The sequence below is a fragment of the Hydrogenophaga sp. PBL-H3 genome (assembly GCF_010104355.1).
Classification (GTDB): Bacteria; Pseudomonadota; Gammaproteobacteria; order Burkholderiales; family Burkholderiaceae_C; genus Hydrogenophaga.
This window is the reverse complement of sequence record NZ_CP044972.1, coordinates 1-56,586: the sequence shown is the minus strand read 5'-3', so window position 1 is coordinate 56,586 and position 56,586 is coordinate 1. Positions and strand designations below refer to the sequence as shown.

Annotated in this window: 53 protein-coding genes and 1 pseudogene (1 of these 54 only partly in view); 22 read left to right on the top strand and 32 right to left on the bottom strand. The window is 60.2% G+C overall.

Features of this window, described 5'->3' with window-relative positions; translation table 11 throughout:
- Positions 1-812, bottom strand: partial view of an SLC26A/SulP transporter family protein gene (locus F9Z44_RS00270; RefSeq protein WP_159602473.1) — the 5' end (the start) only. Its footprint begins 1,525 nt before the window's first position; 812 of the gene's 2,337 nt are visible here — the first part of the coding sequence; its start codon is at positions 810-812; its stop codon lies beyond the left edge, outside the window.
- Between the two features lie 356 nt (positions 813-1,168).
- Between F9Z44_RS00270 and F9Z44_RS00265 the strand changes: the two genes are divergently transcribed.
- The 3 genes from F9Z44_RS00265 (at position 1,169) to F9Z44_RS00255 (ending at position 4,366) form a co-directional block, all read left to right on the top strand.
- Positions 1,169-1,444, top strand: coding sequence for a DUF4242 domain-containing protein (locus tag F9Z44_RS00265; protein ID WP_159602470.1), 276 nt, complete (start codon positions 1,169-1,171; stop codon positions 1,442-1,444).
- Between the two features lie 39 nt (positions 1,445-1,483).
- The gene (locus F9Z44_RS00260) at positions 1,484-3,283 is read left to right on the top strand and encodes a BTAD domain-containing putative transcriptional regulator (RefSeq protein WP_159602467.1); all 1,800 of its coding nucleotides are present in this window, start codon (positions 1,484-1,486) and stop codon (positions 3,281-3,283) included.
- A gap of 447 nt (positions 3,284-3,730) precedes the next feature.
- On the top strand, positions 3,731-4,366 hold the full coding sequence (locus F9Z44_RS00255; protein WP_159602464.1) for a Crp/Fnr family transcriptional regulator: 636 nt from the start codon (positions 3,731-3,733) through the stop codon (positions 4,364-4,366).
- A 1,087-nt stretch (positions 4,367-5,453) separates the two neighbouring features.
- Here the strand turns inward: F9Z44_RS00255 and F9Z44_RS00250 are convergent.
- Both F9Z44_RS00250 and F9Z44_RS00245 read right to left on the bottom strand, forming a co-directional pair.
- The gene (locus F9Z44_RS00250) at positions 5,454-6,788 is read right to left on the bottom strand and encodes a hypothetical protein (protein ID WP_159602461.1); all 1,335 of its coding nucleotides are present in this window, start codon (positions 6,786-6,788) and stop codon (positions 5,454-5,456) included.
- 194 nt (positions 6,789-6,982) lie between these two features.
- Positions 6,983-7,180: pseudogene (locus F9Z44_RS00245) on the bottom strand (IS5/IS1182 family transposase); the annotation flags it as partial.
- Between the two features lie 268 nt (positions 7,181-7,448).
- Here F9Z44_RS00245 and F9Z44_RS00240 point away from each other — a divergent pair.
- Together F9Z44_RS00240 and F9Z44_RS00235 are read left to right on the top strand one after the other, a co-directional pair.
- On the top strand, positions 7,449-8,654 hold the full coding sequence (locus tag F9Z44_RS00240; RefSeq protein WP_159602458.1) for an ABC transporter substrate-binding protein: 1,206 nt from the start codon (positions 7,449-7,451) through the stop codon (positions 8,652-8,654).
- A gap of 23 nt (positions 8,655-8,677) precedes the next feature.
- Positions 8,678-12,004: a hybrid sensor histidine kinase/response regulator gene (locus tag F9Z44_RS00235; RefSeq protein WP_159602455.1), complete on the top strand. Its 3,327-nt coding sequence runs from the start codon at positions 8,678-8,680 to the stop codon at positions 12,002-12,004.
- Between the two features lie 242 nt (positions 12,005-12,246).
- On the opposite strand, the gene F9Z44_RS00230 is transcribed toward F9Z44_RS00235, so the two are convergent.
- The 9 genes from F9Z44_RS00230 to F9Z44_RS00190 all read right to left on the bottom strand — a co-directional run bounded on the left by F9Z44_RS00230 (position 12,247) and on the right by F9Z44_RS00190 (position 17,678).
- The gene (locus tag F9Z44_RS00230; protein ID WP_236574213.1) at positions 12,247-12,909 is read right to left on the bottom strand and encodes a hypothetical protein; all 663 of its coding nucleotides are present in this window, start codon (positions 12,907-12,909) and stop codon (positions 12,247-12,249) included.
- A gap of 702 nt (positions 12,910-13,611) precedes the next feature.
- Complete coding sequence (locus tag F9Z44_RS00225; protein ID WP_159602452.1) at positions 13,612-13,935, bottom strand: YnfA family protein; 324 nt, start codon at positions 13,933-13,935, stop codon at positions 13,612-13,614.
- Between the two features lie 15 nt (positions 13,936-13,950).
- Positions 13,951-14,583 (bottom strand): SCO family protein, encoded by a 633-nt coding sequence (locus F9Z44_RS00220; protein ID WP_159602447.1) that lies wholly within the window; start codon positions 14,581-14,583, stop codon positions 13,951-13,953.
- Positions 14,580-15,236: a DsbA family protein gene (locus F9Z44_RS00215; protein ID WP_159602444.1), complete on the bottom strand. Its 657-nt coding sequence runs from the start codon at positions 15,234-15,236 to the stop codon at positions 14,580-14,582. Before F9Z44_RS00215 ends, F9Z44_RS00220 begins: the two co-directional genes overlap by 4 nt.
- A complete protein-coding gene (locus F9Z44_RS00210) occupies positions 15,233-15,649 on the bottom strand; it encodes a disulfide bond formation protein B (RefSeq protein ID WP_159602441.1) in 417 nt (138 codons plus the stop codon). The genes F9Z44_RS00215 and F9Z44_RS00210 overlap by 4 nt, the downstream gene beginning before the upstream one ends.
- Positions 15,646-16,170 carry a signal peptidase II gene (gene lspA / locus F9Z44_RS00205; RefSeq protein ID WP_159602437.1) on the bottom strand — a complete coding sequence of 175 codons (525 nt, stop codon included), beginning with the start codon at positions 16,168-16,170 and terminating at the stop codon, positions 15,646-15,648. Before lspA ends, F9Z44_RS00210 begins: the two co-directional genes overlap by 4 nt.
- A 95-nt stretch (positions 16,171-16,265) precedes the next feature.
- The gene (locus F9Z44_RS00200; RefSeq protein WP_159602434.1) at positions 16,266-16,640 is read right to left on the bottom strand and encodes a hypothetical protein; all 375 of its coding nucleotides are present in this window, start codon (positions 16,638-16,640) and stop codon (positions 16,266-16,268) included.
- Between the two features lie 26 nt (positions 16,641-16,666).
- On the bottom strand, positions 16,667-17,038 hold the full coding sequence (locus F9Z44_RS00195) for a DUF3703 domain-containing protein (RefSeq protein WP_159602431.1): 372 nt from the start codon (positions 17,036-17,038) through the stop codon (positions 16,667-16,669).
- On the bottom strand, positions 17,022-17,678 hold the full coding sequence (locus F9Z44_RS00190) for a cation transporter (protein WP_159602427.1): 657 nt from the start codon (positions 17,676-17,678) through the stop codon (positions 17,022-17,024). Before F9Z44_RS00190 ends, F9Z44_RS00195 begins: the two co-directional genes overlap by 17 nt.
- A gap of 80 nt (positions 17,679-17,758) precedes the next feature.
- Here F9Z44_RS00190 and F9Z44_RS00185 point away from each other — a divergent pair, with 80 nt between their 5' ends.
- On the top strand, positions 17,759-18,181 hold the full coding sequence (locus tag F9Z44_RS00185) for a Cd(II)/Pb(II)-responsive transcriptional regulator (RefSeq protein WP_159602424.1): 423 nt from the start codon (positions 17,759-17,761) through the stop codon (positions 18,179-18,181).
- A 567-nt stretch (positions 18,182-18,748) separates the two neighbouring features.
- Here F9Z44_RS00185 and sorU read toward each other — a convergent pair.
- The 11 genes from sorU to F9Z44_RS00130 all read right to left on the bottom strand — a co-directional run bounded on the left by sorU (position 18,749) and on the right by F9Z44_RS00130 (position 27,132).
- Positions 18,749-19,096 (bottom strand): SorU family sulfite dehydrogenase c-type cytochrome subunit, encoded by a 348-nt coding sequence (sorU, locus tag F9Z44_RS00180; RefSeq protein ID WP_008904214.1) that lies wholly within the window; start codon positions 19,094-19,096, stop codon positions 18,749-18,751.
- Positions 19,093-20,325, bottom strand: a complete 1,233-nt coding sequence (sorT, locus tag F9Z44_RS00175) for a SorT family sulfite dehydrogenase catalytic subunit (protein WP_062405656.1) — start codon at positions 20,323-20,325, stop codon at positions 19,093-19,095. The genes sorU and sorT overlap by 4 nt, the downstream gene beginning before the upstream one ends.
- Before the next feature lie 85 nt (positions 20,326-20,410).
- Positions 20,411-21,013, bottom strand: a complete 603-nt coding sequence (locus F9Z44_RS00170) for a hypothetical protein (RefSeq protein WP_008904212.1) — start codon at positions 21,011-21,013, stop codon at positions 20,411-20,413.
- Positions 21,010-21,543: an RNA polymerase sigma factor gene (locus F9Z44_RS00165; RefSeq protein ID WP_050813810.1), complete on the bottom strand. Its 534-nt coding sequence runs from the start codon at positions 21,541-21,543 to the stop codon at positions 21,010-21,012. Before F9Z44_RS00165 ends, F9Z44_RS00170 begins: the two co-directional genes overlap by 4 nt.
- Before the next feature lie 70 nt (positions 21,544-21,613).
- A complete protein-coding gene (locus tag F9Z44_RS00160; protein ID WP_008904210.1) occupies positions 21,614-21,973 on the bottom strand; it encodes a DUF305 domain-containing protein in 360 nt (119 codons plus the stop codon).
- Positions 21,970-23,364 carry a YncE family protein gene (locus F9Z44_RS00155; protein WP_008904209.1) on the bottom strand — a complete coding sequence of 465 codons (1,395 nt, stop codon included), beginning with the start codon at positions 23,362-23,364 and terminating at the stop codon, positions 21,970-21,972. Before F9Z44_RS00155 ends, F9Z44_RS00160 begins: the two co-directional genes overlap by 4 nt.
- Positions 23,365-23,525: 161 nt before the next feature.
- A complete protein-coding gene (locus F9Z44_RS00150; RefSeq protein ID WP_015012966.1) occupies positions 23,526-24,425 on the bottom strand; it encodes an anti-sigma factor family protein in 900 nt (299 codons plus the stop codon).
- A 19-nt stretch (positions 24,426-24,444) separates the two neighbouring features.
- A complete protein-coding gene (locus tag F9Z44_RS00145; RefSeq protein WP_159602421.1) occupies positions 24,445-24,948 on the bottom strand; it encodes an RNA polymerase sigma factor in 504 nt (167 codons plus the stop codon).
- A 46-nt stretch (positions 24,949-24,994) separates the two neighbouring features.
- Entirely contained in the window at positions 24,995-25,312 is a 318-nt protein-coding gene (locus tag F9Z44_RS00140; RefSeq protein WP_231624607.1) for a COG4315 family predicted lipoprotein, read from the bottom strand.
- Between the two features lie 120 nt (positions 25,313-25,432).
- Entirely contained in the window at positions 25,433-25,864 is a 432-nt protein-coding gene (locus F9Z44_RS00135) for a nuclear transport factor 2 family protein (RefSeq protein ID WP_008904227.1), read from the bottom strand.
- A gap of 161 nt (positions 25,865-26,025) precedes the next feature.
- A complete protein-coding gene (locus F9Z44_RS00130) occupies positions 26,026-27,132 on the bottom strand; it encodes a YeiH family protein (RefSeq protein WP_159602418.1) in 1,107 nt (368 codons plus the stop codon).
- A gap of 117 nt (positions 27,133-27,249) precedes the next feature.
- Between F9Z44_RS00130 and F9Z44_RS00125 the strand changes: the two genes are divergently transcribed.
- From F9Z44_RS00125 to F9Z44_RS00105, 5 genes are all read left to right on the top strand, one after another.
- A complete protein-coding gene (locus F9Z44_RS00125) occupies positions 27,250-28,179 on the top strand; it encodes a LysR family transcriptional regulator (RefSeq protein WP_008904225.1) in 930 nt (309 codons plus the stop codon).
- Positions 28,176-28,463, top strand: coding sequence for a hypothetical protein (locus tag F9Z44_RS00120; RefSeq protein WP_133156668.1), 288 nt, complete (start codon positions 28,176-28,178; stop codon positions 28,461-28,463). Before F9Z44_RS00125 ends, F9Z44_RS00120 begins: the two co-directional genes overlap by 4 nt.
- A gap of 710 nt (positions 28,464-29,173) precedes the next feature.
- A complete protein-coding gene (locus F9Z44_RS00115) occupies positions 29,174-29,470 on the top strand; it encodes a type II toxin-antitoxin system RelE/ParE family toxin (protein ID WP_159602415.1) in 297 nt (98 codons plus the stop codon).
- 16 nt (positions 29,471-29,486) lie between these two features.
- The gene (locus F9Z44_RS00110) at positions 29,487-30,605 is read left to right on the top strand and encodes a HigA family addiction module antitoxin (RefSeq protein ID WP_159602412.1); all 1,119 of its coding nucleotides are present in this window, start codon (positions 29,487-29,489) and stop codon (positions 30,603-30,605) included.
- 20 nt (positions 30,606-30,625) lie between these two features.
- Positions 30,626-31,111: a hypothetical protein gene (locus F9Z44_RS00105; RefSeq protein WP_159602409.1), complete on the top strand. Its 486-nt coding sequence runs from the start codon at positions 30,626-30,628 to the stop codon at positions 31,109-31,111.
- On the opposite strand, the gene F9Z44_RS00100 is transcribed toward F9Z44_RS00105, so the two are convergent.
- The 6 genes from F9Z44_RS00100 to F9Z44_RS00075 form a co-directional block, all read right to left on the bottom strand.
- Positions 31,078-32,361, bottom strand: a complete 1,284-nt coding sequence (locus F9Z44_RS00100; RefSeq protein ID WP_159602406.1) for a hypothetical protein — start codon at positions 32,359-32,361, stop codon at positions 31,078-31,080. The genes F9Z44_RS00105 and F9Z44_RS00100 overlap by 34 nt on opposite strands.
- Positions 32,362-32,900: 539 nt before the next feature.
- Positions 32,901-33,362: a hypothetical protein gene (locus F9Z44_RS00095; protein ID WP_159602403.1), complete on the bottom strand. Its 462-nt coding sequence runs from the start codon at positions 33,360-33,362 to the stop codon at positions 32,901-32,903.
- A gap of 569 nt (positions 33,363-33,931) precedes the next feature.
- A complete protein-coding gene (locus F9Z44_RS00090) occupies positions 33,932-34,930 on the bottom strand; it encodes a TniB family NTP-binding protein (RefSeq protein ID WP_159602400.1) in 999 nt (332 codons plus the stop codon).
- 70 nt (positions 34,931-35,000) lie between these two features.
- On the bottom strand, positions 35,001-36,974 hold the full coding sequence (locus F9Z44_RS00085) for a DDE-type integrase/transposase/recombinase (RefSeq protein ID WP_159602397.1): 1,974 nt from the start codon (positions 36,972-36,974) through the stop codon (positions 35,001-35,003).
- Complete coding sequence (locus tag F9Z44_RS00080; protein WP_159602394.1) at positions 36,955-37,647, bottom strand: TnsA endonuclease N-terminal domain-containing protein; 693 nt, start codon at positions 37,645-37,647, stop codon at positions 36,955-36,957. Before F9Z44_RS00080 ends, F9Z44_RS00085 begins: the two co-directional genes overlap by 20 nt.
- A gap of 454 nt (positions 37,648-38,101) precedes the next feature.
- Positions 38,102-38,374 (bottom strand): DNA-binding protein, encoded by a 273-nt coding sequence (locus tag F9Z44_RS00075; RefSeq protein WP_159602391.1) that lies wholly within the window; start codon positions 38,372-38,374, stop codon positions 38,102-38,104.
- A 236-nt stretch (positions 38,375-38,610) separates the two neighbouring features.
- Between F9Z44_RS00075 and F9Z44_RS00070 the strand changes: the two genes are divergently transcribed.
- The 11 genes from F9Z44_RS00070 to F9Z44_RS00020 all read left to right on the top strand — a co-directional run bounded on the left by F9Z44_RS00070 (position 38,611) and on the right by F9Z44_RS00020 (position 51,065).
- Positions 38,611-38,901 (top strand): hypothetical protein, encoded by a 291-nt coding sequence (locus F9Z44_RS00070; protein WP_159602388.1) that lies wholly within the window; start codon positions 38,611-38,613, stop codon positions 38,899-38,901.
- A 97-nt stretch (positions 38,902-38,998) separates the two neighbouring features.
- Positions 38,999-39,694 carry a hypothetical protein gene (locus F9Z44_RS00065; protein WP_159602385.1) on the top strand — a complete coding sequence of 232 codons (696 nt, stop codon included), beginning with the start codon at positions 38,999-39,001 and terminating at the stop codon, positions 39,692-39,694.
- 211 nt (positions 39,695-39,905) lie between these two features.
- A complete protein-coding gene (locus tag F9Z44_RS00060; protein ID WP_159602382.1) occupies positions 39,906-40,337 on the top strand; it encodes a hypothetical protein in 432 nt (143 codons plus the stop codon).
- A gap of 72 nt (positions 40,338-40,409) precedes the next feature.
- Entirely contained in the window at positions 40,410-40,754 is a 345-nt protein-coding gene (locus tag F9Z44_RS00055; RefSeq protein ID WP_159602379.1) for a peptidyl-tRNA hydrolase, read from the top strand.
- 263 nt (positions 40,755-41,017) lie between these two features.
- Complete coding sequence (locus F9Z44_RS00050; protein WP_159602376.1) at positions 41,018-42,514, top strand: type I restriction-modification system subunit M; 1,497 nt, start codon at positions 41,018-41,020, stop codon at positions 42,512-42,514.
- Positions 42,515-42,516: 2 nt separating this feature from the next.
- Positions 42,517-42,999, top strand: a complete 483-nt coding sequence (locus F9Z44_RS00045) for a hypothetical protein (RefSeq protein WP_159602373.1) — start codon at positions 42,517-42,519, stop codon at positions 42,997-42,999.
- Positions 43,000-44,514, top strand: coding sequence for a type I restriction-modification system subunit M (locus F9Z44_RS00040; RefSeq protein ID WP_159602370.1), 1,515 nt, complete (start codon positions 43,000-43,002; stop codon positions 44,512-44,514). It abuts the gene before it with no gap.
- Complete coding sequence (locus F9Z44_RS00035; protein WP_159602367.1) at positions 44,507-45,670, top strand: restriction endonuclease subunit S; 1,164 nt, start codon at positions 44,507-44,509, stop codon at positions 45,668-45,670. Before F9Z44_RS00040 ends, F9Z44_RS00035 begins: the two co-directional genes overlap by 8 nt.
- Positions 45,667-48,660 carry a type I restriction endonuclease subunit R gene (locus F9Z44_RS00030; RefSeq protein WP_159602364.1) on the top strand — a complete coding sequence of 998 codons (2,994 nt, stop codon included), beginning with the start codon at positions 45,667-45,669 and terminating at the stop codon, positions 48,658-48,660. The genes F9Z44_RS00035 and F9Z44_RS00030 overlap by 4 nt, the downstream gene beginning before the upstream one ends.
- A gap of 33 nt (positions 48,661-48,693) precedes the next feature.
- Entirely contained in the window at positions 48,694-49,755 is a 1,062-nt protein-coding gene (locus F9Z44_RS00025; protein WP_159602361.1) for a hypothetical protein, read from the top strand.
- Positions 49,752-51,065 carry a hypothetical protein gene (locus F9Z44_RS00020; RefSeq protein WP_159602358.1) on the top strand — a complete coding sequence of 438 codons (1,314 nt, stop codon included), beginning with the start codon at positions 49,752-49,754 and terminating at the stop codon, positions 51,063-51,065. Before F9Z44_RS00025 ends, F9Z44_RS00020 begins: the two co-directional genes overlap by 4 nt.
- A gap of 191 nt (positions 51,066-51,256) precedes the next feature.
- On the opposite strand, the gene gyrB is transcribed toward F9Z44_RS00020, so the two are convergent.
- The 3 genes from gyrB to dnaA all read right to left on the bottom strand — a co-directional run bounded on the left by gyrB (position 51,257) and on the right by dnaA (position 56,511).
- Entirely contained in the window at positions 51,257-53,875 is a 2,619-nt protein-coding gene (gene gyrB, locus F9Z44_RS00015; RefSeq protein WP_201449991.1) for a DNA topoisomerase (ATP-hydrolyzing) subunit B, read from the bottom strand.
- Between the two features lie 80 nt (positions 53,876-53,955).
- On the bottom strand, positions 53,956-55,062 hold the full coding sequence (dnaN, locus tag F9Z44_RS00010; protein ID WP_159602355.1) for a DNA polymerase III subunit beta: 1,107 nt from the start codon (positions 55,060-55,062) through the stop codon (positions 53,956-53,958).
- A 105-nt stretch (positions 55,063-55,167) separates the two neighbouring features.
- Positions 55,168-56,511: a chromosomal replication initiator protein DnaA gene (gene dnaA, locus F9Z44_RS00005; RefSeq protein ID WP_442907230.1), complete on the bottom strand. Its 1,344-nt coding sequence runs from the start codon at positions 56,509-56,511 to the stop codon at positions 55,168-55,170.
- Positions 56,512-56,586: the final 75 nt, after the last annotated feature.

Below are 56,586 nucleotides of genomic sequence, written 5' to 3'. Positions count from 1 at the left end.
ATCGCGGGCAGGAGTGGGCGCAAGAGTTGAAAGTCGAATCCAGTGGCAGCGAGGCCCAGGTGTTCCAACGCTCCCGACGGCAGAACGGGCGCACCGAGTGTGGGGCTGAGTGATGCGCCGCTGCCGCTGGTCTGCAGAACCGCGTGCAACGCGGCGCCGGCAATCAACCCGAGCAGCGCGCCGGGGAACCGCGGCAAACAGCGTCCGACCAACCAGGCGACAAGCAGGGCCGTGATGGCCACGGCAACTGCGCCGGGCGCCAGAGGCAAGAACACCGACTCCCAGCCTGAGCCAATACCGTGACCCAGTGCGACCGGCAGCGCCGTGATCAGCAGGAGCAGACCGATGCCGGTGGTCAGCCCCACACGGACGGGATAGGGCGTGAACTTCACGATGCCGCCGAAGCGCAACAGGCCGAAAGCTGTTTGAAGCACGCCAGCGCCGACAAGTGACAACACCAGCACCAACGCCACGGTCCAGGGGTCTGCAAGCGGGCCCAGCCGCCTCACCAGCTCGGCAACGAAGCTGGCTGTCAAAAGGGCAAGCGAGGCACGCGCACCACTGACAAGGCGGCCGCCGCCCACCAGCGATGCGATTGCGTTGGCCAAGACAACGCCGAGCAGCGTCAGCATCATTGCGCCGGGTCCGAAGGCTGCGCCGAGCGGCGCCATGCCGATCAGGCCATAGGCAGCGTTTTCAGGCGCATGAGCCGCAACGGCCGATGCGGTCCGACCGAGTTCACCGATTCGGTTGCGCCAGCGTGTTGCAGCGGAGGATGCGGCGCAAACTTCATCGGAACATGTGGCGTTCATTGGGCGCGGATTTTACCGAGCGTGGCACCGCACAAACTGCGGCATCACCCCACTGTGCACATGTCATCAAAGGGTCACATTGAGCAGGTCAAAGTTTGAGTCCGGCCGCGACCGCTGTCTGACTTTGACCAATCTGCCTTCACGACTCCCGGGGTGGTTCACGTAACTGCATCTCACGAGGCCGACGTGGTCCCTCGCGTTGCCTCGCGAGTGCAGGCTTGGGCTTGCCACATGTTGCGAGTCGACTACGCCGGATGAGTTGCTTCCGAATTGCTTGCGGCTGGAGGATCAAACGCCCGCTCAAACGATGGAGAGTCAAGCTGGAGACTCCATCAACCATCCAGGAGTTCACGACCATGCCCAAGTTTGTCATTGAACGCGCTATTCCCAATGTCGGTGCCACCAGCGCCGCTGATCTGCAGGCGATATCTCAGAAGTCTTGCGGTGTACTCAACGAGCTTGGTCCTGATGTGCAATGGGTTCACAGCTACGTGACCAGCGACAAGATCTACTGCGTATACAACGCCACCAATGAAGAGCTGATTCGGGAGCACGCTCGCCGCGGGGGATTCCCCGCCGATAGCGTGGCCCGCGTTTTCGCGACGATCGATCCAACCACTGCCGAGGCCTGAGATCGTCGACCTTTGGCCGAGTGGTGCCACACTCACACCATGGCGATGTTCATCCAGCTCTTGGGCGTGCCGCGGTTCATTGGGCGGGATGGCGCGACCGTGGTGCTGCGCGGACACAAGGCCTGGGGACTGCTGGCCTACCTGGTGACCCATGAGGGCGCGGCGAGCCGGCGGCATTTGGCGCGGCTGTTGTTTGAAGACGCTGAAGATCCGCTCGCGGCACTGCGGTGGAACCTCACCGAACTTCGTCGCGGTCTGGGCCCGGACTGCCTGCGTGGCGAGTCAGTCGTCCTGCGCCGAGATCCGGATCTGATCATCGACAGCGAAATGCTGCGGCGCGGGAGCGCTGCAGAGGGCGTCCTGTTGCCCGGCCTTGGTCGCGAGTTGCTTGAAGGGATGAGCTTCGCCAGCAGTCCATCTTTCGAGGTTTGGCTGCAGGCTGAACGACGACGCATGCATGCCACTGCTCAGGCCGTGTTGCACGAGGCGGCCCTGGCCAGCCTGACGGATGGCTCTATCGCGGAGGCGCTTGACCTGGCCAGTCGACTCCTGGCGCTTGATCCACTTGAAGAAAATTCGCAGGTGCTGTTGGTGCGCTGCCTCTCGAGTGCTGGCGATGGCATCGGCGCAGCGCGTCAAGCTGCCGCGTGCAGGGAGCTTTTCCAGCGAGAGCTGGGAGTGTCGCCCGGGCCGGCCTTGAGCGATGCCTTGCGCACCAACACCTCGGCTGTGGTTGCCCGTCCGACCACAGGGCGGGCGGGTGCTCTTGCCTTGCTGGAAGCGGGCGAAGCGGCCATCAGCGCCGGTGCACTGGATGCGGGCTTGCAGTGCCTGCGCAGGTCGATTGCTGACGCCGACGCCACAGGTGATCCCGTCCTGCGGGCAAGGGCGCGCGTGGCCCTTGGCAGCGCGCTGGTTCACGCCGCGCGCGGCCGTGACGCCGAGGGAGCAACAGCCCTGCACGAAGCCATCACGATCGGAGAAGCCGCTGCGCCTCAACAGGTCGCGGCGGCTTGTCGCGAGTTGGGCTACGTAGAGTTTCTTCTCGGTCGCTACGACCGTGCACTGAACTGGGTGGCCCGGGCTGGTCCGCTGGTGCGAGATGAAGTCACTGAACAGGCCCGCCTGGCCACGCTGAAGGGATCGATATTGAGCGATACGGCGCACTACGGGGCCGCACTGGAGGAACTCCTTCAGGCGCAGGCTTGGGCCCTGGACTCTGCCGACAGCAAGCTGAGCATTTACGCCGAATCCATGATCGGCCGCATCTTGGTTCTGACGGGGCGTTACGACGAAGCAGCGATCGTGCTGGACCGGTGTATTGACGAAGCACGCAGAATGTGGACGGCCTTTCTGCCGTGGCCACAGTCCTTTCGCGCCGAGGCGGATCTGCTGCTGGGGCACATTGACAAGGCGGCGGATCGATTCGAAAACGCCTTCGCATTGGGGTGCCAACTGTCCGATCCCTGCTGGGAGGGCATCGCGGGGCGCGGTCTGGGTCTGATAGCCGGTGCGCGCGGAGATGTTCATGGAGGTCTCGCCATCTTGCTGGATACGCTGCAACGCTGCATGCGGCTGCCCGATGCCTATGTCTGGGGCGGTGCCTATGTGTTGGATGGGCTGTGCGCCATGGCCCTCGCCCATGGCGATGATCGGGGACCGGAGTGGGTGAGCCAACTGACGGTCATTTCCGCCCGTGCAGGCATGCGTGAGATGGTGGCCCGCTCTCACTGGTACCGTGGGAAGCTGGGCGAGGCCGGCGCAAACGACGCAGCCAGGCAGTTGGCTACCGACATCGGGAATCCAGTTTTGCACTCTCTCGTCTGGAGGCATCCCTGAACCAGGAAGCGCATTCGTTGACTTTTTGACAGCAGACCGACGCATACCGGCGCTACATGGTCAAGCAAGCCCGTACAGCAAGATCCGATGTGCGCCCGAGACTGTGAACTTGAGGCCGTCAGTTTCCGGTCGGCGTCAAAACCTCAGGGCTTCAACTTGCCGGGCTCAAGTGCTCCTGCAGCAAGTGAATGGTCATACCGCCTCAGAAGGTGCCGAACAGGTCCTTTGAGAAGCGAACCGTTACATTCACTGTCAAGCTCGTTGCGAAAGTGCGTGGTCCACCACACTGCTCAACATCCATGTTCCATTAAGTTCCGGGGGAGGATTGATGACGCAATTCTTGCAGTGGCGCCTATTTGCAAACTACGCGTCTTTCATCAGCGCACAGGGCCATGTGAAGGTAGTGCTTCCGACCGCGTTGCGCGTGGGTGCGGAGTGCCTGATCGCATGAAAGAGGCAGCCGGTACCGCGCTGCCCGAGGCCTTGTTGCAGGAGCTTGCGCGTCAAGGCAAGACCCGCACTTGGGAAGCCGGCACACAGGTGGTCACCGAGGGTGAACCGGCACAGGCCATGTACATCGTGCACGAGGGGCAATTGCGCGTTTTCCTTGATGGCGAGGGCGAACGCCATGTGGAACTCAACACGCTGGGGCCCGGGCAGTATTTCGGTGAGATCCTGCTGGGCAGCGCAGTGCGCACCGCCAGCGTGCAGGCGCTCACGCGGGTGCGGCTAACCAAGGTGGAACGCGTCGATTTTGAGCGGGTCATTGCCCAACAGCCCGACCTTGCGCTGCATGTGATCCAGCAACTGGTGGAACGCGTGCGCTCGCTGAGCATGAGCGTGCGCGACATGGCCACGCTGGACGTGTATGGCCGGCTGGTGGTCCTGCTCGAATCGCTGGCGGTCGAAGAAGACGGTATCCGCTGTGTGTCTGAACCACTCAGCCAGCGGCGGATCGCCGAGCGAGTGGGTGCATCGCGTGCGATGGTCCACCGCGTGCTGCACGACCTTGAGAGCGGGGGCTACATTTCGCTGGGCCGCAACCGCATCGTGTTGCACCGGCGGCTGCCACACCGCTGGTAGGAGTCCTGCGCCGCACGCATCGGTTCACTTTTGAACGCAACTGCGCCAACGTACGCGTTCGCGACGACATTCACCTCATTCTCCGCGCCAGTTTGAATGAGGCAATGACATGAACGTACTTTCACTGTTGCTGAACACCACCCGCCAGACAGATCACGATGGGGATGACCAAGTGGCCAGCACCAGGCTGCAGACTTTCCTCGACAGGCTTTAGCCTTGGCTGCGGTATTGCTGACCGTGTAGGCCCATGCCGCCGATGTCAGGGTGACGAGCTCCTTCGCCATGAAATACATGTTGGTCGAGCGCATTGCCGCGTTCGAGGTCATGACTGGCCACAAGGTGCTAACCGTTCGGTGCGGCACCGAAAGCATCACTTTAGAACCTAATGGACATGCTCGGAAGTAAGCAAAAAAACATTGATCGCGCCCTGCTGTGGCTGGGTGTTTCGTGTACGGTGCTCGCTACGCTGGTGGGAATCGCTGCCGCGTGGCGGTACGCCACATCCAGTGCTTCACTTCCCTCTCAGCGATCGGTCATCGTGACCTCACACGTCACGTCACCCGCAATCGACAGCGCCAATGAGACGCCTATTCCAGCGTGGTTTCGCCAGTTCGCTCTAAATGCGCTGTTAGCTCCGCTCATCGATGATGCTGATCAATGGACTGACGTAGCCCTCGACTTCATGTGCGACCCTTCGACAAGAGTCCTTGTTGATGGAAATCCCTTGGTCTCGGGCAGCCCGGTTCCAACCAAAGCATTTTCGATCCGTTGGGACATGAATCACTGTGAGCCTCTGGGATCGAACAAACCACTGTCTGGAGGTGTGGATCTCCTGGTTTCACACGACAGTTCAGGCCTAAATGCATTCGTCCTTCCCGATCGATTACAAGTTCACGGACCGAAGGGTCGCTCAAGCTTGGTCGGTTCTTTCACTGCGAGGTTGTCTTTGGTGAGATCTTCCTTTGATCAATGATGAATTGAAGCAGCGTCACCAAACCCTTTTGAGAATCAAACCGGAGCCCGTCCACCTGACCGGGTCAACTCCACAGCGCGCCAGGTCTCCACACCGTGCTCTGCCAGACCGCACTCAGCGAGGGAATACTCGCGTTGCCAGAGGTTGGGGTACGTAGTTCGGAACAAACGCGCAACCAGATGCAGGCTCACCACGCGCCACTTCCAGCTGCTGGCAGCGCTGGGCAATGCCTGCCGGTGTGGGCTTCTGGCTCCTTTCCACCCAGCTCAACAGGGCCTCAAACAGCACCGGGTAGTGGGCATCACCCCAATAGCTGTGTTCCTTGGAGTCCACAAAGGCCTGGACCAGACGCCCGCCATTGCCTGCCGCAGTCATGCGCTGGCGCAAGGTGTCCTGGCCTTGCACAAACACCGTGGCGTCATTGATGGCGTGCACGCTGATCACGGGCACAGCGAAACGGCCTTGGTGATCGACGTCAGCGGCAAAGCGCGCCACCGCCTGGGGGTCGGCCTTGAAACGGGGGATCGCGGCATTGAGACCGGCGTCGTCGGAAGTACCGACATAACGAACGCCGCTGTTGCCCAACGGGCTGATACCGCCGTTCTTTTCCACCACGTCGCGCAAGGCGAAGGTGCCCCAGTTCAGGTGACTCATCACCGAGGTCTCGGGAAACTGCAGCACATCGACAATGGTCTTGAGGCGCCGTGCCTGCTCAGGCGTGCGCTGTGCCGCAGGTTTGCCCACACCCAGGCATTCGTTGGCCCGCGCAGCCAGCTCCGCCGTGGTCAGCTTGCTGTCTTTGGGCAAGCCAATGGCCAGTGAGTAGGCGGCCTCATCCGGTCGCGGGAGGTTGTTGCAGAGATGCTGGTACAGGGCGCGCATGTCGAGGCGGAAGTCATAGGTGGCCGGGCCGGCAACGACACCGCTGGTCAACAGCACGCCTTCCCATGACTTCGGAAACATCTCGGCCGCGCGCGTGGCCACCATGGCGCCCCACGACTGTCCGTGCAACAGTGTGCGGCGTGGTTTGGCCACGTGGTCCACAAAGATGCGGCGAACACGCTCGGTGTCTTCCGCTGCGGTGGTGACGGCAAACCCGCCCTGGCGGAATACCGAACCCGCCCAGGCATGCCCCTCGATCACGGTAATGGCCCAGCGCTTGATGTCCTCATCCGCCCGCTTGGTGCTGGGTGGCCCAAGGGTCGGGCCGCCGTGGGCATGCACGACCAGCACACCGCTCCATTGGGCCGGCATCACGATCAGGTAGTGCGAGCCGGCCGAATCCTGCCCGCGCAGACAACGGGCACCTTCTGGCACTCCCTCCGGACAAGCCTGCGCAACAGGCGCAGCTTCAACAGGGGGTGCAGGCTGACTGGCGCATCCGGCCAATACCAGGACGGCGGCGCCAAGCCAAGCCAGGTTCAGCTTGATCTTCTTCGGTGTGGACATGGGGCAGTTTTTGAGTGTTAGCCAAGCCTGATCATTCAGCGTGCGCTGGGCCCAGTCCATACCAGCTAACCCCTACCATGGGGATGGAGCTCGCCTGCGGCATTTGCGCATTGGGCATGTCGCCTGAAGCGCACTGACACTTTGCTTTCGAGATCGACGTCAGTGACGGCCACATGGTGGGGCGAACTGCGGACTCATCGAGGCCATCCCCGGGCCTGCTGCAAGTGGGTTCGGCGCACCATCCACAGCTTGGAGAGGGCGAACAGTGTGTGCAACTGCGCCGCGTTCTTGGTCAATCCGCGGCAGCGCACCTTCACATGCCCGAGCTGGCGATTGATGACGCGAAACGGATGCTCCACATCGGTCGGGATGCAGGCCTTGACGTGCTCGAGCCCGTCCATTTCTATGCCCATGGGCGTATATCCGCCAGCAGTGGCCAGGGCAAACCACCACTGGCCAGTCAAATTTTCACGGCGGAGATCTGACTTAAACCAACCTGCCTCCACGAAATCCGGGTCGGTTCAAATCCAGTCAAAGTCATCGAGCGATTCAAAAATCTCCCCGTCTGCCGATAACCACGCTACGCTACAAACGCTTACATTCTCTGGGATGATCAAGCGTGACTGACCCGCAGGTGTCTTGTGACGCGATTGGATAAACATGATTCATAAACGCAAGCTATTTGCCGGCTTTGCCGCCATCCTGGTAGTGCAATCGTTCGCGGGTAAGGTCTTCAGTGCCACGCCAACTGCAAAGCCCGTATTGATTGGCTTGGATGCTGAGTTTGAATATCAGGGCAGTACATCGGCCGAGGCCATCCGGCATGGCATTCAGATCGCGATAGACGAAATCAACAAAGCGGGCGGTGTTCTGCAAGGTCGTCCGCTGAAGCTGATGGAAAAAGCGAACAGATCCCTGCCAGCGCGCAGCGCGAACAATATCAAGGAGTTTGCGGCTACGCCTGACCTGGTGGCAGTATTCTGCGGTCGATTCAGTCCGACAGTTCTTGAAATGCTGCCTCTGATCCATCAGTTGGGCTTACCTTTGATGAACCCGTGGTCCGCCGCCGATGGCATTATCGACCACTCCTTTTCACCCAATTATGTATTCCGACTGTCGATGAAAGACAGTTGGGCGGCCAACGCCATGCTGGCAAATCTCAGCAGCCGAAATCTAAAAAATGTTGGTTTGTTGATGCTCAACACATCGTGGGGCCGAAGCACCGTGTCTGCAGCGCAAAAATACCAGAAGGGCAAATCAAAGGTAAATCTGATAGGAACTCAGTGGATCAACTGGGATGATGATGAGGCATCGATGCTGAACAAGGTGAAGCAATTGCGTGACGCCGGAGCTCAGGCGTTGCTTCTGACCGCCAACGCAGGTGAGGCGGCCACCCTGGTCAAGGGCATGCTCAAGCTGCCTGCAGCTGAGCGCCTCCCTGTGGTCAGTCACTGGGGCGTGACTGGAGGAAAGCTGCCCGATATGGTTGGCCCCGACTTTTACAAGCTCGACTTCAGAGTCGTGCAGACCTACACCTTCATCGGGCAAAAGTCATTGAAGGCCGCGACCGTGATCTCGGCGCATAACGCCAGAGATGGCGGCACCAGTGCAAGGTCAATCCTATCTCCGGTTGGGGTGGCACACGCTTATGACTTGACTCACATCCTCGCGAGGGCGATTCAGCTGGCGGGCAGCACGGACCGAGCGAAAATCCGTGATGCCTTGGAAAAGGTGCGCAACTATGACGGCCTGATCAAAAAATATGCTGCGCCTTTTACAGTCAAGCGCCATGAGGCGCTGTCTGAGAGCGATGTTTTCCTGGCGCGCTACTCTCCTTTGGATGGCGCATTGGAAAAGCTCCCCTGATCATTTTCGCCAAGTCGAATCTGATGAAGCGTTTGAGTTCATACCTGTCGCTGGCGTCCTTTGCGAGGCCGCGCCATTGGGTGCACCGAAGTATCGCAAATCGAGCGGTTTTTGCGGCATCGGTGTTTGCGATATTCATGGTCATTTTTCTGGCCCTTTCATCCATCCCGGTGATTTATGGCCAGATCTCGGCCAACAATGCTGAAAAAGGCCTGAATCAGGCGCAGCGACTGCAGGAGTATTTTCAGTTCAAGGTTGATGCGGTTTCGGAAAGTTTGTTGGCCTTGTCGAAGAACAGCTTTGTGGTCAATGCGTTCATCGACTCTGGCGGTCGCGAAATCTACTTGCAGCCTCTCCTCAGAGATTTCCAGATTCCTTTCGGGATGGATGGAGGCGTCGTGGTGCTGGATCTGAATGCACAGCCGATCGCATCAAAGCATCGAAACGACGTTGTTTCCCTTGCGGGTATCGAGATGGTCCGGCAAGTACTGGTGTCAGGCAAGTTCTCGGTGCGGGCTGATGAGGGAGCAGGATCCATGCTGCTCGCCGCCCCTGTTTACTTTCCACGGTCCGCCAGCCATGTCGGTGTGGTGCTGCTCCAGATATCACCACAGCAGCTCTTCAGCGCTTCTTCGCGCTATACCGATGGTGATCGCTGCTACTCGTTGACAAACGAAAGCAGCGTTATCTACCGTTCGGATTGCAAGCACGAGTTCCAGACGGGCATCAGCACGAACGAACATGTGCTCAAGCTCGACGTCGGTGACAAGGCATTCGACTTGACGTGTAGCGACTACGGGACTTCCGTGGGTGCACCCATGGTCCGAATACTGTTGGCTTATTTGTTCTGCGCCTTGCTTGCTGCTTCGTTGGCGATGTGGTTCACGAGGAAGTACCTGCGCGAATTGACCCAGCCGTTGATCGACATCAGTACCGTTGCACAGGCAATTTCCAGCGATCCAACATCAAAAGCGCTGGCTCCGGAAGCAGGCGCAGATGAAGTCGGGAAACTGGGACGCGCATTCAATTCAATGGTGCTTCAACTTCGCGATCTCAGGGACGACCTGGAGGAACGCGTGAAGATCGCGACCAAGGACTTGCTCGAGGCGAAGCAGCAAGCGGAACGGGCCAACGCTGCCAAGAGTGCGTTCCTCGCGAACATGAGCCATGAGATCCGCACCCCTCTAAATGCGGTGATCGGCGTGACCCACTTGCTGGAGGATGCCGGCCTGAGCGGATACCAGGAAGAACTGGTGAGCAAGGCGCAGATCGCGGGTCGCTCTTTGCTCAATATCGTCAACGACGTGCTCGACCTCACCAAGATCGAAGCTGGCGAGATGGAACTGGAAGGCCTGATATTTCGCCCCGATGAACTGGTCGCTGAGTTGCAGGCCTTGTACGAGCCGTCAGCACTGGCCAAGTCGGTCAGCCTTGAAGTCAAGGTCGAGGCCGACGCGCATATCTGGTTGCGCGGTGACAGCACGCGGCTGCGTCAAATCCTCACCAACTTGGTCAGCAATGCGCTCAAGTTCACTGGCGCGGGCGGCCATGTCATGTTGCGGGTGGGGATCGCCGAGCGCGCAGAGTCCGTCCTCTGCCTGCACGCGAGCGTACGTGACACGGGCATCGGGATTGAACCTGATGTTCAGGCTCAGCTTTTTGAGCCCTTTGCGCAGGCCGACGTTTCGACCACACGCAGATTTGGTGGGACTGGCCTGGGCTTGTCGATCGTCCGACGCTTGGCCCAGCTCATGGGCGGCGAGGTCGGACTCAACAGTGTGCCTGGCCAAGGCAGCGAGTTCTGGTTAAAAGTCCCGCTGGAGCTGCCCAGTCCAGAGCAAGTCCAAGCGACGACCAGCGGCCAGCTGGAAGTGATCGTGGTTGATGAACATGATGGCAATCGCCTCTCGTTGGTTGCGTTGCTTCGTGCCTTTGGGTGGCGTGTCGTGGTGCTTGATTCCGGTGCGGAACTTGTACGCGAGATAACCCGCCGTCACCAGGATGCCGAGCCGCAGCCCGACGCGCTGCTTGTGGACGAACAAGCGTTTGACTTGGAGGGAGTGCATTTCCATGCAGCATTAAGGACCGCTCTTGGGGGCGAGCAGATACCTGCGACGTTCGTTATGTCGTCTGTTGATCGGGAGTCCACTGTTCCTGAGGACGACCCGTACGTCGAGGTGCCCGTATTGACCAAACCGGTCAGTGCAAAAGTACTTTTCAACGCTGTCAACAGCGGTATCGCACAAGCCACGGGCAGCACCGCCAAAGTGATGCAGTCCACCAACCTGAGAGCTGTCCGTGGCCGCTGGCTGCCAGGCGTGCGGGTGCTGGTGGTCGATGACAGCGATATCAACCTTGAGGTCGCAACGCGACTGCTCGAGCGCGAAGGCGCTCAAGTGCAAACCTGCAGCAACGGCCGCGAAGCGATCGATCTGCTGCGCCGAAAGCATCAAGCGTTTGATGTGGTGTTGATGGATATCCAGATGCCTATCATGGACGGACTGGAGGCTGCCCGCGCTGTGCGCGGCGAGTTGGGCTTGATCGACCTTCCGATCGTTGCCCTGACTGCCGGGGCACTGGCAGAAGAGCGCAGGCGATCGATAGAAGCCGGCATGAACTACTTCCAAAGCAAGCCCATCGATCCGCAATCTCTTGTACGCATCATCCGGCGGCTGGTGGAGGAGCAGCGAAAGGTAGTCCTGCCTTTACAGGTGGTCGATGAGGGGCTCGAACGAGCTGGAACGCTGGAGGATTCCAAGTTAAACGCGAGCCTATGGCAGCCCTTGCCAGGCATTGACATGGCTGCCGCAAAGCGTCATTTGAGTGAGGATTGGTCCTTGTTCGTTTCGATCCTACGGCGGCTGTCCGTTGAATCTGCGGACCTGACCGTACCAATGCAGTTCGAGCTCGATGAATCCGGGCGCATGGCTCTGGCCGCGCGGCTTCACAGGTTGCGTGGCAGCGCTGGCTCAGTAGGTGCGGCAGAAGTTCATCGACTTGCCAGTGAAGCGGAACTCGAACTCCGAAAGCCGGGAACCGTGGTGATGCCTTTGTTAGAGCGGCTGGCGAATAGACTGACCGCCCTGTTTAAGGCCACAGCGCCATTGTTGGCCGCCGAGGAGGGGAATCGAACAAGCCATGACCCTCAGAGGAAGGCGCATCCGCTTAGTACGGTTCAGCGCAACGAACTGATTGACATGCTGAGACGACACGACCTGGAAGCGTTGGAGCGCATTGAAAACCTGACCCCTTCGTTGCACGCAACTCTTGGGACCTCGACCGCCGAGAGGATGATCAATGCGGCAGAGGCACTCGACTTTGACCAAGCGTATCGATTGTTGGCAACTTGAACGTCTCAATTTGTGTGGAGCTGCAGCAAAGTGCGCCGCTGTTTCCGCGACTTTGTTGCCTCGTGACCCAGCTCAGTATTGGCGAAATGAGGCTTCGTTCTGCTCACACTCATTGGCCGCACTGTTCAGGATCTCGGCGGCATCAATGGCCGCCCCCAACGACACCGATGTACATGAAGTCCTGGTGAAAGTGAGGAACTTCACCCTTGCTCGGCCGCACGGGGATGGAGATGGTTCGATGCTCAGGCCGGACCTGGGCCATCCAGTTGAAAGCGGCCGCGAAGAAGCTTGCCGTTCTGCCCTTGGAGTTCGCTTCGTTCGAACAACTTGGCTGAGAATCGAAAGTCGCTGTCGATGCGCACGATGAGCAGCTGCTCAAAGTCACCCTGGCTCTTCACGGAGACGCGGTCGCTCGATTTCTCAGGTGAGATGGTTTTCACCTCAATCAGCCTCCCGGAGATCGCTCCGTCCGAGCCAGCCCTGTGGGCCTCGTGTCTTTCAAGGCCCCACTTGATTTCAGCGTAGAGCTCACCGAGCTCACCCCAGATCTGCAGGTACCTGCCGGTGTCCATGTGATATCGGACAGCACAGTCGACCAGGCCAAGGAAGACGTCAACCTGCTCTTGAGATCCGTGCAGGAAATCATCCTGACCCTGTCCAGAGTGCTCGCCGTCAAGACTCGCGTCGATCCATTTCCTGTCGAGTTGCGCCCACTCCCATGGCGCAGCACCCGAAGCAGCCGCGTCAGCGATTTCCTCAGGGCTGTAGCCCCGATCGTTCATCTCGTAAAGGAAGTCCCAGTCACTCATGACGGCGCCCCGCGTCTTGTTTGGTGTGACTGGATTCTGCAGGACTTCGTGCGGGTACGCGAGGCGGCCTTCACCTGCACCGAACTGACCGCTCATGCGAGAACCAACTTCGAAGTGATAGGGCAATTTCTGCCGGTGAAGTTCTCGACTTCTTCTTCCGAGAGCGGGTGGCGCGTCACTGCCAAGCCGTCAAAGAAGTGTGGCTAGCAGCATGTCATCAGCAGGCGAGGTTTCTGCCCCGCCTGCCAACTACAACAACATCTGTAGGTTCTAAGAAGTCATTGAAATTAATGCCCTTATAGATCAACAACATTTCAGTGACTTTCGAGAACGGTGGAGTTGAGCATTCTTACGATGTTTAAAAGATCCTCCATAGTGTTTACTTCCCCATGAAGTCTTACGAGTCTGGTTGAAAACCAGACCCCTCGAGCTTGGCTACTGGGCAAGCCTCGGGGAAATTTTCGCCTCGGCGTGCGTATTTCGGGCTTCTTGGACATCAAGTTCGACACCGTTGACATAGTGTTCGGCACCTCAGCCAACGAACTTCACCGGCCACCCTGTCTAGAACCCCCGAGGCCCACCGATTGTTTGAAGAGGCTGGCGATACGTAGGCCGCCGGCGATCCTTTCTTGATGGCTAGCTGACCCCCAGCTCCAAGGCTAGACTTCAGGAATCGGCCAATCGCGGACACTCTCCGAAGCTCGACGATCGGCTGTTTGAAACAGAAAGCGGCCGTTAGGAACTCCACCTGAGCGAGCGCGACTCCCGTGGTCACTTGGGCAGTGACCAATGGGAATTTCATGCCCTGGGTTGGTACGCGATGATCGCCATGCCCAGCAACGTCACAGCGACACCGGCCATATCCCAGTTACTCGGGCGGACGCCGTCCACCGTCCAGAGCCACCCCAGCGCCACGGCTACATAGACCCCGCCATACGCCGCATACACGCGGCCCGACGGCGCAGCGTGCAGGGTGAGCAGCCATGCAAATGTTCCCAGGCTCACGGCCGCTGCGGGCAACAACAACCAGCCCGACCCCTGACCCCGCAGCCACAGCAACGGCAAGTAGCAACCCACGATTTCGGCGACGGCGGTGGCCAGGTAGAGCAGCAGTGTTTTCATACCGGCAACGGGTGGTCAGGCGTCCATGGATTTCAGCAGGGCCAGAATGTCTTCGGCGATCACGGCGGGCTCGGTCCCGTAACTCGAAAACAGGCGCACGGCTCCGTTGGTGTCAAACACGTACTTACCCGCCGAATGGTCTATCGTGTACGAGGTGGGTGTCGAGCCCTCGGCTTTTCGGTAGTAGATCTTGAAGCTGTCAGCGACGGCCTTGAGCTCGGTCGGTTCAGGGCGCAGCGCCAGAAAGCTCGGGTCGAAGTTGGTCATGTACTCCTTGAGCAAGGGCAACGTATCGCGCTCCGGGTCCACTGTGATGAAGAGCACCTGCAACTGCTTGCCTTGATCGCCCATGAGGCGTTTTACCTCGGCCAGGGTGGTCATGGAGGTGGGGCACACATCGGGGCACTGCGTGAAGCCGAAAAAAACTACCACAGCCTTGCCGCGGAAATCGTCCATGGTGCGCACCTGCCCGGTGTGGTCGGTGAGCTTTAGGTCTTGTGCAAAAGCAGCGCCTGTGATGTCGGTGCTCTTGAAGGTGGGCGCTTGGGGCGAACAGCCCGCCAGGAGACCGCCTGCGGCGAGCCACGAAGCGCTCAACGCCAGCACCTTGCGTCGGTTGAAAGGACGTGCGGGAGCCATGTTTCTCATTTCTTTGCCTTGGCCACTTCTTCGGCCACCAGCGAGGCCAGCTGATCGGGCCCGAAACTGGGCAGGCTGCGGCCGTTCACAAAGAAGGTGGGCGTCTTGGTGACTTGCAGCGCGGTGAGGTCTTCAATGTCTTGCTGCAGCAAGGACTGCATGCCGGGTTTCTCGATGTCCTGGCGCGCCTTGGAGATGTCCAGACCCGCCTGCTCCGCCACCTTGAAAGCGGTCTCGATGTTGGGCTGACCATGGTCGGCCCAGGCTGGCTGCGCAGCCAGCACGGCTTCCAGCACCGCCTGGTACTTGCCCTGGCTCTTGGACGACTCCAGCAGCTTGACCACCACGTCCGAACCCTGGTGAAAAGGCGCGTACCGGATCACGAGCCGCACGTCGTTGGGGTACTGGGCCATGAGGTTCTTGACTATGGGATAAAACGCGCGGCAGGTCTCACAGGCCGGGTCAAAGAACTCGACGATGGTGACCGGTGCGTTCTGCGGGCCGAACACCGGTGAGTGCATGCGCACCAGGCGGGTCTGCTCTGCCTTGACCTGCACGTCCTGCGCGGTCTGCACCCGCGATTGATAGGCGTTCATACCCAGGTAGAAGAACAAGGCAACGATGGCCACCAGGCCGATGACGGTGAATTTTTTGGCGTTCATGAACGGGACTTTCTCAAATAGACAAAAAGCAGGAAGGCGATGGCGATGAAGGCCAGGAGAGACAACCAGGGAATCTGGATGCCGTTCAGGATCTCTAGGCTCTGTTCGCTGCACGAAGGCCCGGCGCCGCAGGGCACCCACCACTGGGGCACCCACCCTGCGATCAGCGCGGTGTGGTAGCCCGCGATGGCGGCACCACCCAAGGCCAGCGGCAACGCGTACACCGCACCGCGGCGGTCTTCGGCGAACGCGGCCATGCCCAGGATGATGGCCAACGGGAACATGAAGATGCGCTGGTACCAGCAGAGCAGGCAGGGCGTCATGCCCATGACTTCACCGATGAAAAGGGCACCGAGAGTGGACACCAAAGCGAACGCCCAGGCGCCCATGATCCAAATCCAGCCACGCCTCATGAAGGAAGCTCCTCAGAGACTTTGCGGGTCGGTTGGCGCGGTGGCGCTTTCAATGAAGCAAGGCACCAGGTCAGCGCGGCGCAGACGATGAAGACATCGGCGAGATTGAAGGCCGGCCAATGGATGTTGCGCCAGTGAAAGTCGAGGAAATCCACCACAGCGCCGATCTGGACGCGGTCCACGAGGTTGCCGCCACCACCGCCGGCCACAAAGGCGCCCAGCCAGCGGTCCAGCGGTTCGGCTTGCCGCGCGAGGCACATCACTGAAACGAAGCCCACCACCAGGACTGAAACGCCGATGAAAAACCAGCGTTGCCAGCCACCGGCATCCGACAAAAACGAGAATGCCGCACCTGCGTTGAGCACATGCACGAAGTTGAACCAGTCGGTGACCCGAACCGCTTCACCCAGTTCGAGGATGGTGGAGAAATACGACTTGGTGGATTGATCCAGCAAGAGAAGGATGGCCACGGCGGCGAGCCATGTCCACCTGGGATTTCGCTGGGTCCAGCGAGCGGTCATGAGAGAGTCCTTCCAAAACGATCCGAGGTCAGCCTCCGTCTGAGACGGCGGCCGCTTGAAGCCTGGGGATCGGGGAAGTTGTGTCTGTCAGCGCATCAGGCGACATCGTTCCACCCCGAACCTGTCGGGGTGGACCATTGGGGACGATACGGTTGCTCATGCCAAGACGGCAAGCGGCGTTCGGCGAGGTGTTCGACCTGTTCAGCGCCCGCAGAGATGGCCATGGACGCGGTGGTCGCAGTGACAGCGGCGGCGCAGTTCGCGTGGCAGGTTCCGCAATCTAGATCAAAGCCGCTGTCGCCAACGACCCCGTCTTCAACGCCCTCCACCGCCTGCCCATGGCTGGACTGGTGGTGCGTGGCTTGCGGCCCCTGAGTGGCCGAAACGTGGCCGCAGCACGCCTCAGCCGCTGCAGCAGAAAATTGCAGCGGCAGCAGCGTGAGCATCAACAAGATCAGAAAAGCGCGCATGCGGCGAATTTTAAGCGGCAGCCATTTCAATGGCCGCGTGCACGGGCTATCAGCTCCGCCAGCTCGGGACGCACAGGCAAGGGCTCAAACGCACTCACGGTGGACCGGCCCGGGTTGCCCAGCGGAAGGCGTCCGCTCAGGTGGCCCAGCGGCACCAGCGCCAGGCGCATCACCTGTCCCACTGCCTCGGACAAGTCGCGGGTGCGCAAGGACAAATTCAACATCTGCGCGTGGGTCTGCAGATGCGGCTTGAAGTGCAGCTGTCCCACGACATGGGCCGCCTCCAGGTACAGCCAGGCCTGCTCCGAGGAGGCTGCGGTTTTTGCGCTCTGGATCAGCTGGGCATGGGCGGCGCCATCAAATCGGCGATTGCCCGGTGGTTCAGTGGACGTGGCCATGGTGGTCTTCCTTTGCACTGTCTGCGCCCAGTTCCCCCCGCGCCTGCCGCATCACTGTCCAACCACCGTGCAGCGCCAGCGCCGCCATCAGGCTGGCCACCAACAGGTCGGGCCAGGCCGAGCCCGTGCCGAACACGCCGAGCGCGGCCATGAACACCGCGACGTTGCCGATGGCGTCGTTTCGCGAGCACAGCCACACGCTGCGCATGTTGGCATCGCCTTCGCGAAACGCGTAGAGCATCCAGGCCACGGCCACGTTGGCCACCAGTGCCAGGAGCGCGACTGCGCCCATGGTCGTGGCCTGCGGCACGCCGCCGTAGAACACCGACCACACGGCAGCACCCACCACATACAGGCCAAAGCCCATCATGCTGACCGCCTTGAGCATGGCCGCGCGGGCGCGCCACGCCAGGGCAGACGCCAGCACCGCCAGCGACACGGCGTAGTTCAGCGCATCCCCGGCGAAGTCCACAGCGTCGGCCAGCAGTGAGAGCGATCCGGCCTGCACACCCGCGCCAATCTCCACCAGAAACATGGCGGCGTTGACGATCAGCGCGATCCAGAGGATCTTGCGGTAGCGCGGCAGGTTGACGAGGGACTCGGCCTTGGGGGTGTCGTGTTCACAGCAATGGGCGGACATGGTTTTTCCTTTCGATGCCTGCATTGGAAACCCTGGAGCCGCTACAGTGTCAATCACTTGTTTGAACTGAGGGCTTCAACATGCAGATCAAGGACCTTTCCCGCGCCACGGGCGTGGATGTTGAAACCATCCGCTACTACGAAAAGCAGGGTCTTCTGCCCGAGCCGGCGCGGCGCGACAACGGTTACCGCGACTACGAAGCGACCCATCTGGAGCGCCTGGCCTTCATCCGCCACTGCCGGGCGTTGGACATGCCGCTGGCCGATGTTCACCAGCTGCTGGGCTATCTGGATGCGCCCGAAGATCACTTTGGCAAAGTGGATCTGCTGGTGGACGAGCAACTGACCCGCGTGCGGGCACGCCTCAAGAGCATGCGGGCGCTGGAGAAGCAGCTGCTGCAGCTGCGGGCGCGCTGCAGCGGCACCCACGAAGGGCGCTGCGGCATCCTCGACGAACTGGTGTCTGCGGCGCACGGGGAAGCATGTGCATGCCATTCAGGATAAAGCCACGTCAACGCTCGTTATATGTTGGTACCGGACATAGCCATCCGAAGCGTGAACGGCATCAACGGGCCCGTTGCTGCCCTTCGTCGAGCGTAGTTGAACGTCGATAGTGCAGCGGTTGCTGCCGTTCGAGTTTTCAACGTGAATGCCCTTGGCGTGCCGGATTGCGATCACTCCTATTCATGCATCGTGGTAATGCGCAGAGACAGGTTTCAGGCGCGCAGTTGACATTGCTAGAGAGTTGACAACAGCGTGCAGAGATCTGCAAGCTCGACGAGCAAGACTGCAGCAGCATCAAGCATGGTGCGATCAATCACCTGGGCGTGTCGCCAGCGTTGATGGCTTACCGCGAGCACAAGGCCATGCTGGGCAAGACTTAGGCCGGCGAGAAGTTCCCGGCGGTTGTGATGATGGGGGCTGGCTGGATGGTGGTCCCCGACATCAAACCAGGCAAGTGATGGTGAGTGGCTGACCCGCCCTGGGTCAGCCACTCAGTCGGGATCGCTGTTTGCAGGTGATCCCGTCCTTTTTGTCAGTTGGCGCAGCAGCGCTGTGGCCAACCAGCCATCACTTTGATCCACCCGAAGCCTTGGCCACGTAGGCCGCCAGGGCGGCAATTTGCGCATCACTGAGTTTGCCGTTGTAGGACGGCATCTGCCCAATCCCGTTGCGCAGCGCGGTGGCCACGCGCTTGGCATCGGGCTTGAGCTCGTCCAGGCTGGGGCCCACGGCGCCTTCGGCTCCCGCGTCCTTGAGCGCATGGCACAGGGCGCAGGCAGGCACCGCGCCTTGGCCGAACAACACCTTGCCTTGTTGAAGTTGCGCGGCATCGTCGGCGGCGTGCACGGGCAGCACTGTGAATGCCAACGACCACAGGGCAGCGACCAACGCGTGTTTTTGGATTGTGCGCTTCATGCCACGCTCACTTTCACGGCGTGGTCGGCCCAGCTGGTGTTGTTGTAGCCGCCCGCGTTTTCCATGCGTTGTTCGGGCTGCACGTTGCCTGCGGTGTCGGTGGCTCGGCTCGCCAGGGTGAACTGGCCCGCCGGCAGGCGTGCCGCAAAAACAAACTGCCGCCACGCAAAGCGGCCGAGGTCGGGCCCCACCATGCGCGCGAGCTGCCAGGTTTTTCCGCCGTCCAGAGAAACCTCGACCTTGGCCACCGCGTTCATGCCGCCAAACGCCACGCCATGGATCTGTGTGTCACCCGCTTTAAGCGGGGCGCCGTCCGTGCCGGGACCGTTGATCCACGACTTCACCGTCATTTCCTGCACCGATGGCTGCGACGGGTCGCCCTTCGCGCCGGGCGGTGAAATGCGGTAGCCGTGCGACATGATGCGTGCGTCGGTCTCCTGAGCGGTGAAGGCCAGGCGTTTGACGTACTTGATGTTGTTCACGCCCGTGTAACCCGGCACGATCAAGCGCAGTGGGCCGCCGTGGGCCAGCGAAATCGGCACACCGTTCATTTCCCAGGCCAGCAGGGCATCGGCGAGTGCGGCAGCAGGCACCGATCGTTCCACGATCACGCTCTTGGGGTCCAGTCCATCGGGGAGTTTTTCGCCGCCTGTGCCGGTGAGGTAGGCCATGCCGGCCTCCACGCCGCCCAGGGCATCCACCACCCAGCGCACCGGCACACCGCTCCACACCACACAGCCTGCTGCGCCCACTTGCCAAGGCGTTCCACTGGGCTTGTTGGGGAAGTAGCCGCGTCCGTTGCCAGAGCATTGCAACACCATCGCCGTGGTCTCGATGCCCATGCGCTTGAGGTCGCCCAGCGTGAGTTTGCGCGGGTTCTTCACCCCCTCGATGTTGATCTCCCAGGCATCGCGGTTGCCCAGGATCGAGGCGTCGGGCGCGGGCAGGTTGTTGCGGATGTAGAGCTGCTCGGACGGCGTGATTACGCTGGTGCCGAACACACTGCGCTTGGTCTCAATGGTGGTGCTGCTGTGCACGATCAGGCTGGCCGGGTCCTTCCAGCCCACGTACGCTGGCAGAGGCTTGGCAGCACCGGCCACGGCGACGGGCGCGGTCTCACCAGCAGCGGCTGCGGTGCGGCCAAAGCTGGCCAGACCAACGGCAGCCAAAGCAGCGCCGCTGCCGGCCAGCAGGTGGCGCCGGGGGAGCGAGGTGGGTTGTTGGTTCATTTCTGGGGTCTCCGGTGGTTGGGCGTCGTGCGCCGGTTGGGGTGAAAGGGGTGAGCGGTTGATTCGTTGACAGGGACGCGGTGCCTCAGCCTGGCCCGGACACGGGAGGTGCCTGCAGTGCCGTCTGCGCGACCGCCAGTGCCTTCTTTTTCTGGGCCACCAGCAACAAGGGCTTGCCCTCGCGCGAGCGGATCACCTTCCAGTGCACGTTGCTCCACCAGCCGCTGGCCTCGCGCAGGTCCACAGGCTGGTCAAAGGCATACACCGTCACCATGCCGCCCTTCTCGAAGAACGTGGTGAGGTGGTAAGCGAGGTGACCTTCGATATCGCATGGCCGCATGAGTTGGGGAAACCCGGGCACCACGTTGGCGTCCCGCATGCCCAGGTGCATGAGCAACTGGCGCTGCTCCATGAAACTGCCCCGCAAGCTGCGCTCGTGGTATTCGTGGTCGATCGCGTCGCGCACCATCGCTGGCGGTCGCACGGCTAGCACCCCGCCGCTGGTGCCACCGGCCAGCAAAAGCGCAGCCAGAAAACGCTGCAAGCCGCGTCGCGCCAGCAGCGGCTGCGGCTTTCGGTACAGGTGTGCCGGTGCGTCGCTGGCCTCGAAGGCGATCGCCAACTCGGCGCGCGCGCGCAAATCGAATTCGCTGTCGGGCAGGAAAGGCGCGTCGGTATCGGGGCTCATGTCTTGGTCCTGCGAAACGGGGTAACGTTGACATCGGCCTTGGGTGTCGCAGGTACCCCCATGGCCAGCTTCAAAGCGTCGCGCGCACGGGCTAGGCGCGACAACACCGTGCCGGGCGCGATCTCCAGCGCCTCGGCCATCTGGGCGGTGGGCATGTCGTCGAAATAAAACAGCACCAGCACCTCGCGGTGGATGGGCGCCAGGCGCGCGAGCGCCTTGACGACATCGAGTTTGTCGTCCAGCCCCGCGTCGGGCGCCGCTTGCTCGGGCTGCTCTTCATCGTCCAGCGACTGCATGCTGGGTGCGGCCTGGCGAAAGGCGGCGCGGCGCATGATCTGAAAGAGCCAAGCCCGTGCCAGCGCAGCGTCGCGCAGTTGCTCCCGGTGCTTCCAGGCGTTGGCAAAACAGTCTTGCACCACGTCTTCGGCAATGGCGCGCGAACCAGTGAGCGCCCACGCACTGCGCAGCAAAAAACGGTAGTGCTCACGCACCCATTGGTTATAGCGGGACTCGGCAGACTGGAACAGCATGGTGATCAAGAGCGCTGCGTGGCTTGGTTCATTCCGTGGCGCTCATCGGTACTTTCCCTAGGGCTGTCGATCAAGGCCCCCGCGTCCCACCCAGCGACGGAAATTCCGCTTCCGCACCTTTGGCTGTGCGCTGCTGCAGGGTGTGCAGTCGGCGTTGCATGCTCTGGATCTCCACCGTCTGCCCGGCAATGATTTCCTCGGCCAACTGCCGGGTGACAGGATCGCGCCCATGCTGCAACACCAGCCGCGCCATGTCCACAGCGCCGGCGTGGTGCGGAATCATCATCGCCAGAAAGTCCTGGTCGGCCTGGCCTGCGTAGCCCGGGCTGTGCATGGCCTGCATCATGCGGGCCATCGATTCGTCCATATCCCGCTGGAATGCGCTGGTGTGCGCGGCGCTGGCGCCGTGGCTGGTGTGCGCGCCGCTCATGCCGTCTGGCCCTTCTCGCCCACACGCACGTAGACGAGGTTGATGCTCTTTTTGTTGCGCAGCGCGCCAGAGGGCAGCGTCAGATTGCCCAGGGGGATCTGCGCAATGAAGGTCGGGCGCAGCGGGTCGCTCACATCAAATGCACTGCACACGGTCTGGCCCGCGTTGGGCGTGCCGGGCAGCTCGTCCTGTTCGTGGGCCACATACAGCAGCGTGTTCTCGGGGTTGGTCCACAACCCGTGCGACTCGCGGCCACGGCTGGAGAAGGTGCCCACCACCTTGCGCTGTCCGCCCGGAGCGCTGCGGTCGATGATGGCGATCGGGCTCGACGCCACGCCGCCGGGGCCACCATCGTCGATGCGCGCCAGGCTGGCATAGACCACGCTGCCGCGCGCATTGCGCACGAACTCAACGTGGTTGGGCCGCGCGCCCATGCCCAGCGGCACGGTGTCGATCAGGTCGAAGCCACCTTGCGTCGAGCGGCAAGACACCGCATCAGCCAGCTTGTGCGAGAACCACACCTCGGCACCGTCGGGTGTGGTCTTCATGAAGGGCGTGAAGCCGGGTTTGTCCTGTGCGCTGATGTCCAGCGTGGTCAGCCGCTGCGGTTGGCTGTGGCCATCCGCGCCGGGGTTGACGCGGAACACGTCGATCTTCGACACCTTCTGGCTGGCCACAAAGGCCAACGTACCCTCACGGTTGAACCACACCTGCGCCGGGCCGCTCAGCGTGGGCAGGTATTGGCGAACCGCGCTGGAGCCCGGGCTGTCGGCCCCCTTGAGCTGGCGAACGGCACGATCGACGCCGACGATGGCAATGCGGTCTTCACCGCGCAGCGTGACCCACAGCTCGCGGCCGTTGCGCGTGAAAGTGGGCTCGTGCGGTTCGCGGCCCAGCAGCAGGCCACTACTCAGGCGCTCGGGGTTGGTGGTGGGCCCAGACGCAGGGTTGGGTGTGTTGCCGATGACGCGGCGCTGCTCGGCGTCGATCAGATAAATGTTGCTGGAGCCGCGCCCGCTGGTGGCCAGCAACCGGCCATCGGGCGACGGCACCGCGCCGTGCGCATCGATACAGCCGTGGTACAGCGGCTTGTGGACCATCGCCGCGTGCGTTGGCGCCACGCCGGCCGTCACAAAGCGAAACGGGGGACGAGGGTCTTCGTCAAAGCTGGTCAGGTTGATCGTCGACTCGACGGTGTTGGTCTTCGGGTCGATGACCACCAGCGTGTTGGAGTCTTCATTGGTGATGAAGACGCGATCGCGCGGGTCGATGCCGGTGGCTGCGGCTCCCGCTGAAGCGCCGGACGGGGCCTGGGCATGTGCTGCGGGCAGCGCGCTGGCTGCCGCGGCGGCCAGGGTGTACTTGAGAATGTCGCGGCGTTGGGTGGTCATGTTTGCTTTCTGAGTTGTTGTGGAGAGTGATCGCTTGGGTCGTGGGCCGGCAGCCGCCGATGAACCACTGCCCAGCGCTTGCTTCAGGTCAAGAGCGCGGCTCGGGCCGTTTCATTCCCTGGGCATGCCGACAGCGCGTCGCGCCGACGCCGCCCTGGCCTTCAGCGCGGGGTGCCAAGTTGCCGATAGACCTCGGCCGACACCTGCGCCAGCACGCTGCGGTCGGCGTCGGACGACAGGGCGTAGCCGAAGGGACCGTCGACCCAGTAGAAGACATTGACCACACCTTCGCGTGCGAAGCGGAAGGCCGTGTCTGTGTTCTTCACGCCGGCCTGCAGTGCCTTGTCCGGCCCCGCGGCACTGCCCACGTCGGCGACATCGTTGGACACGTACAGCGTCAGCTTGCTGCCGAGCTCGTTGCGGTACATGAACTGCGCCACCGGCCCCTGGCCACCCGGCAACAGGCGCCCGCCTTCCAGCGTGTAGCCCTGGGCCTGCAGGTGCGGCGGCTTCATCGGCGCGCCCATGCGCTTGGACAGCCAGGCCACGAGCTGGTCTTCGTGCGCCGCGTCCACCTCGACCGGGCGGCGCGCGTCTGGGCTGTACACCGCATGGGCCACCGCCGCGCGCTGTGCGAAGCTGCCCGCTGACACCAGCGTCAGGCCGCGCTCGGCGGGTGCTGCGGCGGCCATGCGGCCGGCATCGTCGCCCCCCGCGGGCAGGCCGCCCCGCAAGCCCCAGCCTGTGGCGCCGCTGATGACGGCGATGGCGATCCCAGCGGCCAGGCGCTGGAGGTACCAAGGCGTCTGCGGCACGGCACGCGGGCGCGCCGATTTCAGCAGGCGCTGCGGCGGCTGTTCATACAGCACGGGATCGAACAAGACGTGCAGTTCGCGCTTCTGCGCCCGGTAGGCCTCCAGGCGCTGCGCGTCTTCAGGGCGTGCGGCCAGATAAGCGGCGATCTCGACCTGGCGCTCAGCGGGCAGGCGGCCATCAACGAACGCATGCAGGTCGGCCTCGGTGACCGGGGGAATGGACGGTGGCGGACGGTCGGTATTCATGGGTTGCTTCGCAATACATTCATTTGACGACTTTCAGCCGCACCGGTTCTGCGCGGCCTTCCATCAGGCCGCGCAGGCGCTCACGGCCTCGCGACAGGCGCGACATCACGGTGCCGATGGGGATACCCAGGGCCTGCGCCACATCGGCATAGGCCATGTCTTCCAGCGTCACCAGAAGAAGCACTTCCTTCTGCTCGACGGGCAGCAAGTCCAGTGCAGCCTGCAGATCCAGTACAGCCAGCCTGTCGGTTTGTGTCGGCGCCACCGGCACTTCGGGCGTGTCGTCGTCCATGGTCACGGTGTGCAGCCTGGGACGGCGCACGCCATCGACGTGCAGGTTGTGCATGATGCTGAAGAGCCAGGCGCGCATGTCGGCCACGCCGCCCCACAGGTTCGACTTGGCCCAGGCCCGCTCCAGCGTGTCCTGCACCAGATCGTCGGCGTCGTCACGGTTGTTCACCAGCGCGTGCGAATAGCGGCGCAGGCGCGGCACCCAGCTCAGCAGGCTTGCGTCGTCTTGCATCGGGGGGTCGTGGCCTGAGGGTCTGGACGGAAGTCGACAGCAAATGTCATTCCTTGATGATGTGCCAGACGTCTTTGAAGTTGTCGCCGGCGCGGTCGCCGGGCTTCTGGTCGGCCTGGTAGGTGTACACCGGCTTGCCCTTGTAGGCCCACTGGCGCGCACCGTCGTCGCGCATGACGATCGTGTATGCACCGGCGGGTTGGTCGCTGGCGGCGGCCATCGCGGGCGGCCACAGCGCGGCGCAGCCGCCGTTGCAGGTGCTCTTGCCGCTGCCTGCCACGTCCTTGTCGAAGGTGTAGAGCGTCATGCCCTTGGCGTCGACCAGCGCGCCGTTGGCGAGCTTGGCCGGCGCGTCGGCAGCCATAGCGCCGGTGAGTGGTGCCGCGAAGGAAGCCGCTGTGATCAGCAGCGCGGCCAGAGTCGAAAGGTGCTTCATGGGGTTGTCCTTTGGGGTCTGGTGGAGAGTAGCCACGCTGCGTGCCGTTCAGTAAGCCGCAGCCACCGCCAGCTTGGGGTCGATCTGCCAGGTTTCACTGACGATCTTGCCTTCACGGAACGTCAGCACGTAGCGCACCTTGATGGGCATCTTGCCTTCGAAGACGACGTTGGCCGAGACGGTGGCGCCCTTGGGGTTGGCCGATTCTTCAATCTGGCCGACTGTGAGCTTCAGTGGGCCGACGGCCTTGCCGAACTTCTCCCAGGTGCCGCGAATGGCATCGGTGGTGGCATAGGTGCCGTCGAGTGGGCCGCCTACCCAGTTCAGCTGGGCCTGGTCGGCATAGGCACGCATGACGATCTGGGTGTCGCCCGAGGCGATGGCCTGGAAGTGCGTGCGGGCGTCGTCGCTGGGGGCGGCGAAGGCGCTGCCGGAGGCGAGCGTCAGGGCGGTGGCGGCGAAAGCGAAAGTCTTGAACATTGTGGGCTCCGATGAAGGGTTGGTGTGAAGTGAAGGGGGGTGAGTGCGGGACGAAGGGTCAGATAGGTCCCGACAAAAGAGCAGACGGCGTCGGCATGCGGTCTATTCCAGAGCGTGCAAAGAAATTTAGGGTCAGGGCCCTGGGCCGTGAATTCGAGGCTTCAGCCCAGCAGGGCCGGCACCCAGCGGTTGATGAGCGCGCCTCCGACGATGAGCCAGCCGAACAAGATCAACGCCAGCAGCAGCGGCTTGGCCCCGGCCTTGCGAATGGCGCCGATGTGCGTGGCCAGGCCGAGCGCAGCCATCGCCATCGCCAGCAGCGCGGTGTCAATCTCGGTCGTCACTGCCACCACCGACGCCGGCAGCCATTGCAGCGAATTGAGCAACACGACCGCGACGAAGCCGAAGGCGAACCAGGGCACAGCGAGTTGACCCTTGGCGTGAGCATGCTCTGCCTCCACTAGGGCTTGCAGGGTGCTGTCGCGCGCCAGCCAAGCCGACAGCATCACCAGGAACGGCGCCAGCATCATTACTCGAACCATCTTCGCGATGACGGCCGAGTTGGCTGCGTCCGGGCCCACCGAACGTGCTGCGGCCACCACCTGGGCCACCTCGTGGATGGTCGATCCGACGTAGATGCCGAACCCGTTGGCGCCGCCGGGGATCAGCGCCCAGTGCCGGTTCAGCTCGAACAGCGCCGGGTACAGGAAGATCGCCAGCGTGCCGAACACCACCACCGTGGCCACCGCCACCGTGACCTGCTCGGCGCGCGCCTTGACCACCGGCTCGGCGGCCATCACCGCAGCAGCGCCGCAGATGGCACTGCCAGCGCCGATCAGCATCGCCGTCTTGCGCTCCAGGCCCAGCCAGCGCGTGCCGATGAGGCAGGCCAGTGCGAAGGTCGAACCCAATATCATCGCGTCGATGGCGACACCAGCGATGCCGACATGGTCAATGTCCTGCACGGTGAGCCGCAGGCCGTACAGCACCACGCCCAGGCGAAGCAGGTTCTGCTTGGAGAAGTTGACGCCGGCGCCGCTGGCTACCGCCAAGCGCGGGGCCCACGGGTAAACCGTGTTGCCCACGATCATGCCCAGCACGATGGCCAGCGTCAGCGCACTGAAGCCATGGTCCTGCAGCCAGGCGATGCGGCCCAGCGCGATACCGGTGGCAGCCAAGGCGCCGCTCAGGGCCAGGCCGGGGAGCATGCGTGCGAAAGCCGATGCAGAGGCCGATGTGCGTGGCTCAGGAAGTACGTTGATGGTCATGCTGCTTGCCTCCGGTTGAAGTTCGTGAGGACAAATCTTCCGGCTTCATGGATGACCCGTCAAACGGGTTGTATCGCTAAGATGTACCCATCTAATCGCTTTGCAAACGAATCCGCCATGAATACCCTTCGCCTCACGCTGCGACAGCTGCAGATCTTCGTGGCGGTTGCGCGCAGCGGCACTACCACGGCAGCCAGCGCCGAGATTGCGCTGTCGCAGTCGGCCACCAGCTCGGCCGTGAATGAACTTGAGCGGCTGCTGTCGCTGCGCCTGTTCGACCGCGCGGGCAAGCGCCTGCTGCTCAACGACAACGGCCGTGCGTTACTGCCGCGGGCCCTGGCGCTGCTGGACGGTGCCGCCGGCATCGAGCTGATGTCCCGCGATGGCAGCGCCCAGGCGCAGTCGCTGCGCATCGGCGCCAGCACCACCATCGGCAACTATGTGCTGCCCAGGCTGCTGGCCCGTTTTGTCGCAGCGCAACCGGGCCATGCCAGTGCCTGGCGCTCAAAGGTCGTGATCGGAAACACGGCGGCCATCTGTGACGCGGTCGCTGCGTTTGAACTGGACGTGGGCCTGATCGAAGGGCCTTGCCACCAAGCGGCGCTGGCCGTCACGCCATGGCACCAGGACGAGATGGTGGTCGTTACATCGCCTGACAGCGCGTGGGCACGAATGAGCCTGGCCGGCGAGCGGGTGCCAATGCGGACACTGCGTGAAGGGGTCTGGCTGTTGCGTGAGTCGGGCTCGGGAACGCGCGAGGCCACCGACCAAAGTCTGCTGCCCCACTTGCGCTCCTACCGTCGAAGCATCGAGCTGGGAAGTTCGGAGGCGATCAAACATGCGGCCGAGGCGGGTATGGGGGTGGCCTGCCTTTCGTCGTGGGTCGTGAGCGACGCTTTGGAGGCCGGCCGCCTGTGCCGCATCTCCACGACCTTGCCGCGGCAGCTCCGACAATCTCACCTGGTCGTGCATCGCGACAAACAGCCCACCGCTTCGCTGCTGGCATTTGTCGACCAGGTATTTGGCGCCGAGAACACGGCGCCATGAAATGTGACTCCATCGAGGTCAGGCCTGAGCAGCTCGCCAGTCGGCGCTCAAAGTTTATCCACGCACCTTCAACGAGATTCACGGCAGGCTCACCTGCACAAATGCCGGATGCGGATGGCGACGTCAAGACTGCCGCATATCCACATACCGCGCGCGATGTCTTGGGCATTGCGATCCAACGGCCACCCCTTGTTTCCTTCTTTATTTGCGGCGAGAGCAATGATCAGAATGTTGCAACAGCATCAGGTCAAAGTGAACTATTGCCCGTCTATCACGCACTTTGAGGAGCACAGGGAACCCGGGTGGCGGGTATTGCGCTACGGACACTGAAGGACCAAAAGAAGTGATTCGCCCTCCCTGGTGGCGCTTGAAGAAGGCCTGCCCATGGTCCAGAACACCGTTTCGTCCGTGACGCAAAGGGCCATTCCAGAACTTTGCACTTCGCTACAGTGCCGAACGACCGGTACAGGTAATCGATCGGTCGCTTGAGATCCTGACCGGTAAGCGACCGCTTGCGTTGGCGCCCATGGACTCTGCCGTCGAACCTAAGTGGCAGCAATCAGTCTTGACTTGACGATGGGCACGGAGACGTGAACGGCCGCTGATGGCCGATTGCAGAAGTCTAGCCGGCCTCGCACCCGCCTGGCCAACCTACATCGCAACTGGGAGCCGCAGGATCGACGCCTAGCTGCATCAAATTGCGCGTGTCCAAGAGAGCCGATCCGGCTGTCCAGGTCCTAACGCTCCCGCTGTCCACAAGTAGCCGAACTGAGTGTCCAGCAGCGACCGAAATACGCACGGCGTGAGGCTGACCACTCGCTTTATGAGTCGGCACTATGCATCACATCCTTGAAAATGCCTGCGCATTGACCGTACTCTGTTCACGAGCGTTTCCCACAGCTCACTTGCTGTTAAAGCAATCGTGAAACGCCCATCTTTACACCAAGTGTAAAGATGGATTGACCAATTAACGGGTTTCGCCTAGACTCTGCCCATGGAAGTGGAGTTCGACGATGACGACCTAGACAGCCTTGAGACCAACCCGCAGTTCACTGCCGGCTTCTCTCAGGAGGTCGTCCGGGCCTACCGCAAACGGATGCAGCAGATTCGAGCGTTTCGAGATGAGCGTGACTTCATGCAGCTGAAGTCGCTGCACTTCGAGAAGCTGAAAGGGGATCGCCAGGGACAGCACTCGGTGCGACTTAACCTGCAATGGCGTTTGATCCTGGAAATCCGCGGTGACCACCCCTGCAAGGTCATCGGGATTGTCGAAATTGTTGACTACCACTAGGAGTTTTGGAGAGTCTATGAACGCACGCGTACCCGCCGAAGTGTTCCCGCCTGGCGAGTTCCTGCGAGAGGAGCTCGAGGCTCGGGACTGGAGCCAGCAAGAGCTGGCAGACATTCTGGATCGTCCGCCGCGTCTTATTAGCGAGCTCATCGCTGGCAAGCGCGCCATCACCCCGGAAACCGCCAAGGGGCTTGGCGAGGCTTTTGGTACCTCGCCAGACTATTGGATGAACCTGGAGAGCCAGTACCAACTCTCCAAGGTAACTGTGCCCAATGACAACGTGGCGCGCAAAGCGCACCTGTACACCCAGTTTCCCGTGCGCGAGATGCTTCGCCGTGGCTGGGTGCAGGCCAGCGAGCGCGTCGAAGTGTTAGAGCAGCGATTCTGTGAGTTTTTCGATATCTCGGACGTCTCCGCCACGCCTCAACTCAGCCATGCAGCAAAGAAATCGCACGCCATGGCGGACGCTACTCCATTGCAACTAGCGTGGCTGTTTCGAGTGCGGGCCATCGCGAGCCAACAGGTTGCTCCGACTTATTCGAAAGCCAAGTTGCTCTCGGCCATTGAAAAGCTGCGTGCTCTCACAATGGCGCCCGAAGAGGTTCGGCACGTTCCCTGCATCCTCGCTGACACCGGAGTTCGACTCGTGTTCGTAGAGGCCCTGACCAGCTCCAAAATGGATGGCGCTTGCTTCTGGTTGGATGGCACGAAGCCTGTTATTGGTATGACGCTGCGCTTCGACCGCATCGACAACTTCTGGTTTGTGCTCCGACACGAAATCGAGCATGTGCTCCAAGAGGATGGCAAGGCCGAAAACCGGGCTGTCATCGACACAGACGTGGGTGCTTTAAAGGACGGACTTCCGGAATGCGAGCTTCGAGCCAACGCCGCTGGGGCTGACTTTTGCGTAACGACAGCCGAACTCGATGACTTCGTTGCCCGTGTGCAGCCCTACTTCTCTGAGGAAAGAGTGCTGCGGTTCGCACAACGCATTCAGGTCCACCCGGGCCTTGTGGTCGGACAGTTGCAGCGCCGCCTGGATCGCCACGACTTTCTACGCAAGCACCAGGTTAAGGTGCGTTCGTTCGTGTTGCCATCCGCTGACGTTGATGGCTGGGGATCGTTTACAGAGTAATTAAGCAGTTGGAGGTTCACATGTCTGCGTACGGGAATCAAGTCAAGGCTTACATCGAGCGCTACAAATCTGAAGTGGGAGGCGATGGTTTGCTCGATCCTCATGCGGTAGCCGAATGGGCGTACAAAAACGGGCTTCACAAGCCCAGCATTCGTACCGTCGTAGATGCCATTGCATCGGACATCTCGCAATACTTTCGCGAGGAGTACCGCACCAATGAAGACGGGCAACGCTATCGGGCGAAGCATGCAGTTCGGGTGACAAAGGGCGACCGCACCCTGTCCCTTTGGGCAGACATGGACGATGACAAGGCCCCTCGCGCACATTTCGTGCGGTCGTTTGCCCAGCGGCGCCAGCAAATCGTTGGAGACTGCTTCCAGCTTAAGACCGATGTGGACGTCTACAACGGCAAGTACCAAGAGAACGAGCCCATTCAGGTCCCCCTAAATTTCACGCTTGACGTAGAAGAACTTCAGTTGCCGCTCAAAGGACGCAAGGCTGCATGAGCCGCAATAAGTTTGCTGTGCGCACTGTGGATAGTGCGGCAGGAGTCGAACAATTTGGATAACTCAAGCGATTCGTCAACATCTTTGCGACGATAGATCGTCTGCCTGCAGCCATCTATGTTGGGTCCAAGCACGGGAATAGTTCCAATGTCTCGAAGCTTCACTATGACAGCCTTGGGAGAGATCCCAAACTGGTGAGCGAGATCTCTGGCGAGTACAAAGCTTTGCAGAAATTCATCAACGCGCCTCTCTTCCACAAGCTGACAACTTCGACGCCCGACGCGATGTGAAATCGTCGGCAGGAAACCGCTACGGACGATCTTGTACGCGACTTCTTGTTTGACCAGCAGTCGTTGAGCCACCTCTGGAATTGAAAGAAGACCAGATGGGACCTTCGAAGATTCTGGAAAATACGAAGACAGCGTTGAAAGAGGAAAGAGAACCGCAGCGAGCCCGATCCGACCTTGCAGTCGCCCGTTTGCCTTGAGTGTTGATTCTTCAAAGTCCAAGAGCAGCCGCGCGACCGCGACATCGTCAAACGGGTAGTGCCGGAGCAAGTGGTCAAACGAGCGCGCGGATCTCGCGTCTTCGGGTTGAAGTGCAGGGAGCTGGTCGATACGAGTTTCCAAGGTGCTGACCCACGTCAGCGGAATCGCCCATGCACTACCGCGTGCAGTGACTTTGACTGCACCGGGACAAATTTGCGGAAGCAATCGTGAAAGCCGGTGACGCGAAATTCCAAGACGCAATGCAGCACTTTCTAACGACAACTCAGTAGAGAGACCTTCACGCAAGTTCTCAACATCGTCTTTGCGCACCACCACGTACTGGCGTCCAGACTTCGTTGTTCGGTATCGCGCATGCAGCTGTCCCGACTCAATCAGAAGTTGAATACGGCGTACAGATACGCCGAGTTCGGACGCCGCCGTGGGTGCTGGCAGCCATCTCAGCCGAGCTAAGACGTTGTCAGCAGTACGGCGATTTTGCTTGCCCAGCGCTCCGCTCCAATTCTCAGCCAAGTAGTCTTCGAAGGCGTCCCTTATCCAGTCAAAGGCAGTATCGCCAAGGCCCACATATAGCGCTTTGTACAGGCCACCGAATGCCCTCGCGACGCGACCCTGCTCCGTTACTGGAGACGAATTCTGTAACCGAGACAGCATCCAATGAAATCCATGTGGCCAGTCAACCAAGACCTCACCAGCCAACGAGCTGATTGGCCATGACACAGCAAGCGAATCAGAAGCGTTCACCTTTTGCCTAACCCGCTGGTTCGGCAAACCTCCATAGGTACCGAGGAGCCGTACTAATCGGCTGCATTGCTGGGTGGTTAAACTTTCTAACACTGGAATTGCGCAATGTGTCGAAGATAGCGCACGCGATTCCAGTGAACGACTGAGAGCGACTACCGCAAGTGGAGCCTGCGATGAACCTTCTTCCCGTAGGTCGGCGCCACAACGGCAGTGAGTGAGGTGGTCACGTGCCCACGTTACTGGCTGAGCACAAGCAGAACAAATATCCAGAAGCCACTTCCCGCATATCGTGCAGGCGTCAGCGAAGCGCAGCTCCCAACCAAGGCGGCCGAAAGCCGAGGATGCCATACATTCCGGACACCATCGGCAACGTCTGAAGATCCACGCTGAGGAATCAAGGCGGGGGAATCCCTCGGTGGCTGCGTCGCCGTCGGGGATCAGATATCGCATTGAACTTGGAAGCAAGTTTTCCTGAAGAACGCGCAACGTGTAGGCGCGGGGACCCTCAGCGTTCAATCTTGCAGGTTGCAACAACAAGCTCATGCGTTAGCGGTCATCTCAGCACTGAGCGCCGCAACTTCCGTGTTGGGACTCACATCGTCGAGGACTTCCTCATCAAGACTTTTGCTGAACTGCGCATACTGGATGAGGTTCGAAGACGGGTAAAAAACGGCTCTTCGATCCCGAGCATCGATCTGCGATGACCGCCTCCAGAGGATGCGCGGCATCTGGATGAATGCGGCTATTGGAGCGAAAGTTGACGCCATCTCTGCGGCATTCTTTCCTGGGACAAGTGCCGCAGAGAGGCTTAGCGGGCTTGCAGAGGCGTGCAAGAAGATGTGCTCCCAAAGGTGCTGCTGGTACGAAGGATCCCTCAGAATTTCTGATGAAAGCTCCCACACCTGCATGGATGAGGGATTCTTGAGGTACTTGGGCAAGACGATATGCCGCACCACGTCCATCAGTAGCAGAAGCTTTTCAAGCCGCAAGGGGGGCCACAAGTACGATGGCTCCTCTCTTGTGGCGTCCAGAGAAAATTCAACGGCACTGCGTACCATTCTCGCCAGCCTGATGGCCCACGGGGGAGCCGGTTCTGCCACGGCTTCTGTCAAAGAGCATCCACATGCACAAGTTGACAATCCGCTTCGTTCCCACGACAGTCTGCGAAGGCACGAGGGACAAATCTCAATCAGGAACTTTCTGTGAACGGCGCATGCCTTGACAGCGGAAAGTTCCCAGTCGCACGATGAATATCCGTCGCGCTTCAAGCAAGCTGGACAAACTGCGCGGTAGCCAAGTCGGACGCATTGAGGCAGCATTAGCGAATCACCTAGGCGCACATAAGAGATGCCGGTTGCTAGCGGTTCAATCCACCCCATTCTTTCGCAGAACGATGAGGGCGAAGGATCGTGTTGGAATAGGTGCGCTGCAGCTGCAGTAGCCGTTCGTAGCGAAGTCAACTCACGGCTGAGAAGCAAGGGATTGCCATTGACGTATGCCAAATTGGTCAACCGCGATCTCAAGCTTTCTCGCCTGCGAAGAGGCGCCGTGACAAGAAATGAACTTTCGATCATGCGTCATCACCTTGCCCCTGCGAAAGGCCCACCAAAGCTGCAGCCGACCTGCTAAGGGTGTATTGAGTGGGGTCGTCCCATCCGTCAAAAGGCTCACGAACCTGCGTCAGCAAGCGAAGCGATTTTGCAGGTGCCATGAATGGGTTCAACGCATCGGGTACATCAGCCCACACCTCCTTCCTGAAAGCTGTGGCCAATGCAGGCAGGGTGTTGCCGCTCCAACTCAGGAGATCACTGTCAGACACGACCCGGTCCAAAATCTTGACGACATAGTCAATCAAACCAGCCGTCGCAAAGTAGAAACGTCGCGCCTTCTCTGGGTGAGCGATGTCTGCCCTACCTCCTCCTGGAAGAGATTCCTCCAGTGCGCTCAACACCGCGCGAAACTCAAGCTGATCTTCTTCCGTTGTGAAGGAGAATTCCTTCAAATGGTGCGGAGAGGAGAACCGTCTTCGAAGCTGGCTGTTTGCGTTGAGGGCTGCAATGGAGCGGGGCAGGCCGCAGAGCACGATGGGGATCTCACACTCTGATAGAAGATTTTTGAGCCAGTCGCTCACCTTCTTTCCCTCAGCCACACGACGCCTTTCATAGAAATGGTGAAACTCATCGAGCATCACCAACTCAACCGCGCACTTTTTGAAAAGATGCTTGATGCGTGTAGTTTTTGTCGGCGCTGAGTCTCGACTCGCTGCAGGGTCGCCCATGGCCGTGAGAATCGCCTCTGCCAATGACTTTACCGTTGGTGATTCAGGAGTCACAACGCGCAGCACTGGTATCTTCACGACGCCAAGCGTCGCACGACGTGGAAAATGTTTGGCGTAGTAGTCCAGCACGGTTGTTTTGCCTGAGCCACTCTGACCATAAAGAAGCAAGCCTTTGGCGATTCCGTGCTCCTTCCAGCGTGAATGGATATGAGCAATCTCCCGTATCGATGCACAGAATTGTGGATACATCACGACCGTGCGGCGCAGAGTGAGGTTGCGAGCGCTGCGCATACACGCTGTCGCACCCGAGCTGTCCAGTCCCAGATTAGCGAGTCGATCCAGTGGCTGAGAAGCAGGCCCCTCAGACATGCGATTCCCAGGTGTACTTGGGAAGTGGGCTTGCCGATGGGACTGTATGAAGAAACTCTTCGCTATCCATCCCGGAGGGGCGGCGCGCCCCTTCGAACGCGGCTTTGTGTTGATTTAGAACGTCATTGCTATCGACCATTGACTGAGCAGCAGCCTGCTTGCGTTTGCCAGCCTTGTGCGCTTTCATCGCGGCAGCGACCATAGCTTGAATCTCTCTCTTGACCTCGAGGAGCTGCTGTTGTTGCCATTGATTCCCAAAGCGCCGGTTCACCTCTTGGCGAACCATCAAATGAACATGGCGGGTGAGTCCCTGACAATAAGCTTGGTCAACTGCAGGGACCCGAATGAATTCACCTAGATTCTCATCAAGAACGTCGATGAAGCTGACGTCATGTTCATACACACGTATTTCGACGATGGGCGACTTTTTCTTTTCTTCTCGAAAGGAAAGCAAGGCATCAGAGTTGTAGCGAATGCAGTCGTACTCAATTCCATACTTAAATGCAGTTCGATTTGCACTCTGGCCGACCATCACATCTAGCTGGCGAGGGTAGGCAGGCAGATCAATGGATGTGGAAGCCTCGTCCTCCTGCCAAGAGTAGAGCGGCGTGTTTCCTCCAAGACCCCTATGTGGCGTGCAGTGGTATTTGTCAACGATCCATTTGACAAGAATCATTGTCAGGGTGTCCAAATCCAGCGCGGCGAGATCACCGCTGGGGTAGTCGCCTCTCTGGTCAATGCTTGCAAAAACGGTACCAGGCAGTGTGTGAAAGAGATCGCGGCTTAGTGTTCCGAAGAGGCGTTCTATTGCCCCTTTCATCTCGGGATGAGCCACCCCGCAGAAAAGAAGCTCAATGGCTGCATCCATACAAAACGTTTCTAGGGCATGGCTGTGCAGATCCATGCCGTTGTCGGTCGCGATCAGCCGAGGCAGGCCTCGGACGGGCCACGGATTGTGAAGACCAGGTATGGCTTTCAGGAGATCATCTTTTGGAAGGATTGCCATCCGCAATGCATACAAGACAGAGTACGCAGATGGTGCGTGAAAGCTCAAGTAGAAGCCGGCGATCATGCGGCTCTTTCGGTCGATCACCAATGTCAGCCAAGGACGTCCCAAGACCATGCGTGTTAGCTTGCAGACGACAAGGACATCGACCGGTGTATGGTCGATCTCATAACGTTCAAGTATTCGATTGACGCGCAAGCCCTGCATCGTGCCGCGCATTTGGCGTTCACTTGCTTCCTTGCCTTCTCGGGCTCGAAGCACCACCGCGTGATTGAGATCTTTCAGCCAGCGATAAACAGTTGCTTTTGCTGGGGTTGAGATCTTCGACTCGCCACTGAGCCCCTCATTGATTCGCTGAATTCGGTCCTCCATCGCATCACACACTGTCTTGCCTGGCTGCTTCTGTGGCGTCAAGAAAACTTCAGCAATCACTTCCTCGAACACACTGAACTGGACAACGTCCCGCGTGCGCCCAGTCCGGCGATGGTCGGCAAGTTTGGTGATGCATCGAGTTGCTTCATATCGCTTCCACCAGTTCCAAACCGTTGACCAGCCCGGCGCTTTCTTATCTCCACGCTCGCGCGCAATGTTTTTGAGATGATGGGTGAAAAGCTTCGGCACGCATCTCCAACGCTCTCCTTCGGCCACAAGCCTTTGGTGAAGTTTTGTGAGGTAGTCACCCCTCATAGCGGCACATTCCGCGTCTCTGTCTCCCAGGGCTCTGATGTCTTTGGGCGTGGAAAACATTAGCTCCTTGCCAGGACCCAGACTTGACTCGTCGACACGCCAGTGTTCCCCCAGGTACTTTTCGTAGACCTCGGACACTGTGAGCGCCTGTGAGGGAGACTCACCGCTCTCCTCCTCAAACATGATCTTTCCTGTTGCGCTCCGACGTTGAAGCACCCAGACAAGGCCGTTCTCCAGGAAGCGAAGTCCGCGTTTAAAGTGAAAACGAACCATCACCAGCCTCCGTATAGCTAGGCATCCACACAAGACTTTCGGAGGTAAGCGCCAATTCAAGGTCTGTGCGCAAGCGACCCCGCGCGATGTGGCCCAAGGCGATCGTCTCGCTTCCGAGCATTTCCGCCCACGTTCCCAAGACATGGGCCGAATTTCGCGCAACGGAAATTGGAAGGTGAGGTTCCGACGTGTGAGGCAAGGTCGCCCGGTGTGCGTCGTGCAGTCGCAGGAGATTTGCGTGCAGTGGCTGCCTGCGAATCTCTTTATCCGTCAGAACACGGTAGGGACGGCCTTGTCGAGCAAACGAAAGTGCAATCTGGCCGAGCTTGCGCTGCATCTTTTTGTCATGGTCCAGCTCTTTTGCGGATTTGATTTCCAAGAGAATGGTTTTCCCGGAAGCGAGGTCACAGGAAAAGTCGGGGTAGCAACGCCTGGCGTTACCACTTGCGTCGTAGTAGGTCTCCTCACTTGGTTGTTCTTGGTAACGGAGGACAGCGGGGTGGTACTCCATCATGAGGATCGCGTCTCGTTCGATCAGAGATTCCCACTCAACAATCTTTCCTAGCTTTTTGCTTGGAAACTTGCCGCGAATCTTCTTTCCCCTGCGCGTGACGACTTTTCGAGCACGTCCCGTACCTGGTAGCTGTTCAGTTGCTCCGAGTGCGCGCTTCATCGCCGCGCCGTTCTACGCGGCAAGCTGCCGGTGGTAGTGGTCAGCAAAGCACAGGTGGCAGAAAGGACTGCATTGGAGCTGGCCATCGCGTACCGGATCCGCGTCGGAGCGGGCATTTTTCTTTGCGCGCAACTACTCGTCCGGTGGGCCTGTGGCCCTGCCCAACTCGGTGCCGTTGTCAATCGGACTTGTGGTTCCGGCCGAGATTTGGATCCACTCGGATAGGAAGCAATACTGCAAAGGCAGCGTGTGAGCGATGAAGGGGAAGGCGCGCGGGCCGAAGCCTGCGCAGTTGACGTATCCATGTGATCTCCCAAAGGCATTGACCTGCCGAGCAAAAACGCTCGGACACGGTGGCTTGACCGGAACACGCCCCTGAGAGATACTTAAGTCGCCAAACCGTTGGGTATCTCCCGGCGGAACGCCGGTCAGTCGAAAGATTGATCGGCGTTTTTTATTTCATGGGCAAATCTCCATGGGTGGGCTGGCCATGAGCGGCTAGCCTCTGTCCATCGCCGGGCTTCAAGCCCAAAGCGACCGCGATTCGGTGCGATTCGCCCCTTCTTGCTCGTAGTCGCCCGTTCAGTACTGAATAGGTCAACTGGACGCTGAAGCCGCGCGAGCGCGCCCAGTCAGCGACACTTTCCCCCTTGTCAAAGAAGTGCCGTCGAGCCTGTTCCAGAGCGTCCTCTGGAATTTGATCGAAGTAGAGCGAATGCGAGAGCATGTTTCAATGGTATAGTTTTTTATACCAACCTGCACTGGTGATCCATGAAAAAAAGTCGGCCCTCTGACGCAAGCTCAATCTCGGATGCTCGAGTTGCGATTGGCCGCCGTCTGCGAGCGGTTCGAGAAAGCATCGGAGAAAGTCAGTCCAAATTCGCTGCCCGTATGGACGTCACAAAGCTGTCGGTGTTGACCTACGAAAGCGGGACGAACTCGCCCCGGGCAGATCAGCTGTGCATGCTCGAAGCCGCAGGGGTCGACGGCAGTTACGTTGCGTTTGGCATCCCTTCGCTGGGAACGGTGGAAGCACGTCGACAGTTTGCTTCGGCACTGGCATGGGTTAAACACGAATGCATGTCTTCCTCACTGCACGTCTCTGATGAAGGGCTTGTTGAGGCGGCCTGGTTCGTGTTCAGTGAACTTCGACTTCGAGCTGCGGTGGAGCCCTCGGTTGTTCCCGAACTGCGAAAAGAGGTCAGGTCAGCGTTGGAAGCCCTGCACGGAGCCGTCGGTGGCGTCCCCGAATAACGACGACGCGCGGCTACTCGCAGCGTTGGCGATCGCCGTGAGTTCGATGCCTGAAGGCGGGCGCAGGGGGGAGTCTTTTAAGGGCGGATTGGATTGCTTGGCAGATGCCATGCGAGGCAGTTACTGGCAAATCACCGTGGCTCGCGACCTGAAGCTCAACATCTCGACTTGGATCAACCGGCCATGGCACTGCTGGAAGCTTCGCGCGCTGTGTCGAGCGCTACTTCAGGAATGTGTCGAACCAAGCGAAGAAGCACAGGTAATCCAGCTCTTGACCCGATGTTCCGCAGTGGTGGAGTTCGGAGTCGACGTCAATACCCAGTGGTACCGGCGACTCCGCGAGACGGTGGCAACGGGACAAATAACGACAAACGAACTTCGCTCACTCCTGAGCTGTTTGACGGTTTGGTGGGGTGCAGCACCCTTGCCCGGTGAAAAAAATGGAGGTCTGCTCTCGGTGCCTATCCGGATCTGGCGAATGGGTCGGCCTGCTGATGGCGAGTTGCTGATCTCAGACCACCACTGGGTGACAAAGTCACTTCTGCTGATGATCTTGATTCCCTCGGGTATCGCCTTAGCAGTGTTGACTTTCGGAGGTGCCCAGCAGTTGTTAGCGCAGGGTGCGACGCCTGCAATGATCCCATTAGGCATTGCATGGTTGACCTTTGGGCTGACCTTCTGGGCAAGCTGGTGGTGCGGCCCACAAAGCTGGTCGGCGGTCCGACGCTTGCGCCAAATTCTGAAACTGCCAGTCCACGAGCATGAACGAACTTACTCGCGCGCGATTCAATGATCCGACACTCATCCTCGGGACCATTGCCACAGCTTCGGTGGTGGGAGGCGGAACTGAATCAACAACGCCAACGCGCATCGTCGAGGCGTGCTGACGCGCTCGCGGTCAGCTCCGGGGCGATTTGTAGGAACGATCATGAGGGCCGAACATGCGGCGAACATCCAACAGGCAGATCGGCCCTTGCCTCTTCCGACTCAGTGGCGGTGGACCTATGACCCACGCGGTAAATCATGGAGTCGATGAAGCAGCATCTCCGGCCTGCTACGTTCCACTGAGCTTCGCAGAGTTCAAGGAACGTTTAGTGCGGTTGCAGGCCGGTGGGAACCAATCAGGTCGGCCACAGGTGCCTCTGGTGAGCGCCAGAGTTGGCCTGAACGGAGAGGGATACCCAGCGTTCCAACTGGACAAGCGCCTGAATCAGCCGATGCTTTTGGAGCTCTGCGAGCTGTTCAAGCTCCACCAAACTGCCGATATTTTCGTCTGGGATTTCCTGCGTACTAGGCACAAGTCACTGGGAGGGTTCACCGGTGTTGATTTCCTGCTGGATTTCTTCACTCCTGCTGTCGCCGCTATGAGCAAAGGTGAGCGCGAGCAACATTTTCTGGAGCTTGCGCTGGAAGAGATCGGTCGGCTCCAACAGTAGTTTGGTCAGTGGACACCTTTTCAAAGCCCCGTTTGAGACCTTCTCAATCCCGTGATCGCGAGAGCAGAGTTAATGAAGATGTACATCCTCATTCGAGAAGACGTTCCACTGGGATTCGCGATGGTCGCTGTTGCGCACGCTTCCCTTGCCGGATACCTCAGATTTCAGAATGAGCCTGAGGTTCAAGAATGGCTAAGCGGCCCGTTCTTCAAGGCGGTTTGCAAAGTGAACGCCAAAGAGTTTGCAAATGCGAAACAGGTGGCTGACCACGTGGTCATTTCTGAATCCGCGCTTAACAACCAAGAAGTCGCCATAGTCTTCAAGCCACGTGAGGAATGGCCAAAGATGTTCAGGTTTCTGAGGCTTTACCGGGATTCACCTGATGCGAGAGAAGCGATGCCACGGACAGCCGAGTAGTCATCTATCCAAGCGCGGCGGCTGCGGTACGACCGCTGCCTACCCGTCGTTGTTCCGAGTGCCGACTCGCAAACCCGGCCTTGATCGTTTGGGCTGGGTTGCGGCCTACGCAACCCCAACAATGGCGCGGTCCGGCCCGGAATCGAGCACCTTCGCCCCTCGTTGCCAGGCACTTCCTTTTCGATAGACTGCCTTCTGGGGAGAACTGGGCATCCTGCGCTGGGCGGGGCGACTGTGCTCCCTAGAAGGTGCAGCAATCGGCAATGAGTTCCAACCCTGTAGTCAGCCTATCCAACCTTGAATCCCATCTTTGGGAGTCCGCCAACATCTTGCGCGGCCCCGTGGACGCTGCCGACTTCAAGACCTTCATCTTCCCGTTGCTGTTTTTCAAGCGCGTCTGTGACGTCTGGGACGAGGAGTACCAGGAAATCGTCGAAGACACAGGTGACGAACAGCTTGCCTGGTTTCCTGAGTCGCACCGCTTCCAGATTCCGGAGGACTGCCATTGGGTGGACGTGCGAGCAAAGCCAACCAACGTCGGCGCCGCGCTGCAGCGCGCCATGCGCGAGATCGAAAAGGCAAACCCTGACTCTTTGTATGGCGTGTTTGGCGACGCGCAGTGGTCCAACAAAGAGCGCCTTTCAGACGCGCTGCTCAAGGACTTGATCGAGCATTTTTCAGCATTGCCCCTCGACAACCATAACGTCGACTCAGACTTGCTGGGCGACGCCTACGAATACCTGATCAAGAAGTTCGCCGACGCCACCAATAAGAAGGCCGGCGAGTTCTACACCCCTCGCAGCGTCGTGCGGCTGATGATCGACATGCTCGATCCCAAGGAAGCCGAGACCATCTATGACCCGGCCTGCGGCACTGGCGGCATGTTGCTGGCCGCCGTACAGCACGTGAAGGAGCAGCATGGCGATGTGAAGCGGCTCTGGGGCAAACTGTATGGACAGGAGAAGAACCTCACTACTTCATCTATCGCGCGGATGAACCTGTTCCTCCACGGCATCGAGGACTTCCAGGTGGTGCGCGGCGACACGCTGCGCAACCCAGCCTTCTTCGAAGTCGACCGTCTAGCCACGTTCGACTGCGTGATCGCCAATCCCCCGTTCTCACTGGAAAAGTGGGGCGAGGACCTGTGGCTGAACGATCCCTTCGGCCGCAACTTTGCCGGCCTGCCACCCTCTTCCAGCGGAGACTTCGCCTGGGTGCAGCACATGGTCAAGTCCATGGCGGACGTCAGTGGGCGAATGGCCGTCGTGCTGCCCCAGGGAGCCCTTTTCCGCAAGGGTGTGGAAGGCGGCATCCGGCAGAAACTGCTGGAGATGGATCTGGTCGAAGCCGTGATCGGGCTGGCACCCAACCTGTTCTACGGCACCGGCCTGGCAGCGTGCATCCTGGTCCTGCGCAAGCGCAAGCCGGTCAAGCACAAGAAGAAGGTGCTGATCGCCGATGCGTCGCGCCTGTTCCGCCGGGGGCGCGCGCAGAACTATCTGGAGCCCGAGCACGCCGCCAAGATGCTCGGCTGGTATCGCGGCTTTGCCGACGTGCAGGACGCGGCCCGGGTGGTCAGCCTCGACGAGATCAAGGCCGAGGACTGGACGTTGAATATTTCGCGCTACGTGATGCCACCGCTACAGGAAGACATCCCACCGCTGCCCGACGCCATTGCGGCGTTCAAGGAAGCGCTGACCCGCTGTCGTGAGGCAGAAGAGCGCCTCGCTCAGGTCATGACACAAGGGGGGTGGGTGTAGTCATGTTCTTTGTATCGGACAGCCAAACACAGCGCCACGATCGTATCCGCTCGTTCCTGACTGACGAGAGCGCCACGATTGCCGTGATCCTCGCCGCCATCGACTTTGAATGGTCCGTCCGTCGCGCAATCTTGGCTTTGGGATCAAGCCCAACCAAACATATTCGCGAGGTGGTCTTTGCAGGGTTCCATGGTGGTTATGCCAACTACGCGGACGCATGGAAGCAGGAAGTCGCGGTCTGGCTGAGGCAGTCACTAGCTCAAGCGATACCCCATTGGTCTCGGTTGGCCAACAAACAAGATGGCGCGGTTCGTTTGAGGGGACAAATCGTTCATGGTGCCCAAGTTTCGGTCTCGGCGGACTTCGCGAGGCCACGAGTCGAAGACTGGCTGGCTGCATCGACTCTATTGGAGGCCCTTGCCAAGCAACACAAGACATCCCTCTACAAGCGGATCGTGAGAAGAACGCCAAGGAAGACTGCATAGATGAGCCGCATCAGCCAACAAGAACTCGAAAGCTACCTATGGGGTGCCGCCGTGCTGCTGCGCGGCCTCATCGACGCGGGCGATTACAAGCAGTTCATCTTCCCGCTGCTGTTCTACAAGCGCGTGTCGGATGTGTGGGAAGAGGAATACCAGGCGGCGCTGGCCAACTCCAACGACGACCTCTCCTATGCCCAGTTCGCCGAGAACCACCGATTCCAGATCCCCCAAGGCGCGCACTGGAACGATGTGCGCCAGGCACCCAAGAACGTCGGCGCCGCCATCCAAAAGGCCATGCGCGCGATCGAGACGGCAAACCCGGATCTGCTCGACGGCATATTTGGCGATGCGCCTTGGACTAACCGCGAGCGTTTGCCAGACGAAACGCTGAAGAACCTGATCGAGCACTTCTCGACCCAGACGCTGTCGGTGGTCAACGTGCCAGAGGATGAGCTCGGTAATGCCTATGAATACTTGATCAAGAAGTTCGCCGACGACTCCGGCCACACGGCCGCTGAGTTCTACACCAACCGCACGGTCGTCCACCTGATGACGCAACTGCTGGCCCCGAAGGCCGGCGAGTCCATCTACGACCCCACCTGCGGCACCGGCGGCATGCTGATCTCGGCGCTGGACGAGGTGAAGCGTTCCGGCGGCGAGTACCGCACGCTCAAGCTCTACGGGCAGGAGCGCAACCTCATTACCTCATCCATCGCTCGCATGAACCTGTTTCTGCACGGGGTGGAGGACTTCGAAATCATCCGGGGTGACACCCTGGCCGAACCCAAGCACATCGAAGGCGACCGCCTGGGCCAGTTCGACGTGATCCTGGCCAACCCGCCGTACTCCATCAAGCAGTGGAACCGCGACGCCTGGAGCAGTGACAAGTGGGGCCGCAACTCGCTGGGTACGCCGCCGCAGGGCCGTGCCGACTACGCCTTCCAGCAGCACATCCTGACCAGCCTCACCGCCAAGGGGCGTAGTGCCGTGCTCTGGCCCCACGGTGTGCTGTTCCGTAATGAAGAGCAGGCCATGCGCGCCAAGATGGTTGAGCAGGACTGGGTGGAGGCCGTCATCGGTCTGGGGCCCAACCTGTTCTACAACTCCCCGATGGAGTCGTGCATCGTTATCTGCAACCGCAAGAAGGCCGCCGCTCGCAAGGGCAAGGTGATCTTCATCGACGCGGTGAACGAGGTCACCCGGGAACGGGCGCAGAGCTTTCTGAAGCCCGAGCATCAACAGCGCATCCTGACCGCCTACAAGACCTTTGCGGATGCGCCTGGTTTCGCCAAGGTCGCCACTCTGGACGAAATCGGCGCTAATGTGGGCAACCTCTCGATCCCGCTGTACGTGAAGCGCATTGCCGCCGCCATCGCCACCGACAGCAATGGCGACGCGGTATCGCTGCGCTCTACCTGGGACCAATGGCAAACCGATGGCCGCGCGTTCTGGCAACAGATGGACGCGCTGGTGGAAACGCTGGATGAACTGATTAAGGAGGACATCGAGCGTGGCTGATAACAAGAATTTGAAGCCAGGCCGGAATGTCTGGCGCTTCGATCAGATGGCGACGAACGTCAATGTCCGTATCGACAACCCGTCAGAGTCGGGCATGGAGCACTACGTTGGTCTCGAACACCTGGATACCGATTCGCTGAAGATCCGCCGCTGGGGTACGCCGGACGACGTGGAAGCCACCAAGCTGATGTTCAAGAAAGGAGACATCATTTTTGGGCGCCGTCGGGCTTACCAACGCAAACTCGGTGTTGCCGAGTTTGATGGCATTTGCTCGGCCCATGCGATGGTGCTGCGCGCCAAGCCTGAAGTCGTGCTTCCAGAATTTCTACCGTTCTTTATGCAGAGTGATCTGTTTATGCAAAGAGCTGTGGAAATATCGGTTGGCTCACTGTCGCCCACGATCAACTGGAAAACAATGGCGGTTCAGGAGTTCCTGCTACCGCCGATTGATGAACAATTAAGGCTTGTTAGCCTGCTTCGAGCAGTCGAGCGAACCAGTGAGTCGCATCAGGAGTTTGGCGGATTTGCCGACCAGCTTGTTCGTGCATTACTTGCTGACGTAATGAGCCGAGAGTGGCCAGTTGTCGACCTTGGCTCAGTCGTTCAGGGGACCCAGTACGGCCTTTCAATCAACGCCGGATCGGACGGTCAGTATCCGATGCTGCGAATGATGAATATCGAAGATGGGCTCTGCGTCGAAAATGACATCAAGTATGTAGACCTCAGCGAGAAAGACTTCGAAACCTATCGGCTGGTCGACGGCGATGTGCTTTTCAACCGGACTAACAGCTATGAATTGGTTGGCCGAACAGGGGTGTACGAGCTCGAGGGCGATCACGTCTTTGCTTCGTACCTTGTGCGGATCAAGACGTCCCCTGAAAAGCTGGAGCCGAAGTTCCTCACGCTTTACCTGAACTCTGATTTCGGGCGTCGACAAGTTCTTGCATACGCGACGAAAGCGGTAAGCCAGGCGAACGTGAACGCCAGTAACTTACTCCGTGTTCGTCTACCTTTGCCTCCCTTGGAGGTACAGAAGCAGCTGCTGGAGGAGATTGCGTGCGCGAAGTCCGCGGAAAGAGCAGCGATGGTGCGCCACTCTTACGCAGAGGAGATCAAGAAGCAGTTGCTGGCAGAAATTGCGGGGGAAGCAGAGTGAGCTCTTTCAACGAATCAAATACCGTCGAAGCCTACGTGCGTGACCTGCTCGCCGGCCCCATTAAGGCCGTCCCGGCCAGCACCGTCCAGGAACCTCAAGCCAGCTACGGTCCCAGCCCCAAAGGCATCGGCTGGCGCTACGCTGCTCCGTCTGAGGTGCCGCGCCAGATTCAGGAAGTGCTGGTCGAGCCGTGGCTGCGCGATGCGCTGATTCGGCTGAACCCGGAGATTGCCGCTCAGCCCGACCGCGCCGATGAAGCGCTCTACAAGCTGCGCGCCATCGTGCTGTCGGTGCGCTCGGATGGTCTGATCCGAGCCAACGAGGAAATGACTGCGTGGATGCGTGGCGAGCGCTCGATGCCCTTCGGCCCCAACAACGAGCACGTGCCCGTTCGGCTGATCGACCTGGATGATCTGGCGCAGAACCAGTACATCGTCACCCAGCAGTTCATCTACCGCGCAGGGCCTACAGAGCGCCGAGCCGATCTGGTGTTGTTGGTCAACGGATTGCCGCTGGTGCTGATCGAGGCCAAGACGCTAGTCAAGAAGTGCATCAGTTGGGTTGACGGTGCTGTACAGGTGCACGACGACTACGAGAAGTTCGTACCGGAGCTGTTCGTCTGCAACGTGTTCTCGGTGGCCACCGAAGGCAAGGCTTACCACTACGGGTCCATCGGCCTGGCGGTCAAGGATTGGGGGCCGTGGCATCTGGATGGCAATGGGGAGGATGGTCAGCACCACCCGCTGAAGTCGCTCAAGCTGTCCGCTGAGAGCATGTTGCGCCCGCATGTGGTGCTGGACATCCTCGGCAGCTTCACCCTGTTCGCCACCAACAAGAAAAAGCAGCGCATCAAGATCATTTGTCGCTACCAGCAGTTTGAAGCGGCCAACAAGATCGTCGAGCGCGTGCTGGCGGGTTACCCCAGGAAAGGGCTGATCTGGCACTTCCAGGGTTCGGGCAAGTCACTTCTGATGGTGTTTGCCGCGCAGAAGCTGCGCATGCACTCAGGATTGAAGAATCCCACCGTGCTGATCGTTGTGGACCGGATCGATCTCGACAGCCAGATTACCGGCACCTTCACCGGGGCGGACATCCCCAACCTCGAGAAGGCCGACAGCCGGGAGAAGCTGCAACAGTTGTTGGCGCAGGACGTGCGCAAGATCGTCATCACGACGATCTTCAAGTTCGGCGAGGCCAGCGGGGCCCTGAACACGCGCAGCAACATCATCGCGCTGGTGGACGAAGCCCACCGCACGCAAGAAGGCGACCTGGGCCGCAAGATGCGTGAGGCCCTGCCCAACGCGTTTCTGTTCGGCCTGACGGGTACACCGATCAACCGCGCCGACCGCAACACCTTCTACGCCTTCGGTGCCGACGAAGACGAGAAGGGCTACATGAGCCGCTACGGCTTCGAGGAGTCGATCCGTGACGGTGCCACGCTCAAGCTGCATTTCGAGCCCCGGCTGATCGACTTGCACATCGACAAGGCCGCGCTGGACGCCGCCTACAAGGACCTGACAGGCGGCCTGTCGGATCTGGACAAAGACAACCTCGCCAAGACCGCGGCCAAGATGGCTGTGCTGGTCAAGACGCCCGAACGCATCCGCAAGGTCTGCGAGGACATCGTCGAGCACTTCCAGACCAAGGTGGAGCCCAATGGGTTCAAGGGCCAGATCGTCACCTTCGACCGAGAGTCCTGCCTGCTGTTCAAGGCGGAGCTGGACAAGCTGCTGCCGCCCGAGGCCACGGACATAGTGATTTCGGTGCAGGCATCCGACAAGAAGGACCGCGCTGAGTACGCGAAGTACGACCGCACCCGGGACGAAGAGGAACGGCTGCTGGATCGCTTCCGCGACCCGGCGGATCCGCTGAAGCTGATCATCGTCACGGCCAAGCTGCTGACGGGCTTCGACGCGCCCATCCTTCAGGCGATGTACCTGGACAAGCCCTTGCGGGACCACACGCTCTTGCAGGCCATCTGCCGTGTGAACCGCACCTACTCCGAGCAGAAGACCCACGGCTTGATCGTGGACTACCTCGGCATCTTCGACGATGTGGCGGCGGCGCTGGAGTTCGACGACCAGAGCGTCAAGCAGGTCGTCAGCAACATCCAGGAGCTGAAGGACAAGCTGCCCGAGGCGGTGCAGAAATGCCTGGCGTTCTTTGCCGGCTGCGACCGCAGCTTGCAGGGCTATGAGGGCCTGATCGCCGCGCAGCAGTGCCTGCCGAACAACGAGGTGCGAGACAATTTCGCCGCCGAGTACAGCGTGCTCAACAAGATCTGGGAGGCGCTGTCACCGGACACCGTTCTGGGCCCCTTCGAAAAGGACTACAAGTGGCTGTCTCAGGTGTACCAGTCGGTGCAGCCGTCCAGTGGCCACGGCAAGCTGATCTGGCATTCGCTGGGCGCGAAGACGATCGAGCTGATTCATCAGAACGTGCATGTCGACGCGGTGCGGGACGATCTCGACACCCTGGTGCTAGACGCCGACCTGCTGGAGGCCGTGCTCTCGAACCCCGACCCGAAGAAGGCCAAGGAGATCGAGATCAAGTTAAAGCGCCGGCTGCGCGGGCACGGCGGCAACCCCAAGTTCAAGAAGCTGTCGGAACGGCTCGATGCGCTGAAGGAACGCTTCGAGTCCGGTCAGATCAACAGCGTCGAGTTTCTGAAGCAGTTGCTGGAAATCGCAAAGGAGACGCTGCAAGCTGAAAAGGAGGTCCCGCCTGAAGAGGATGAGGATCGCGGCAAGGCGGCACTGACCGATCTGTTCAATGAGGTGAAGACGGCCGAGACGCCCATCATCGTCGAACGCGTGGTTGCGGACATCGACGAGATCGTGCGCCTGGTCCGCTTCCCGGGCTGGCAAGGAACACAGGCCGGCGAGCGTGAGGTCAAGAAGGCACTGCGCAAGGCCCTCTTCAAATACAAGCTGCACGCGGATGAGGAGCTGTTCGAGAAAGCGTATCTGTACATTCGACAGTACTACTGATGCCTGCACGCAAGGATAAGAGGATTTGAATCTATGGCAACAGAGAAGAGCATTTCGTTCAGAAGTAACCTGGAGTCAAACTCTCTTGACTTGATTCGAAAGGTTGGTTGGAACTGCGCAAGAACCTCAGAGTTGATCGCTGGAATGGTCTCCCAGCTTGCAGCCTATACCGAGGAGGGCGTACCAATGTCCCCTTCCGTATTCATCTGCAGTTCCGTTTCGCACTTGGTCCAGCTAGCCGGTGTAGGTGAGCACATTCCGTTGTCTGCGGACGTACCGCTCGAGTTGGCTGGCGCCAAGATTCTGAAGGATGCAGCGCCGCTGTGCTTTGGTCAATGGCGCATTTTTGTCGAACGCTCAACGGATGGTCAGAGATGCAATTACGGCGTCTTCTGCGGAACCAGCGATCCGTCGTCACTGACAATCGATGAGGTGGTTCTTGACGCGTACGACGAGTCGTTTCCCGTGATTCGAATATCGCAAAGTGCGACGAACAAGGTGGAGGTCAGATCGAACGCCGGTGATGGTATTGAGTTCCGATTTAATAACGACCGCGACACTGAAGAGATCAAGGTCCACCAACACGTGCGCCAGCTTGCAGAGGCAATCTCCTCTAAAAGCGGAAGACATAGTGATCTATTCGCTGGCTACATTGATCGCGTTCTTTCGATAGCCATAAAGGACTGTCACGGAACATTAATCGCCGTCGTTCCTTCGGTCGGGGGTGGGCTCCCCGAGGAGATCTCGGATCTTGTTCGCCTTGAGCCACCCTTCTATCTGTACGACCGCTTTCAGCGACATGTTGATGAGGGTAAGACTGCATCCTCAGTCAGTCGCCTGCAGGCAGCCTCAGAACTGGTATCGGGCTTTATCGATAGCGATGGAATCACCGTTTTCAACGACGCAGGTTACGTCCTTGGCTACCGTGCATTCATCAAGAGCGACAACACTGGCGCACCTGTCACGGGTGGCGCGAGGAGCAGGGCTTTTGGATCGATGAAAGCAATGGTTGGCAAGTCACTTTCCGCCGCCTTCTTTCGATCTCAGGATGGCAGAACCGATTTCCTCCAAGCAGAGGTGGAGCAAGCAAAATGAACACGATCGTAGTTTGGAAAGAACCGCAGGGAACAATCGTTCCCAAATCGGCCGACAACGCCGTAATGATTGCTGGTGTTGCCAAGAATTTGAGCACAAGGGATCAGAAACAGATCGTTGCAGCATTCGAATCCGAGTCCTTCGAGATGATGGCCGGATTTGTATTGAACAAAGCCTTGTCTCAACTTAAGCGTGCCCTAGCATCAATGGGCATGACTTTTGTTGGGGAAATGCTTGGGCGAGCCGACATCAATGAGGACTCGGTGCCAACAGTCAGTATTTCCGACTATGAGGCGATCACTCTTGCCCGCGAACTTGGCGTCATTAACTCAACCGATGCGAAGAGGCTGACCCAGCACCTGGAGTTGCTCGCGCACTTCGACAGTCTCAATACCGACGATGCTGAGAGCGAAGAAATGGCGCGGGAGGAGGCTCTGTCCTTTCTCAGAACGTGCGTCAACTCAGTACTTGGCCGTGAGGGCAATGTCGCGCCTGCTGAGTTCGTCACCTTCAGGTCAGAGCTAGAGAGCCGGACTTTCAAAGAGACTGATCCCGAGCTGGTCACTTTGCAGGTCGCACCGTACTTCTTCAAGAAAACGACTCTCAGCATTCTCATTTCCGGGGCGAAGACCAAAACGGGTGCTCAATTCGAGCATACCCTCGGCAACATCGTAGTAATCGTCCCAGCTATTTGGAAAAGCCTGCGCGATTCAGAGAAATACGCTGTTGGGCAAGCGTACGCGGAGGCAGTTAGTGCAGGCATGAGTGCTGTCGTACTGGCACTCAAGAAGGCGCTTTCCGCAGTCCAAGGGTTTGACTTCGTTCCTGAGTCACTTCGGTCTCAGAGCTTTGCGGCAGCCGCATCGAATGTCATCAGCGTGCATACCGCGATGAACAATTTCTACAACGAGCCTTCAGCGATACAGGCGCTTTCTCGATTGGGTTCCACGATTCCCTGGCCTGCTTTCCCGATCTGCATGTCGGCAATACTTGCGGTCAAACTTGGCAACAGCTATGGCATCTCGCACGCCGCGATCCACACTGCAGATGAACTGCTCAAACGGCTGACGAAGAACCAGTGGGAGTACTACCTCAATGAGTGTTTGCCTGGCGACGAGCTTGTGCTGCAGAAGCTGAGCTGGTACGGCAAGCCGCGCAACAGATGGATCGAACTTGTCGGTCAGTTTCAGCTTCCAGCTAAGGTAGACAAGTCTTCGCTGGTCACGAAGCTACTTGCTGCCAGTCACAAGGCGGAAGAGCAATCCACTGCAACCGCTGCCAAGGCACTTTTGGACGCAATGCAGAAGTAGCACCGCCCAGAGACCTGCACGCTGCCCCGACCCTACACACGCCAGTAGACGAATCTCAGGCCCGAAACAGGCCAGTCGTAAGAAGTAGCGAAGTTCAGTCGCGGTACTTTGTCGCAAGCTCCACTAATGTGGCGCCCTTTGGAATTTCAAAGTACTGAGAAATTTTCAAAGACTTCTGAGAACCTACAACATCAAACGTCGATGTTTCCCGCCCGCAGTGCGTTGGTCTCGATGAAATCGCGACGGGGTTCCACCTCATCCCCCATGAGCATCGTGAATACGCGGTCGGCTTCGATTGCATCGTCGATCTGCACGCGCAGCAGGCGCCGCACGGTGGGGTCCATGGTGGTTTCCCAAAGCTGGGCTGGGTTCATCTCGCCCAGGCCTTTGTAGCGCTGGCGCGCCGTGGTGCGCTCGGCTTCGCTGATGAGCCAGCGCATGGCCACGCGGAAGTCGGCCACTTTTTCTTCCTTTTGTTTTTCGCCTTCACCGCGCATGACCTTGGCGCCTTCGCCGAGCAGGCCGCGGAAGGTTTCGGCCGCGGTGGCCAGCGCGGCGTAGTCGGCGCCGTGCACGAAGTCCTGCGTGAGCACGCTGCTCTTGATGTTGCCGTGGTGGCGCCGGCTGATGCGCAGGATGGGCTTGTCGGTCCGCACATCAAATTCGGCCGCCACTTCAGCGGGCACGCCGGTGGTGGTGAGTTCGCGCAGCTTGGCCTGCAGGGCGATGGCGCTGACCTCGGCTTGCTCCACCGAGTCCAGGTTGAGCGAGACGCCGTCGGCAATCGATCGCAGCGCCTCGGCGTCCATGAAATTGGACAGGCGCGCGATCACGCTCTCGGCGATCTGGTGCTTGCGCGCGAGCTCGCCCAGGGTGTCGCCGGTGAGGGTGGTCTGCGTGGCGCCGCCGGTGAAGACGCTGGCGTCTTTCAGTGCAATGCGCAGCAGGAAACCGTCGAGTGCCGCAGCGTCCTTGAGGTAGAGCTCTTCCTTGCCGGCCTTCACCTTGTAGAGCGGAGGCTGCGCAATGTAGATGTGGCCGCGCTCGACCAGCTCGGGCATCTGGCGGTAGAAGAAGGTCAGCAGCAGGGTGCGGATGTGGGCGCCGTCCACGTCGGCGTCGGTCATGATGATGATGCGGTGGTAGCGCAGCTTGGCGACGTTGAAGTCGTCCTTGCCGTCGCCGTTGGCGCTTTCACCACCCGCCTTGCCGATGCCCGTGCCCAGCGCGGTGATAAGCGTGAGGATTTCGTTGGAGGTGAGCAGCTTTTCGTAGCGCGCTTTCTCCACGTTCAGGATCTTGCCGCGCAGCGGCAGGATTGCCTGGAACTTGCGGTCGCGGCCCTGTTTGGCCGAGCCACCGGCGGAGTCGCCCTCCACGATGTAGATCTCGCACAGCGCCGGGTCTTTTTCCTGGCAGTCAGCCAGTTTGCCGGGCAGGCCCATGCCGTCGAGCACGCCTTTGCGGCGCGTCATCTCGCGCGCCTTGCGCGCGGCTTCGCGGGCGCGGGCGGCGTCCACGATCTTGCCGCAGATGATCTTGGCGTCGTTCGGGCGTTCCTGCAAATAATCGGCGAGCAGGCGGCTGACGATGTCTTCGACCGGGCCGCGCACTTCGCTGGAGACCAGCTTGTCCTTGGTCTGGCTGCTGAACTTGGGCTCGGGCACCTTGACCGACAACACGCAGCACAGGCCTTCGCGCATGTCGTCACCGGTGACCTCGACCTTGGCCTTTTTGGCGAAGTCGTTGTCGTCGATGTACTTGTTGATCACCCGCGTCATGGCCGCGCGCAGGCCGGTCAGGTGGGTGCCACCGTCGCGCTGCGGGATGTTGTTGGTGAAACACAGCACCTGCTCGTTGTAGCCGCTGTTCCACTGCATCGCCACTTCCACGCCGATGTTGGTGCCCTGGTCGCTCGCGCGGTCGCCGAGCGCGTGGAACACGTTGGGGTGCAGAACTGTCTTGCCCTTGTTGATGAAGTCGACGAAGCCCTTGACGCCACCGGCGCCAGAGAAGTCGTCTTCCTTGCCGCTGCGCTCGTCCTTCAGACGAATACGCACGCCGTTGTTCAGGAACGAGAGTTCGCGCAGGCGCTTGGACAGGATCTCGTAATGGAAGTCGGCGTTCTCGCGGAAGATGTCGTAGTCGGGCAGGAAGTGCACCTCGGTGCCGCGCTTTTCGGTGGCGCCGGTCACGCGCATGGGCGAGATCTCCACGCCGTCGGCGGTCTTCTCCAGCAGGCGGTTCTGCACGAAGCCGCGCGCGAACTCGATCTGGTGCACCTTGCCCTCACGGCGCACGGTCAGGCGCAGCCACTGGCTCAGCGCGTTCACGCAACTCACGCCCACGCCGTGCAGACCGCCTGAGACCTTGTAGCTGTTCTGGTTGAACTTGCCACCCGCGTGCAGCTCGGTGAGCGCGATCTCGGAGGCCGAGCGCTTGGGCTCGTGCTTGTCGTCCATCTTCACGCCCGTGGGGATGCCGCGGCCGTTGTCGGTGACGCTGATGGAGTTGTCGCTGTGGATGGTCACGACGATGTCGTCGCAGTGACCGGCCAGGGCTTCGTCGATGGAGTTGTCGACCACCTCGAACACCAAGTGGTGCAGGCCGGTTCCGTCCGACGTGTCGCCGATGTACATGCCCGGGCGCTTGCGCACCGCCTCCAGGCCTTCCAGGATCTGGATCGAGCCTTCGCCATACCCCTCGCTCGCACCCACCTGGTGGGCGTCGATGGTGGGCTGGAAATTGGAGCTGTCGGCGTTGGCCGCACCGGTGTTAACAGATTCGGCGGGCTTGTTGGCTTCGGACATAGGGGGCTTTTCTCAATCGCTAGAAAGGCCAAACCCGCTGGGCAGCGGGTCGGGCTTGGGGGAGAGTTGATCGCTGGGGATCAGATCCGCATCGGCATGACAACGTACTTGAAGGCGTTGTCGTCGGGGTTGGTCACCAGCGCCGAGCTGTTGCCGTCGGACAGTTCGATGCGAACCATTTCCTGCGACATGTTCTGCAGCGCGTCGATGAGGTAAGTGACGTTGAAGCCGATCTCGATCGTGTCGCCGCCGTAGTCGATGTCGAGCTCGTCGACCGCTTCTTCCTGCTCGGCGTTGCTCGAGGCCACGCGCAGCGCGCCGGGCTCGATGTTCAGGCGCACACCCTTGAACTTCTCGCTCGTCATGATGGCGGTGCGCTGCAACGAGGCCAGCAGCGGCACGCGGCCGAGCGTGACGATGTTCTTGTGGTTCTTCGGGATCACGCGGTTGTAGTCGGGGAACTTGCCCTCGACCAGCTTGGTGACGAACTCCATGCCGTCAAAGCTGAACTTGGCCTGGTTGGCGGCAAACTGCATTTCGATCGCGCCTTCCTTGTCGGAGAGCAGGCGCTGCAGTTCCAGCACCGTCTTGCGCGGCAGGATCACCTCTTGTTTGGGCACTTCCACGTCCAGCGTGGCGGAGGCGAAGGCCAGGCGGTGGCCATCGGTGGCCACCAGGCTGAGCTGCTTGCCTTCAGCCACGAACAGGATGCCGTTCAAGTAGTAGCGGATGTCGTGCACCGCCATGGAAAAGGACACCTGGCCCAGCAGGCTCTTGAGCGTCTTTTGCGGCACCGAAAACGCCGGGCCGAAGCTGGCCGATTCCTGCACCAGCGGAAAGTCCTCGGGCGGCATGCTCTGCAGCGTGAACCGGCTCTTGCCACCCTTGAGGATGAGCTTGCCGGCGCTGGACTCCAGGCTCACGTTCTGGTCGCCCGGCATGGTGCGCAGGATGTCGATGAGCTTGCGCGCGCCCAGCGTGGTGGCGAAGTTGCCGCTGTCGCCGTCGAGCTCGGCGGTGGTGCGGATCTGGATCTCCAGGTCGCTGGTGGTCAGCTGCACCTGCGAGCCGGTCTTGCGAAGCAACACGTTGGCCAGGATGGGCAGGGTGTGGCGGCGTTCCACGATGCCGGCCACCGATTGCAGCGCGGCCAGAACCTTGTCCTGGGTCGATTTCAAAACGATCATGTCAGACTCTTTCGTCTCTGGTTGCTTGTGGTCCGGGGGTTGCCTCCCCGGCGGGCCCTGCGTTTGTCGAGGCCAAATCTTCGCTATTTTCGCCTTTTTACGGCCTCATCCCTTGAGCGTCTGTTCCAGCACGTGCAGCTGCTGGTTGAGTTCGGTGTTCTGCTGGCGTTCGGCCCCGATCTTGCGCACCGCGTGCAGTACCGTCGTGTGGTCGCGCCCCCCAAACAGCTCGCCGATTTCGGGCAGGCTCTTCTGGGTCAGCTCCTTGGCGATGAACATCGCAATCTGGCGCGGGCGGGCGATGCTGGCCGGACGCTTCTTGCTGTACATGTCCGCAACCTTGATCTTGTAGAAGTCGGCCACGGTCTTCTGGATGTTCTCCACGCTGATCTGCCGGTTCTGGATCGACAACAGGTCTTTCAGCGCCTCGCGCGCCAGCGCGATCGAGATCTCTTTCTGGTTGAAGCGCGAATAGGCGAGGATCTTGCGCAGCGCACCTTCGAGCTCGCGCACGTTGGAACGCACGTTTTTCGCCACGAAGAACGCCACCTCTTCCGGCATCACCGCGTTCTCCACCGCCGCCTTGTTGATCAGGATGGCCACGCGCATCTCGAGCTCGGGCGGCTCGATGGCCACCGTCAGGCCCGAATCGAAGCGCGAGACCAGGCGCTCGTGGATGTCTGCCAGGCCCTTGGGGTAGGTGTCGCTGGTCAGCACGATGTGGCTCTTCTTGGCCAGCAGGGCCTCGAACGCGTTGAAGAACTCCTCCTGCGTGCGCTCCTTGTTGGCGAAGAACTGCACGTCGTCGATCAGCAGCAGGTCCAGTGAGTGGTAGCGCTCCTTGAACTCGTCGAAGGTTTTGCGCTGGTAAGCCTTGACCACATCCGACACAAACTGCTCGGCGTGGATGTAGAGAACCTTGGCCTGTGGACGGTCGGCCAGCAGGTGGTTGCCGATGGCGTGCACAAGGTGGGTCTTGCCCAGGCCGACGCCGCCGTAGATGAACAGCGGGTTGTACAGCTGGCCCAGGCTGCCGGCCACGTGCATGGCCGCAGCGCGAGCCATGCGGTTGGCCGAGCCCTCCACGAGGGTGGAAAACGCCAGCGCCGGGTTCAGGCGGGTTTTCGGCCCGCTCGGCGCAATGACTTCGGGGGGCGCCAGATCGGGCAGTTCGGCCAGTACCAGCTCTTGTGCGGTGCGCGGCGCTGGTGAGGTTCTGCTGGGGCCTTCGCGCGGAGCAAGTACCAACTCCAGTGTCACTGGCCTACCCTGGATGGCCTCCAGCAAGGCGGTGATGCGGGCGGCGTACTGGGTGCGGATCCAGTCCAGTTTGAAGCGGTTGGCCACCGACACCACCACCTTGGATGCGTCGGGTGCCACGGTGGCTGAAAGGGGTCGGATCCAGGTGTTGAACTGCTGTTCAGGGATGTCCTGGGAGAGTCGGTCCATGCAGGCCGACCACAGTGAGAGGGGGTCTGCGCTGCCGGAAGACAGGGACGTGCTGGGGGGAAGGCCCTCGATCAT

Bases quoted from the DNA above. Each gene is read 5' to 3' on its own strand.
- F9Z44_RS00265 (WP_159602470.1), top strand. From the start codon at position 1,169: ATGCCCAAGTTTGTCATTGAACGCGCTATTCCCAATGTCGGTGCCACC.
- F9Z44_RS00260 (WP_159602467.1), top strand. From the start codon at position 1,484: ATGGCGATGTTCATCCAGCTCTTGGGCGTGCCGCGGTTCATTGGGCGG.
- F9Z44_RS00255 (WP_159602464.1), top strand. From the start codon at position 3,731: ATGAAAGAGGCAGCCGGTACCGCGCTGCCCGAGGCCTTGTTGCAGGAG.
- F9Z44_RS00250 (WP_159602461.1), bottom strand. From the start codon at position 6,788: ATGTCCACACCGAAGAAGATCAAGCTGAACCTGGCTTGGCTTGGCGCC.
- F9Z44_RS00240 (WP_159602458.1), top strand. From the start codon at position 7,449: ATGATTCATAAACGCAAGCTATTTGCCGGCTTTGCCGCCATCCTGGTA.
- F9Z44_RS00235 (WP_159602455.1), top strand. From the start codon at position 8,678: ATGAAGCGTTTGAGTTCATACCTGTCGCTGGCGTCCTTTGCGAGGCCG.
- F9Z44_RS00230 (WP_236574213.1), bottom strand. From the start codon at position 12,909: ATGAGCGGTCAGTTCGGTGCAGGTGAAGGCCGCCTCGCGTACCCGCAC.
- F9Z44_RS00225 (WP_159602452.1), bottom strand. From the start codon at position 13,935: ATGAAAACACTGCTGCTCTACCTGGCCACCGCCGTCGCCGAAATCGTG.
- F9Z44_RS00220 (WP_159602447.1), bottom strand. From the start codon at position 14,583: ATGAGAAACATGGCTCCCGCACGTCCTTTCAACCGACGCAAGGTGCTG.
- F9Z44_RS00215 (WP_159602444.1), bottom strand. From the start codon at position 15,236: ATGAACGCCAAAAAATTCACCGTCATCGGCCTGGTGGCCATCGTTGCC.
- F9Z44_RS00210 (WP_159602441.1), bottom strand. From the start codon at position 15,649: ATGAGGCGTGGCTGGATTTGGATCATGGGCGCCTGGGCGTTCGCTTTG.
- lspA (WP_159602437.1), bottom strand. From the start codon at position 16,170: ATGACCGCTCGCTGGACCCAGCGAAATCCCAGGTGGACATGGCTCGCC.
- F9Z44_RS00200 (WP_159602434.1), bottom strand. From the start codon at position 16,640: ATGCGCGCTTTTCTGATCTTGTTGATGCTCACGCTGCTGCCGCTGCAA.
- F9Z44_RS00195 (WP_159602431.1), bottom strand. From the start codon at position 17,038: ATGGCCACGTCCACTGAACCACCGGGCAATCGCCGATTTGATGGCGCC.
- F9Z44_RS00190 (WP_159602427.1), bottom strand. From the start codon at position 17,678: ATGTCCGCCCATTGCTGTGAACACGACACCCCCAAGGCCGAGTCCCTC.
- F9Z44_RS00185 (WP_159602424.1), top strand. From the start codon at position 17,759: ATGCAGATCAAGGACCTTTCCCGCGCCACGGGCGTGGATGTTGAAACC.
- sorU (WP_008904214.1), bottom strand. From the start codon at position 19,096: ATGAAGCGCACAATCCAAAAACACGCGTTGGTCGCTGCCCTGTGGTCG.
- sorT (WP_062405656.1), bottom strand. From the start codon at position 20,325: ATGAACCAACAACCCACCTCGCTCCCCCGGCGCCACCTGCTGGCCGGC.
- F9Z44_RS00170 (WP_008904212.1), bottom strand. From the start codon at position 21,013: ATGAGCCCCGATACCGACGCGCCTTTCCTGCCCGACAGCGAATTCGAT.
- F9Z44_RS00165 (WP_050813810.1), bottom strand. From the start codon at position 21,543: ATGCTGTTCCAGTCTGCCGAGTCCCGCTATAACCAATGGGTGCGTGAG.
- F9Z44_RS00160 (WP_008904210.1), bottom strand. From the start codon at position 21,973: ATGAGCGGCGCGCACACCAGCCACGGCGCCAGCGCCGCGCACACCAGC.
- F9Z44_RS00155 (WP_008904209.1), bottom strand. From the start codon at position 23,364: ATGACCACCCAACGCCGCGACATTCTCAAGTACACCCTGGCCGCCGCG.
- F9Z44_RS00150 (WP_015012966.1), bottom strand. From the start codon at position 24,425: ATGAATACCGACCGTCCGCCACCGTCCATTCCCCCGGTCACCGAGGCC.
- F9Z44_RS00145 (WP_159602421.1), bottom strand. From the start codon at position 24,948: ATGCAAGACGACGCAAGCCTGCTGAGCTGGGTGCCGCGCCTGCGCCGC.
- F9Z44_RS00140 (WP_231624607.1), bottom strand. From the start codon at position 25,312: ATGGCTGCCGACGCGCCGGCCAAGCTCGCCAACGGCGCGCTGGTCGAC.
- F9Z44_RS00135 (WP_008904227.1), bottom strand. From the start codon at position 25,864: ATGTTCAAGACTTTCGCTTTCGCCGCCACCGCCCTGACGCTCGCCTCC.
- F9Z44_RS00130 (WP_159602418.1), bottom strand. From the start codon at position 27,132: ATGACCATCAACGTACTTCCTGAGCCACGCACATCGGCCTCTGCATCG.
- F9Z44_RS00125 (WP_008904225.1), top strand. From the start codon at position 27,250: ATGAATACCCTTCGCCTCACGCTGCGACAGCTGCAGATCTTCGTGGCG.
- F9Z44_RS00120 (WP_133156668.1), top strand. From the start codon at position 28,176: ATGAAATGTGACTCCATCGAGGTCAGGCCTGAGCAGCTCGCCAGTCGG.
- F9Z44_RS00115 (WP_159602415.1), top strand. From the start codon at position 29,174: ATGGAAGTGGAGTTCGACGATGACGACCTAGACAGCCTTGAGACCAAC.
- F9Z44_RS00110 (WP_159602412.1), top strand. From the start codon at position 29,487: ATGAACGCACGCGTACCCGCCGAAGTGTTCCCGCCTGGCGAGTTCCTG.
- F9Z44_RS00105 (WP_159602409.1), top strand. From the start codon at position 30,626: ATGTCTGCGTACGGGAATCAAGTCAAGGCTTACATCGAGCGCTACAAA.
- F9Z44_RS00090 (WP_159602400.1), bottom strand. From the start codon at position 34,930: ATGCGCAGCGCTCGCAACCTCACTCTGCGCCGCACGGTCGTGATGTAT.
- F9Z44_RS00085 (WP_159602397.1), bottom strand. From the start codon at position 36,974: ATGGTTCGTTTTCACTTTAAACGCGGACTTCGCTTCCTGGAGAACGGC.
- F9Z44_RS00080 (WP_159602394.1), bottom strand. From the start codon at position 37,647: ATGAAGCGCGCACTCGGAGCAACTGAACAGCTACCAGGTACGGGACGT.
- F9Z44_RS00075 (WP_159602391.1), bottom strand. From the start codon at position 38,374: ATGCTCTCGCATTCGCTCTACTTCGATCAAATTCCAGAGGACGCTCTG.
- F9Z44_RS00070 (WP_159602388.1), top strand. From the start codon at position 38,611: ATGCTCGAAGCCGCAGGGGTCGACGGCAGTTACGTTGCGTTTGGCATC.
- F9Z44_RS00060 (WP_159602382.1), top strand. From the start codon at position 39,906: ATGACCCACGCGGTAAATCATGGAGTCGATGAAGCAGCATCTCCGGCC.
- F9Z44_RS00055 (WP_159602379.1), top strand. From the start codon at position 40,410: ATGAAGATGTACATCCTCATTCGAGAAGACGTTCCACTGGGATTCGCG.
- F9Z44_RS00050 (WP_159602376.1), top strand. From the start codon at position 41,018: ATGAGTTCCAACCCTGTAGTCAGCCTATCCAACCTTGAATCCCATCTT.
- F9Z44_RS00045 (WP_159602373.1), top strand. From the start codon at position 42,517: ATGTTCTTTGTATCGGACAGCCAAACACAGCGCCACGATCGTATCCGC.
- F9Z44_RS00040 (WP_159602370.1), top strand. From the start codon at position 43,000: ATGAGCCGCATCAGCCAACAAGAACTCGAAAGCTACCTATGGGGTGCC.
- F9Z44_RS00025 (WP_159602361.1), top strand. From the start codon at position 48,694: ATGGCAACAGAGAAGAGCATTTCGTTCAGAAGTAACCTGGAGTCAAAC.
- F9Z44_RS00020 (WP_159602358.1), top strand. From the start codon at position 49,752: ATGAACACGATCGTAGTTTGGAAAGAACCGCAGGGAACAATCGTTCCC.
- gyrB (WP_201449991.1), bottom strand. From the start codon at position 53,875: ATGTCCGAAGCCAACAAGCCCGCCGAATCTGTTAACACCGGTGCGGCC.
- dnaN (WP_159602355.1), bottom strand. From the start codon at position 55,062: ATGATCGTTTTGAAATCGACCCAGGACAAGGTTCTGGCCGCGCTGCAA.
- dnaA (WP_442907230.1), bottom strand. From the start codon at position 56,511: ATGGACCGACTCTCCCAGGACATCCCTGAACAGCAGTTCAACACCTGG.